At 59.6% G+C, this 57,477-nt stretch carries 51 protein-coding genes (2 of these 51 cut by a window edge); 18 read left to right on the top strand and 33 right to left on the bottom strand.

Annotated features, from left to right (window positions below):
• The 4 genes from ACA059_RS29975 to ACA059_RS29990 form a co-directional block, all read left to right on the top strand.
• Positions 1–1,194: the 3' portion of a class I SAM-dependent rRNA methyltransferase gene (locus ACA059_RS29975; protein WP_046045202.1), read on the top strand. The gene continues 3 nt to the left of window position 1, outside the view; only the last 1,194 of its 1,197 coding nucleotides appear in the window; its start codon lies off the left edge, out of view; the stop codon is at positions 1,192–1,194.
• 424 nt (positions 1,195–1,618) lie between these two features.
• Complete coding sequence (locus ACA059_RS29980; RefSeq protein ID WP_497631984.1) at positions 1,619–2,698, top strand: SagB family peptide dehydrogenase; 1,080 nt, start codon at positions 1,619–1,621, stop codon at positions 2,696–2,698.
• Positions 2,695–3,672 (top strand): diiron oxygenase, encoded by a 978-nt coding sequence (locus tag ACA059_RS29985; RefSeq protein ID WP_497631985.1) that lies wholly within the window; start codon positions 2,695–2,697, stop codon positions 3,670–3,672. Before ACA059_RS29980 ends, ACA059_RS29985 begins: the two co-directional genes overlap by 4 nt.
• Positions 3,665–4,870, top strand: a complete 1,206-nt coding sequence (locus tag ACA059_RS29990; protein WP_497631986.1) for a multidrug effflux MFS transporter — start codon at positions 3,665–3,667, stop codon at positions 4,868–4,870. The genes ACA059_RS29985 and ACA059_RS29990 overlap by 8 nt, the downstream gene beginning before the upstream one ends.
• Positions 4,871–4,886: 16 nt before the next feature.
• Here the strand turns inward: ACA059_RS29990 and ACA059_RS29995 are convergent, their stop codons facing one another.
• Positions 4,887–6,584 (bottom strand): DUF4153 domain-containing protein, encoded by a 1,698-nt coding sequence (locus ACA059_RS29995; RefSeq protein WP_497631987.1) that lies wholly within the window; start codon positions 6,582–6,584, stop codon positions 4,887–4,889.
• 342 nt (positions 6,585–6,926) lie between these two features.
• Here ACA059_RS29995 and ilvD point away from each other — a divergent pair, with 342 nt between their 5' ends.
• The gene (ilvD, locus tag ACA059_RS30000; RefSeq protein ID WP_497631988.1) at positions 6,927–8,768 is read left to right on the top strand and encodes a dihydroxy-acid dehydratase; all 1,842 of its coding nucleotides are present in this window, start codon (positions 6,927–6,929) and stop codon (positions 8,766–8,768) included.
• Positions 8,769–8,985: 217 nt separating this feature from the next.
• On the opposite strand, the gene ACA059_RS30005 is transcribed toward ilvD, so the two are convergent.
• Positions 8,986–10,041 carry an HAD family hydrolase gene (locus ACA059_RS30005; protein WP_497631989.1) on the bottom strand — a complete coding sequence of 352 codons (1,056 nt, stop codon included), beginning with the start codon at positions 10,039–10,041 and terminating at the stop codon, positions 8,986–8,988.
• A gap of 256 nt (positions 10,042–10,297) precedes the next feature.
• On the opposite strand from ACA059_RS30005, the gene ACA059_RS30010 reads away from it, so the two are divergent.
• Positions 10,298–11,689: an L-cystine transporter gene (locus tag ACA059_RS30010; RefSeq protein ID WP_497631990.1), complete on the top strand. Its 1,392-nt coding sequence runs from the start codon at positions 10,298–10,300 to the stop codon at positions 11,687–11,689.
• Between the two features lie 91 nt (positions 11,690–11,780).
• Here the strand turns inward: ACA059_RS30010 and ACA059_RS30015 are convergent, their stop codons facing one another.
• Positions 11,781–12,293, bottom strand: a complete 513-nt coding sequence (locus ACA059_RS30015; protein WP_497631991.1) for a dihydrofolate reductase — start codon at positions 12,291–12,293, stop codon at positions 11,781–11,783.
• An 85-nt stretch (positions 12,294–12,378) separates the two neighbouring features.
• Here ACA059_RS30015 and ACA059_RS30020 point away from each other — a divergent pair, with 85 nt between their 5' ends.
• Both ACA059_RS30020 and ACA059_RS30025 read left to right on the top strand, forming a co-directional pair.
• Positions 12,379–13,758 carry a DUF2868 domain-containing protein gene (locus tag ACA059_RS30020; protein WP_497631992.1) on the top strand — a complete coding sequence of 460 codons (1,380 nt, stop codon included), beginning with the start codon at positions 12,379–12,381 and terminating at the stop codon, positions 13,756–13,758.
• A complete protein-coding gene (locus ACA059_RS30025) occupies positions 13,751–15,127 on the top strand; it encodes a GTPase/DUF3482 domain-containing protein (RefSeq protein ID WP_497631993.1) in 1,377 nt (458 codons plus the stop codon). The genes ACA059_RS30020 and ACA059_RS30025 overlap by 8 nt, the downstream gene beginning before the upstream one ends.
• Positions 15,128–15,288: 161 nt before the next feature.
• On the opposite strand, the gene ACA059_RS30030 is transcribed toward ACA059_RS30025, so the two are convergent.
• The 8 genes from ACA059_RS30030 to ACA059_RS30065 all read right to left on the bottom strand — a co-directional run bounded on the left by ACA059_RS30030 (position 15,289) and on the right by ACA059_RS30065 (position 24,880).
• Positions 15,289–15,711, bottom strand: coding sequence for a hypothetical protein (locus ACA059_RS30030; RefSeq protein WP_497631994.1), 423 nt, complete (start codon positions 15,709–15,711; stop codon positions 15,289–15,291).
• 85 nt (positions 15,712–15,796) lie between these two features.
• Entirely contained in the window at positions 15,797–16,363 is a 567-nt protein-coding gene (locus ACA059_RS30035; protein ID WP_497631995.1) for a phosphonate degradation HD-domain oxygenase, read from the bottom strand.
• Positions 16,363–17,496 carry a TIGR03364 family FAD-dependent oxidoreductase gene (locus ACA059_RS30040; RefSeq protein WP_497631996.1) on the bottom strand — a complete coding sequence of 378 codons (1,134 nt, stop codon included), beginning with the start codon at positions 17,494–17,496 and terminating at the stop codon, positions 16,363–16,365. Before ACA059_RS30040 ends, ACA059_RS30035 begins: the two co-directional genes overlap by 1 nt.
• A 165-nt stretch (positions 17,497–17,661) precedes the next feature.
• Positions 17,662–18,687, bottom strand: coding sequence for a putative 2-aminoethylphosphonate ABC transporter substrate-binding protein (locus ACA059_RS30045; protein ID WP_497631997.1), 1,026 nt, complete (start codon positions 18,685–18,687; stop codon positions 17,662–17,664).
• 31 nt (positions 18,688–18,718) lie between these two features.
• Positions 18,719–20,443: a putative 2-aminoethylphosphonate ABC transporter permease subunit gene (locus ACA059_RS30050; RefSeq protein WP_497631999.1), complete on the bottom strand. Its 1,725-nt coding sequence runs from the start codon at positions 20,441–20,443 to the stop codon at positions 18,719–18,721.
• Positions 20,443–21,519 carry a putative 2-aminoethylphosphonate ABC transporter ATP-binding protein gene (locus ACA059_RS30055; protein WP_497632000.1) on the bottom strand — a complete coding sequence of 359 codons (1,077 nt, stop codon included), beginning with the start codon at positions 21,517–21,519 and terminating at the stop codon, positions 20,443–20,445. Before ACA059_RS30055 ends, ACA059_RS30050 begins: the two co-directional genes overlap by 1 nt.
• A gap of 210 nt (positions 21,520–21,729) precedes the next feature.
• A complete protein-coding gene (locus ACA059_RS30060; RefSeq protein ID WP_497632001.1) occupies positions 21,730–22,593 on the bottom strand; it encodes a LysR family transcriptional regulator in 864 nt (287 codons plus the stop codon).
• A gap of 16 nt (positions 22,594–22,609) precedes the next feature.
• On the bottom strand, positions 22,610–24,880 hold the full coding sequence (locus tag ACA059_RS30065; RefSeq protein WP_497632002.1) for a heavy metal translocating P-type ATPase: 2,271 nt from the start codon (positions 24,878–24,880) through the stop codon (positions 22,610–22,612).
• 86 nt (positions 24,881–24,966) lie between these two features.
• Between ACA059_RS30065 and cadR the strand changes: the two genes are divergently transcribed.
• Positions 24,967–25,416, top strand: coding sequence for a Cd(II)/Pb(II)-responsive transcriptional regulator (gene cadR / locus ACA059_RS30070; protein WP_010466748.1), 450 nt, complete (start codon positions 24,967–24,969; stop codon positions 25,414–25,416).
• Between the two features lie 130 nt (positions 25,417–25,546).
• On the opposite strand, the gene ACA059_RS30075 is transcribed toward cadR, so the two are convergent.
• From ACA059_RS30075 to ACA059_RS30085, 3 genes are all read right to left on the bottom strand, one after another.
• Positions 25,547–26,518: a thymidylate synthase gene (locus ACA059_RS30075; RefSeq protein WP_033060541.1), complete on the bottom strand. Its 972-nt coding sequence runs from the start codon at positions 26,516–26,518 to the stop codon at positions 25,547–25,549.
• A 48-nt stretch (positions 26,519–26,566) separates the two neighbouring features.
• Positions 26,567–27,373: a prolipoprotein diacylglyceryl transferase gene (gene lgt / locus ACA059_RS30080; protein WP_497632003.1), complete on the bottom strand. Its 807-nt coding sequence runs from the start codon at positions 27,371–27,373 to the stop codon at positions 26,567–26,569.
• An 83-nt stretch (positions 27,374–27,456) separates the two neighbouring features.
• Positions 27,457–28,239 carry a sulfite exporter TauE/SafE family protein gene (locus ACA059_RS30085; RefSeq protein WP_033060544.1) on the bottom strand — a complete coding sequence of 261 codons (783 nt, stop codon included), beginning with the start codon at positions 28,237–28,239 and terminating at the stop codon, positions 27,457–27,459.
• Positions 28,240–28,359: 120 nt separating this feature from the next.
• Here ACA059_RS30085 and ACA059_RS30090 point away from each other — a divergent pair, with 120 nt between their 5' ends.
• On the top strand, positions 28,360–29,106 hold the full coding sequence (locus ACA059_RS30090; RefSeq protein ID WP_497632004.1) for an NRDE family protein: 747 nt from the start codon (positions 28,360–28,362) through the stop codon (positions 29,104–29,106).
• A 104-nt stretch (positions 29,107–29,210) separates the two neighbouring features.
• On the opposite strand, the gene ptsP is transcribed toward ACA059_RS30090, so the two are convergent.
• Together ptsP and ACA059_RS30100 are read right to left on the bottom strand one after the other, a co-directional pair.
• A complete protein-coding gene (gene ptsP / locus ACA059_RS30095; protein WP_033060547.1) occupies positions 29,211–31,490 on the bottom strand; it encodes a phosphoenolpyruvate--protein phosphotransferase in 2,280 nt (759 codons plus the stop codon).
• Between the two features lie 22 nt (positions 31,491–31,512).
• The gene (locus tag ACA059_RS30100) at positions 31,513–31,992 is read right to left on the bottom strand and encodes an RNA pyrophosphohydrolase (protein ID WP_008150514.1); all 480 of its coding nucleotides are present in this window, start codon (positions 31,990–31,992) and stop codon (positions 31,513–31,515) included.
• Positions 31,993–32,135: 143 nt separating this feature from the next.
• Between ACA059_RS30100 and ACA059_RS30105 the strand changes: the two genes are divergently transcribed.
• On the top strand, positions 32,136–32,792 hold the full coding sequence (locus ACA059_RS30105; protein WP_497632005.1) for a histidinol-phosphatase: 657 nt from the start codon (positions 32,136–32,138) through the stop codon (positions 32,790–32,792).
• A 113-nt stretch (positions 32,793–32,905) separates the two neighbouring features.
• Here ACA059_RS30105 and ACA059_RS30110 read toward each other — a convergent pair whose 3' ends face one another.
• Positions 32,906–33,334, bottom strand: a complete 429-nt coding sequence (locus ACA059_RS30110) for a DUF2269 domain-containing protein (RefSeq protein ID WP_497632006.1) — start codon at positions 33,332–33,334, stop codon at positions 32,906–32,908.
• Positions 33,335–33,373: 39 nt separating this feature from the next.
• A complete protein-coding gene (ilvA, locus tag ACA059_RS30115) occupies positions 33,374–34,888 on the bottom strand; it encodes a threonine ammonia-lyase, biosynthetic (RefSeq protein ID WP_415772077.1) in 1,515 nt (504 codons plus the stop codon).
• 305 nt (positions 34,889–35,193) lie between these two features.
• Between ilvA and rpiA the strand changes: the two genes are divergently transcribed.
• Positions 35,194–35,868 carry a ribose-5-phosphate isomerase RpiA gene (gene rpiA / locus ACA059_RS30120; RefSeq protein WP_134420752.1) on the top strand — a complete coding sequence of 225 codons (675 nt, stop codon included), beginning with the start codon at positions 35,194–35,196 and terminating at the stop codon, positions 35,866–35,868.
• 123 nt (positions 35,869–35,991) lie between these two features.
• Here the strand turns inward: rpiA and ACA059_RS30125 are convergent, their stop codons facing one another.
• The 4 genes from ACA059_RS30125 to ACA059_RS30140 form a co-directional block, all read right to left on the bottom strand.
• Positions 35,992–36,909 (bottom strand): SdiA-regulated domain-containing protein, encoded by a 918-nt coding sequence (locus tag ACA059_RS30125; RefSeq protein WP_497632007.1) that lies wholly within the window; start codon positions 36,907–36,909, stop codon positions 35,992–35,994.
• 234 nt (positions 36,910–37,143) lie between these two features.
• Positions 37,144–38,073, bottom strand: coding sequence for an SdiA-regulated domain-containing protein (locus ACA059_RS30130; RefSeq protein WP_497632008.1), 930 nt, complete (start codon positions 38,071–38,073; stop codon positions 37,144–37,146).
• A 216-nt stretch (positions 38,074–38,289) separates the two neighbouring features.
• Positions 38,290–38,955 carry a fumarylacetoacetate hydrolase family protein gene (locus tag ACA059_RS30135; protein ID WP_046045170.1) on the bottom strand — a complete coding sequence of 222 codons (666 nt, stop codon included), beginning with the start codon at positions 38,953–38,955 and terminating at the stop codon, positions 38,290–38,292.
• A gap of 36 nt (positions 38,956–38,991) precedes the next feature.
• Positions 38,992–40,386 (bottom strand): D-2-hydroxyglutarate dehydrogenase, encoded by a 1,395-nt coding sequence (locus tag ACA059_RS30140; RefSeq protein ID WP_123368546.1) that lies wholly within the window; start codon positions 40,384–40,386, stop codon positions 38,992–38,994.
• 204 nt (positions 40,387–40,590) lie between these two features.
• Here ACA059_RS30140 and serA point away from each other — a divergent pair, with 204 nt between their 5' ends.
• Complete coding sequence (serA, locus tag ACA059_RS30145) at positions 40,591–41,820, top strand: phosphoglycerate dehydrogenase (RefSeq protein ID WP_129440240.1); 1,230 nt, start codon at positions 40,591–40,593, stop codon at positions 41,818–41,820.
• A gap of 63 nt (positions 41,821–41,883) precedes the next feature.
• Here the strand turns inward: serA and ACA059_RS30150 are convergent, their stop codons facing one another.
• Positions 41,884–42,309, bottom strand: coding sequence for a DUF4399 domain-containing protein (locus tag ACA059_RS30150; RefSeq protein ID WP_497632009.1), 426 nt, complete (start codon positions 42,307–42,309; stop codon positions 41,884–41,886).
• A gap of 135 nt (positions 42,310–42,444) precedes the next feature.
• On the opposite strand from ACA059_RS30150, the gene ACA059_RS30155 reads away from it, so the two are divergent.
• Positions 42,445–43,032 (top strand): transporter substrate-binding domain-containing protein, encoded by a 588-nt coding sequence (locus ACA059_RS30155; protein WP_497632010.1) that lies wholly within the window; start codon positions 42,445–42,447, stop codon positions 43,030–43,032.
• 129 nt (positions 43,033–43,161) lie between these two features.
• On the opposite strand, the gene ACA059_RS30160 is transcribed toward ACA059_RS30155, so the two are convergent.
• Positions 43,162–43,647, bottom strand: coding sequence for a 2-thiouracil desulfurase family protein (locus ACA059_RS30160; protein WP_497632011.1), 486 nt, complete (start codon positions 43,645–43,647; stop codon positions 43,162–43,164).
• 2 nt (positions 43,648–43,649) lie between these two features.
• A complete protein-coding gene (locus ACA059_RS30165; RefSeq protein WP_497632012.1) occupies positions 43,650–44,282 on the bottom strand; it encodes a 2OG-Fe(II) oxygenase in 633 nt (210 codons plus the stop codon).
• 108 nt (positions 44,283–44,390) lie between these two features.
• Here ACA059_RS30165 and ACA059_RS30170 point away from each other — a divergent pair, with 108 nt between their 5' ends.
• Complete coding sequence (locus ACA059_RS30170; protein WP_497632013.1) at positions 44,391–45,143, top strand: DUF2059 domain-containing protein; 753 nt, start codon at positions 44,391–44,393, stop codon at positions 45,141–45,143.
• Between the two features lie 119 nt (positions 45,144–45,262).
• Here the strand turns inward: ACA059_RS30170 and bipL are convergent, their stop codons facing one another.
• Positions 45,263–46,210 (bottom strand): phospholipase BipL, encoded by a 948-nt coding sequence (bipL, locus tag ACA059_RS30175; RefSeq protein WP_497632014.1) that lies wholly within the window; start codon positions 46,208–46,210, stop codon positions 45,263–45,265.
• Between the two features lie 97 nt (positions 46,211–46,307).
• On the opposite strand from bipL, the gene ACA059_RS30180 reads away from it, so the two are divergent.
• Positions 46,308–46,889 (top strand): DUF6436 domain-containing protein, encoded by a 582-nt coding sequence (locus ACA059_RS30180; RefSeq protein WP_497632015.1) that lies wholly within the window; start codon positions 46,308–46,310, stop codon positions 46,887–46,889.
• A 108-nt stretch (positions 46,890–46,997) separates the two neighbouring features.
• Positions 46,998–49,409: a penicillin acylase family protein gene (locus ACA059_RS30185; protein ID WP_497632016.1), complete on the top strand. Its 2,412-nt coding sequence runs from the start codon at positions 46,998–47,000 to the stop codon at positions 49,407–49,409.
• A gap of 102 nt (positions 49,410–49,511) precedes the next feature.
• On the opposite strand, the gene ACA059_RS30190 is transcribed toward ACA059_RS30185, so the two are convergent.
• Complete coding sequence (locus ACA059_RS30190; RefSeq protein WP_497632017.1) at positions 49,512–50,477, bottom strand: GlxA family transcriptional regulator; 966 nt, start codon at positions 50,475–50,477, stop codon at positions 49,512–49,514.
• Between the two features lie 339 nt (positions 50,478–50,816).
• Here ACA059_RS30190 and ACA059_RS30195 point away from each other — a divergent pair, with 339 nt between their 5' ends.
• On the top strand, positions 50,817–51,458 hold the full coding sequence (locus ACA059_RS30195) for an HD domain-containing protein (protein ID WP_497632018.1): 642 nt from the start codon (positions 50,817–50,819) through the stop codon (positions 51,456–51,458).
• 91 nt (positions 51,459–51,549) lie between these two features.
• On the opposite strand, the gene ACA059_RS30200 is transcribed toward ACA059_RS30195, so the two are convergent.
• The 6 genes from ACA059_RS30200 to ACA059_RS30225 form a co-directional block, all read right to left on the bottom strand.
• Positions 51,550–52,443, bottom strand: coding sequence for an ABC transporter permease subunit (locus ACA059_RS30200; RefSeq protein WP_347802446.1), 894 nt, complete (start codon positions 52,441–52,443; stop codon positions 51,550–51,552).
• The gene (locus tag ACA059_RS30205; RefSeq protein ID WP_046053747.1) at positions 52,440–53,360 is read right to left on the bottom strand and encodes an ABC transporter permease subunit; all 921 of its coding nucleotides are present in this window, start codon (positions 53,358–53,360) and stop codon (positions 52,440–52,442) included. The genes ACA059_RS30200 and ACA059_RS30205 overlap by 4 nt, the downstream gene beginning before the upstream one ends.
• Positions 53,357–54,499: an ABC transporter ATP-binding protein gene (locus tag ACA059_RS30210; RefSeq protein WP_111448387.1), complete on the bottom strand. Its 1,143-nt coding sequence runs from the start codon at positions 54,497–54,499 to the stop codon at positions 53,357–53,359. Before ACA059_RS30210 ends, ACA059_RS30205 begins: the two co-directional genes overlap by 4 nt.
• A 70-nt stretch (positions 54,500–54,569) precedes the next feature.
• Positions 54,570–55,667 (bottom strand): polyamine ABC transporter substrate-binding protein, encoded by a 1,098-nt coding sequence (locus tag ACA059_RS30215; RefSeq protein ID WP_497632020.1) that lies wholly within the window; start codon positions 55,665–55,667, stop codon positions 54,570–54,572.
• A gap of 235 nt (positions 55,668–55,902) precedes the next feature.
• On the bottom strand, positions 55,903–57,000 hold the full coding sequence (locus ACA059_RS30220) for a polyamine ABC transporter substrate-binding protein (RefSeq protein WP_497634749.1): 1,098 nt from the start codon (positions 56,998–57,000) through the stop codon (positions 55,903–55,905).
• Positions 57,001–57,198: 198 nt separating this feature from the next.
• Positions 57,199–57,477, bottom strand: the 3' end of a protein-coding gene (locus ACA059_RS30225) for an aspartate aminotransferase family protein (protein WP_497632021.1). Its footprint extends 1,086 nt past the window's final position; the window shows 279 of its 1,365 coding nt (coding positions 1,087–1,365); the start codon falls outside the window, past its right edge; it ends in the stop codon at positions 57,199–57,201.

A 57,477-nucleotide genomic window follows, 5' to 3' on the forward strand; every position in this document is an offset into this window, starting at 1 on the left:
TCCCTGCCTAGCCTGCGCCTCAAAGCCAACGCCGACCGTCGCCTGCGCAACGGCCACTTGTGGGTCTATAGCAACGAAATCGATGTAGCCGCTACTCCTTTGCACGGTTTCAAGGCCGGCGATCAGGCGATCCTCGAAGCGGCTGGCGGCAAGCCGCTGGGCATCGTTGCCATGAGCCCGAACAACCTGATCTGCGCCCGTCTGCTGTCGCGCGACATCAAGTTGCCGCTGGACAAGTCGCTGCTGGTGCATCGCCTGAACGTCGCGCTGTCCCTGCGCGATCGCCTGTTCGACAAGCCGTTCTATCGCCTGGTCTACGGTGACTCCGACCTGTTGCCAGGTCTGGTAGTCGACCGTTTCGGCGACATCCTGGTGGTACAGATCGCTTCGGCAACCATGGAAGCCCATAAAGAAGACGTGATCGCAGCACTGACCCAAGTGATCAAGCCTAGCGGCATTCTGTTCAAGAACGACTCCGCTGCCCGTGATGCCGAAGGCCTCAACCGCTACGTCGAAACCGTGTTCGGCCTGGTGCCGGAGTGGGTTGCCCTGGAAGAAAACGGCGTGAAATTCGAAGCACCCGTCATCCAGGGGCAGAAAACCGGCTGGTTCTATGACCACCGCATGAACCGCGCGCGTCTGGCACCTTACGCCAAAGGCAAACGCGTGCTGGACCTGTACAGCTACATCGGTGGCTGGGGCGTGCAAGCGGCTGCGTTCGGCGCCAGTGAAGTGTTCTGCGTCGATGCTTCGGCCTTCGCCCTCGACGGCGTCGAGCGCAACGCCGCGCTGAACGGCTTCGCCGACAAAATGACCTGCATTGAAGGCGACGTGTTCGAAGCCCTGAAAGAGCTGAAAGCCAGCGAAGAGCGTTTCGACGTGATCGTTGCCGACCCTCCGGCGTTCATCAAACGCAAAAAAGACATGAAGAACGGTGAGGGTGCCTACCGTCGCCTGAACGAGCAAGCCATGCGCCTGCTCAGCAAGGACGGCATCCTGGTCAGCGCTTCGTGCTCGATGCACCTGCCCGAGGACGATCTGCAGAACATCCTGCTGACCAGCGCCCGTCACCTGGACCGCAACATCCAGATGCTGGAGCGTGGCGGTCAGGGCCCGGATCACCCGGTTCACCCGGCCATCGCCGAAACCCGCTACATCAAGAGCATCACCTGCCGTCTGCTGCCAAACAGCTGATTTCGCCGGTTTGACGGGGAGCCAGCCGGCTCTCCGTTCTGCTATCTGTTATTGAGTTCTCCAACTTCCTACTCCAGCGGTCTTAATGACTTGCAGGACGTTTCGCTTTGTCTTTTATTTAAGCGGACACAACTTACAAAATTCATCCAACCCTCAGATCAATCCGACAAAATTACTGGAACATTCCTACCCAATCTCCCCTTGATAAGAATTGATTACAAACTATGATTAAGTCGTCACAAAGGAGTGACACTCACAATCAATTACAAGGAGTTCAAAACATGAAAGCAATTACTCTGGAATCCAACAAAATCGCTAACCTGTCTTTTCTGGTTGCGCCAAAAGCCCGCTAAGTAAATGAAACGCTGGGGAGTGCCGGCTACCCAGCGTTTTCTATGGCAAAGACCAGAGTGAGTCGCCAATCATGCAGATAAACCCTTATATATTCATACTTCCTCGCACGCCCGACCAAATAGTCTGGGATTACAAGAACCACAAACAGTTCGAATTAAATCTTGAATATTCAACCCGTCTCGCACACCTGATTGACAACCCTGAAAAGTTTGATGACAACAACATAATAGACACGCAACTCCTGAACGCGGGAATACTCACATCTTCATTACAAGCCCCCCTTGAATGGGGCTGGGATGAATTGTCGAAGATATTTCATATCGGCACCAAGAACATTCCTTGTGAATATGTCCCCCAAGATATTAATGAATGGTCGAGACACTATCTGGACCATTGCACCGAAGTACTGGCCACTCCTGCCCCGGAGGTCAGACTCACAGAACGCCCGACAAGCGAGCGGATTGCCCTGCCCCAACCTTCCTGTCTGCCGCAAAGCGCACTTGCAAAGACCTTGATCGACCGAAAGACCTGTCGCTCCTTCACGGGTGAAGGGGTTTCTCTCGACGATGTGGGCACTCTTTTGTATTTGTCCCTTGGCTATCTGCGTGAGCGCGAAAACGACATCGACGAAACCGTCGCTGAAGGTCTTGGCGCCCGGCGCAGCAGTCCATCCGGTGGCGGGCTGAATGCCTGCGAAGGTTTTCTTCATGTTCAGAACGTCAGCGGCCTGAATCCCGGGCTCTACGCCTACCACCCCGACGAACATGCGTTGAGCTTCGTCAATCCGGTGCCTGTCTCGCCCTTGGGCCAGTTGTTGTGTGGGCAGCATTTCATCAACAACCTGCCAGTCGGCCTGTTCATCACCGCTCGCTTCGACAAACTGTGGTGGAAATATGAACACTCGCGGGCCTACCGAATGGCTTACGTCGAGGCAGGTCATATTTCCCAGACCTTTCAACTGGTGGCCACCGCACTTGGGTTAAGCACCTGGCTGACCGGTGCGTTGGCCGACGATCAGGTCGAAACGTTGCTGGGGATCGAGGACAGCGCCGAACAACCGTTGTTTTTTGTGGGCTGCGGCCAGAGTGACGGACAAGTGATGTGCAAGGAATTGAAAGCGCTGCTGCGCAACCGAGGCTCACAACAATGACCGAGCCCCGCACAGGCGACCTGTCACTGCCCGACGCCTGGGCACAGCGCTTCACACTCGGAGACTGGAATGCCCGGGCCTCGGTACGAACCAGCGAGCACACCTATCAATTGCCATCAGATCTGGAACGGCAACTGGAAACACGACACTGGTTCCCGCCCGCCTTCCTGCCCTACCTGAATCACCCGGAAATCGATGCAGCCGGCAGTGCGATCACCCATCGTTTATCGGCCAACCATCTGGTGTATTTCCTCGACTACACCACCCGGCTCGAACATCGAATCGTCAACCGCTCCGTGGAAACCATCGTCCACGATGAGCTCGGCACGTCCATCCCCCGACGGATGAAAACAGCCGCCCTCCAGCTGTACACCGATGAGGGTTATCACGCCCTGTTCTCCAATAGTCTCGCCGAGCAGATAGCCGACCTCTACGGCATGACCCAACGCCCGGTGATGCCGCGCCGCATTACCCGACTGAACGCCCTGATTGACCACAGCCCAGAGAGGCATAAGGCGCTGGCCTGGTTTCTCGTCGGTTTCGTGTCCGAGACCATCATCGCCAGGGAACTGCTCGAGGTTTGTCGCAACGAACTGGTGTCCAGCGTCCAGGAAATGCTCAGGGACCACCTCACCGACGAGGCCCGACACAGTCGTTATTTTTGCGAAGTGTTCCATTATCTGTGGCTGACCCTGAACAGCAGCCAACGCACGTTCGCCGCGAAGCTGCTGGTGGACATCATCCTGATGTTCTTTGAGGTCGATGAGCGATGGCTGAAGGAAAGCCTGAACAGCGTGGGCCTCAGGGAGAATTGCGTCGCAGAAATCCTCAGTGCCCTGACCGGCCCGCAAGCCTGCCTTCAGCGCGCCCGATCAGGTGCAGGCGCGACGCTACAGGCAATGGAAAAGGCAGGTTTTTTCGACCTGCCTTTTAACCAGCAGCTCTTCGCACAGGCAGGACTTGTCGATGGATGAAGGAAAATCTGCGGTCAGTGTCAAACACCGTCGCTCTGCGATCACCCTGTTAATGACCATGGTGATGCTCGGGGTCTTCCCTCTGGATGTTCTGCTGCCATCGTTCCCGGCGCTGGCCGAACACTTCCGGACCACGCCAGGCGACATCGCGTTTTCCATCAGCCTGTTTGCCATCGGGATCGCACTTTCCCAACTACTGGTCGGGCCGATCTCGGATGTCATCGGGCGTAAAAGTCTGCTGCTGGCGGGAATGGCGGTCTCGATTGTCGGTGCGACAGGTTGCGTGCTGTCCACCGACTACGCCTGGTTCCTGATGTTCCGGGTGGTGCAGGCCATCGGCTGCGGTTGCTTCGTACTCTCGCAGGCGCTGGTCCAGGACCTGTTCGACGGCAAGGAACGGGATCAACTACGGATTCTGCTGGTCACCGCCAGCGGGATCTTCATTTCAGTCTCGCCACTGGCTGGCACCCTGTTGCAACAGGCACTGGACTGGCCCGCAAGCTTCATTGTCTTTATTGCCCTCGCCGCCGCCGTGTTGCTTAAGGCCTGCTTCTTTCTTGAAAATCGGCACACCGCCACAACCCCGCGCCGAAGCATTCTTCAGTCCTACCGGCGCGTCTGTCGCGATGCGGGTTTCCTCGGCTATTGGCTGATCGCCGCAATCGCCTTCACCTGCCACTTTTCCTTCATTGTCATCTCGCCCCTGATCTTCATGGAGCAGCTGCAGCTTTCGGCCTACGAGTTTTCCCTGACACTGCTGCTGTATGGCGTGGCCTACATCATCGGCGGCATTGTCGCTCGAGTCCTCGCTGGGCGGATCGCACCCAATACACAGATCATTGTTGGTTTGAGCCTGATCTTCTTTTCGGGGCTGGTAATGCTCATGCTCTCAAACGTGATGGGACTGTCGACCCTGACGGTGCTAATCCCGATGATTGTCTGCACCGCCGGCACCACCATCGCTCGCCCTATCGCCACCTCGAAGGCGATGGAGGTTTTTCCGGACATGGCCGGCACCTCGGCGTCGGCCGGGAACACACTGGTATTCATCTTCGGAGGCCTGATCAGCGCCCTGATCAACCTGAGTCCCTTCGAACTGCCACTGACCCTGGCCCTCAGCTTCATCGCCTTGAGCAGCGTCGGGCTGGTCATGATCTGTCGCATCCGCCTGCGCAACCCGGCCTCGAGCAAAGCCTGAGGCCGCGGGTCCGGTGTCATTGCTCCTCAGGTTCGGGGACCAGCGAAAGCGTACCTATTTGAACGTTCTTGAAGCGCGGCTCGATGAGCTTGACCTCTCCCGCACGCAGCTGGTCAAGGTTCTGCGGCATGACATTCGCGCCCTGGAGCACGGTGACATATTGCCACTCACCATCGGCGGCGCGTTTATAAAGGAACGCCCTGTGATCCCACGGCTGCTGATTGAATTGCACCACTTCGGCTTGGCCATCGCCATCCAGGTCGGCCGCCCACATCACGCACCCCGCATCCTGACACTGGCGTTTTTTGCTGTTGAGGCTGACAAATTGCTCGCTGCCGTCCACTTTCGGCCCTACCCACTCGATGTTCACGGGTGTCGGCTCCGCCGGCGGGAACGTATAGGTGGTTTCACCGGGTGTTTGTTTCATCTGGGCGCGCAGCACCTCGCGCGCGGGCGCATCGAGAATTTCATTGCGTTCAAGCCGCCCGGACAACGCCTCGAATTGCTGCCGTCCGGACACGCCGAGCCCGTTGCGCAAGTAGTTGGAATCGAACGTCAACACCGACGTGCGGCCATCGAGCAAGCGTTGCACCTGATCCCGTGCGCTGAACGATTGCGCATTGAGCCAAGGCGTGTTGATCAGCACCAACACCACACATACCGCCAGGGCCAAGGTCGGATTACTGCGCCGCAGACCGTCCAGCCAGTGGGTTTTGCGCTGCACCACGGCCCACACCGCCGCCAGGCTATATGCCGCGAACACCGCGACCAGCAACAGGCTCACAAAACGCCGGGGCGACAGTCCGTACTGCTCGACCCGCAACCAGCTTGAGTACCCGGACAACACCACCAGCACAGGCAAGCAGAGCAACCCCGCCTCGATGCAGCGTATCAGCCACGTCGGATACGGCTGGGCCTGACGCCCGCCCTGAAACACCCCATTGAGCAAAAACAGATAAACACCCACCAGAAACAACAAAATCGGGGTCGAGTACCCGGTGGCCCAGATCTGTTGCAGGCCGGTAAAGGGGAGCGTCACGACAAAAAGAACGGTAATGAGCGTGATCAGTGGCAAAAGAAAATGACACGCGGCCAGGAAGACGCCCCGCAACATGCCGATGACTTTTTCGTTGTTCAGCCCCAAGCGCATGGCCAGCGAAAACATCACGGGCATACTCAGGCATATAAAAATTTGAGAACTGAATTGCTCGGCAAAGAAGTCGATGCCCAGCATGAGAAACAACTTGCTCCAGAGCAGAAGCAACAGGCTGAATACACCGGTCAGCGTCAGTGCAAAAAACACCACAAACACATGACTCCAGGCGTACTGGAACAGGTCGTCGTAGCGCCAGCTACGGCCTTCGCCGGAAGGCCAACTGGCCAGAAACGCGCACACCACATAACACAGCGGCACACCGGTCAACAGCCAGGTGTTCACCAGCCAGTGATTGCCATACTCCACGCCTGACACCACAACCCAACTGCTGATCGACATCGTCAACAAGCAAAAAACCAGCGTCAGCGCCAGAACCCGCCGATTCTTGAGTTTAGGACCGAGCAATTGCAGGAAGAGGCCTCCCACCAGCACCAGCGTCAGGCTGGACGCCAGCCCCCCCACGCCCAATGTCTTGAGTGCTTCAGCCTGCCAGAACACTAATCCTTGGCACAGGCCGGTCAGCAGGTAAAACCACAACGAACGATTCAACAGCGACATTCCAATTCCTTTTGGTAGGGTTGCGCGAGGCCGGGCAGTTTAGCCAAGCGTCCCGTGATGTGATATCCCCACGAGGCGACTGCTCACCTACCGATGGTCCTCCCACACGCTCCGTCAGCGCTGGATCCCCCTTTTCCGGCATTCCCTCCTGACGCCAGCCGTGTAGAATCGCGACATTCATCGCCAGTCATCCCCCGGCGGGTTTATGAGCTCAAGCTGAAGCGCGCGGCGATCCCGCAAAGTTATCGGCAACTTCCGGACACACGGCCATTTCTGAGTGTTCCAGACGTCAATAGAAGCTCACTTCCCTTTTGATACCTGATTAGCCGCCCGGAGTGCTTCATGCCTGATTACCGCTCGAAAACATCCACCCATGGCCGCAACATGGCCGGCGCCCGCGCACTGTGGCGCGCAACGGGGATGAAAGATGACGACTTCAAAAAGCCGATCATCGCCATTGCCAACTCCTTCACCCAGTTCGTACCGGGCCACGTCCACCTCAAGGACCTGGGCCAACTGGTCGCCCGCGAAATCGAACGCGCCGGCGGTGTAGCCAAAGAATTCAACACCATTGCCGTGGATGACGGCATCGCCATGGGCCACGACGGCATGCTGTATTCGCTGCCGAGCCGCGAGATCATCGCCGACTCCGTCGAGTACATGGTCAACGCCCACTGCGCCGACGCCATCGTCTGCATCTCCAACTGCGACAAGATCACCCCTGGCATGCTGATGGCTGCCCTGCGCCTGAACATCCCGGTGATCTTCGTGTCCGGCGGCCCGATGGAAGCCGGCAAGACCAAACTGGCCAGCCACGGCCTCGACCTCGTCGACGCCATGGTGATCGCCGCCGACTCCAGCGCTTCTGACGAGAAAGTCGCTGAGTACGAGCGCAGCGCCTGCCCGACCTGCGGTTCGTGCTCCGGCATGTTCACCGCCAACTCGATGAACTGCCTGGTCGAAGCCCTCGGTCTGGCATTGCCGGGCAACGGTTCGACCCTGGCGACCCACAGCGACCGCGAACAGCTGTTCCTGCAGGCCGGCCGCACCATCGTCGAGCTGTGCAAGCGTTACTACGGCGAGAACGATGAGTCGGTATTGCCGCGCAACATCGCCAACTTCAAGGCGTTCGAAAACGCCATGACGCTGGACATCGCCATGGGCGGCTCCACTAACACCATCCTGCACTTGCTGGCTGCGGCCCAGGAAGCCGAGATCGATTTCGACCTGCGCGACATCGACCGTCTCTCCCGTCACGTGCCGCAACTGTGCAAAGTTGCGCCGAACATCCAGAAGTACCACATGGAAGACGTGCACCGCGCTGGCGGGATCTTCAGCATCCTTGGTTCGCTGTCCCGTGGCGGTCTGCTGCACACCGACCTGCCGACCGTGCACAGCAAGACCCTGGCCGAAGGCATTGCCAAGTGGGACATCACCCAGACCAACGACGAAGCGGTGCATCACTTCTTCAAGGCCGGCCCGGGGGGCATCCCGACGCAAACCGCGTTCAGCCAGTCGACCCGTTGGGAAACCCTGGACGACGACCGTGAAAACGGCTGCATCCGCAGTGTCGAACACGCCTATTCGAAAGAAGGCGGCCTGGCCGTTCTCTACGGCAACATCGCGCTGGACGGCTGCGTGGTGAAAACCGCCGGCGTCGACGAATCGATCCACGTCTTCGAAGGCAACGCGAAGATCTTCGAAAGCCAGGACAGCGCCGTACGCGGCATCCTCGCTGACGAAGTGAAGGCCGGCGACATCGTGATCATCCGTTACGAAGGCCCGAAAGGCGGCCCGGGCATGCAGGAAATGCTGTACCCGACGTCGTACCTGAAATCCAAAGGCCTGGGCAAAGATTGCGCCCTGCTCACCGACGGTCGTTTCTCCGGCGGCACCTCGGGCCTGTCCATCGGCCACGCTTCCCCGGAAGCGGCGGCGGGCGGCGCGATTGGTCTGGTGCAGGATGGAGATAAAGTGCTGATCGACATTCCGAACCGCTCGATCAACCTGTTGATCAGCGACGAAGAAATGGCCGGGCGTCGTGCCGAGCAGGACCAGAAAGGCTGGAAGCCTGTGGAAAAACGTCCACGCAAGGTGACCACTGCACTGAAGGCCTACGCCCTGTTGGCAACCAGCGCCGACAAGGGTGCTGTGCGTAACAAGGCGATGCTCGACGGTCTGTAAAACGTAACCGTCGAACAAAAAAATACCCCGCCAAGTGCGGGGTATTTTTTTTGACCACGATCCCCCAAACACTGGAGATCAACTGTGGGAGCGAGCCGGCTCCGGGCGGCGTTCCGACGATAGCGGAGTGTCAGGCAACATCAATGGTGACAGACACACTGCTATCGTCGGAACGCCGCCCGGAGCCGGCTCACTCCCACATTTAGATTTTTGGTGCTTACTGAATCTCCTCAGGCTTCACGATCACCCAGTTCTTGTCCGCCGTGACCTGCAACCCTTCCTTGGCCTGAGCCGCGGCGTGCTTGGCCATCATGCCGTTAATCTGGGTCATGTATTTGTCTTTGCGGTTGACCCACAAATGGATACCGCCCTTGGCCACATCAACACTGTGGAACAGCATGTAACCGTCGCTGCTCGGGGTGTCGCCACCGACCAGTACCGGTTTTTTCCACTCGTCGATGTAGGTCAGGATCGCCGCGTGCTTGCCGGCCATCCAGGTTGCCGGGGTCCACAGGTATGGGGTCAGTTCGAGGCCCAGGTTTGCTTTCTCGTCATACTTGCCCGCGGTGATCTGCTTGCGCGCCGTGGTTAGCTCGCCGGTCTTCGGGTCCTTGAGCAACAAGCTCACGCCGATCACGTTCTGCGGTTTGACGTTGTAGCCGTACTTCGGATCGGCGGCGACCATCCGCACCAGTTCTTCGGAGGCGGCGGTCATCACGTAGACCTCGATGCCGTTCTCCATCAGCTTGTTGTAGAGCTCTTTCTGGCCGGTGAAGATTTTCGGCGGGTTGACGTCGAGGTTCTTGACCACGTCGCCTTCGTAATAAGTCGCCGGCACCGGTTTACCGGAAGCCATCAACTCATCGACGTAGCCTTTGAGTTCCTGGAGGGTGAAGCCGGAGAACACTTGTGCGACCCATGGATAGCAGACCATGTCGTCGACTTCGCAGAGGCGATAGTAGTAGCTGAACAAGCTTTCCTTGTGGTCGGCGGTGTCTTTGAACGGCATCAGTTTCAGGGAGGGGTCGAGCTTCTCGCGGGTGATCAGGCCTTTGTTCTCCATGAACGGCAGCAACGACTCTTCGAGGTCATAGCGGTAACTGGTGTTGTCCATGTCGAACACCGCGTAGTTACCTTTGTTGGCGTTGGCGGCGATCATTGCGTCCAGCGCCTTGGCCTGATCGGCTGGCCAATGCTTCAAATCCGTAGCGAATACCTGGCCGGCAAGGCCCAGACAGAGTGCTGCGGCCAGAAATTTCGGTGCGAGCTTCATCGGCATGCTTCCCTTATTAAAAAGACCCTGATTCAAAGAGATCGACGCTATCAAATTAATATGACAGCCCTCGTCTGCCCGCGACCGCTTACGTCCCTATTGCGCCAGCTGCATCTCTGTCAGCGACACTCGCTTATTCCAAAAACGACAGTATTCAGATGTTTTTGATATTAATTCATTAGATATCAAGCTGTTAGGCTTGCCGGTTCGCGGCTGCCCCGGAAGGTAGCTGGCACAAGTCTTTATCGGAGTTCCAATGAATCTGCCGCTGATCCTCAATCTGCTGGTGTTCCTCGCCCTGCTCTTTGGCCTGGCGCAAACCCGTCACACGACGTGGAGCTTAGCTAAAAAAGTCCTGCTCGCACTGGTGCTGGGCGTGGTGTTCGGTGTTGCGCTGCACACTATTTATGGTGCCGGCAATCCGGTACTGAAAGCCTCGATCGGCTGGTTCGATCTGGTGGGTAACGGTTACGTGCAGTTGCTGCAAATGATCGTGATCCCACTGGTTTTCGCCTCGATCCTCAGCGCCGTGGCCCGTCTGCACAACGCCTCGTCGCTGGGCAAGATCAGCTTCCTGACCATCGGCACGCTGTTGTTCACCACGGCTATTGCGGCGCTGATCGGTATCGGCTTGACCAACCTCTTCGGCCTGACCGCCGAAGGCCTGGTGGCCGGTACTCAGGAAATGGCCCGTCTGCAAACCATCCAGACCGACTACGCGGGCAAGGTTGCCGACCTGAATGTGCCGCAGCTGTTGCTGTCGTTCATTCCGCAAAACCCGTTCGCCGACCTGGCGCGGGCCAAGCCGACCTCGATCATCAGCGTGGTGATTTTCGCCGCATTCCTCGGCGTCGCGGCGCTGCAACTGCTGAAAGATGACGTCGAGAAAGGTCAGAAAGTGATCAACGCTATCGACACCCTGCAAGCCTGGGTGATGCGTCTGGTGCGACTGGTGATGAAGCTGACCCCGTACGGCGTATTGGCGCTGATGACCAAAGTGGTCGCCGGTTCCAACCTGCAGGACATCATCAAGCTCGGCAGTTTTGTGGTGGTTTCCTACATCGGCCTGGGCCTGATGTTTTTAGTCCATGGCCTGCTGGTGTCGGCGGCCGGGATCAATCCGCTGCGCTTTTTCCGCAAGATCTGGCCGGTGCTGACGTTTGCTTTCACCAGCCGCTCCAGCGCCGCGACCATTCCGCTGAGCATCGAAGCCCAGACCGGCCGTTTGGGTATTCCACAATCCATCGCCAGTTTCGCCGCGTCGTTCGGCGCGACCATTGGCCAGAATGGCTGTGCCGGTCTGTACCCGGCGATGTTGGCAGTGATGGTTGCACCGACTGTGGGCATCAACCCGTTGGACCCGCTGTGGATCGCGACGCTGGTGGCAATTGTGACGCTGAGCTCGGCCGGTGTGGCGGGTGTGGGCGGTGGCGCGACGTTTGCCGCGTTGATCGTGTTACCGGCGATGGGCTTGCCGGTGTCACTGGTGGCGTTGCTGATTTCGGTTGAGCCGTTGATTGATATGGGCCGCACGGCGTTGAACGTGAGTGGTTCGATTACGGCGGGGGCGATTACCAGCCAGATCATGCAGCAGACCGATAAAGAGCTGTTGGATGCGGATGAGCATGGGGAGTTGGCTCACGCTTAACCCATTTGTAAAGATCAAAAGATCGCAGGCTTCGCCAGCTCCTACAGGGTTCTACGCCGACCTTGTAGGAGCTGCCGCAGGCTGCGATCTTTTAGGCCTTTTCCCACACTTCGAAGTTGTAAGCCGGCTTGTCGCCTTCCGCCGCATTCGGAACATTCGACACCAGCGTCCACTGCTTCAAATCAAACTCCGGAAACCACGCATCCCCTTCCGGGCTCAACGCCACGCGCGTCAAATACAGCCGATCAGCCTGCGCCATTCCCTGCGCATACAACTGCGCCCCACCAATCAGCATCAGCTCATCGACGCCCTGTTCCCGAGCCCACTCTTCAGCGCGAACAATGGCAGCCTCCAGCGACGGATAAACCTCCGCACCTTCCAGCAGCAGACCCACCTGACGGCTGACCACGATGTTCAACCGGCCCGGCAAAGGACGACCGAGAGAATCCCAGGTCTTGCGACCCATGATGATCGGCTTGCCAAGGGTCGTGGCTTTGAAGTATTTGAAGTCCCCCGGCAAGTGCCAGGGCATGCTGTTGTCGACGCCGATCACACGGTTTTCACCGAGGGCTGCGATCAGGCTGAGGGGGAGTGTTTTAGTCATGTCGGCGAGGATACCAGAGCCTCCCGTACCCCGATAAGCGCCACAGCGGTTATGCTCACCGTTCAATTGAGCGACGGGATGCCGCGTGACTGAACTGACTCCACTGCAAAACCTCTGGCTGACCGAAACGGTGCGCCTGCGTGAAGAACACGCCGGTCCCCTGGATGATCTGGAAGCCAACCGACTGGCCCGCAGCGCGGGCGGTGATCTGCCGACACGCATTCAACGCCGTGCCCTGTGGCTGGCCGAGCGCGATGGACTGACCGGCGCCCTCAAACATTGGCTGCAAGGTGCGCGGCTGGCACTGTTGGTGCTGGCTGTTCTCGCCGTCGTCAGCGGCGCCGGCCTGGCGTTTGCCGCGCTGGGTGACGGACAAACTCCGGTCAATGTGTTCTGGGCCTTGGGCAGTTTGCTCGGACTGAACCTGATTCTATTGCTGAGCTGGGCATTGGGCCTGGCCTTCGCCGGCGAACACGGCGCCACCCTCGGACGCTTGTGGTTATGGCTCAGCGAAAAACTCGCTCGCGATGCCAAAGCCGCGCAACTGGCCCCGGCCCTGCTGCTACTGCTGCAACGACAGAAACTCAATCGCTGGGCGGTCGGCGTGCTGGTCAATGGCTTGTGGTTGCTGGCGATGCTCAGTGCGCTGTTGATGCTGTTGATGCTGATGGCGACCCGGCGTTACGGCTTCGTCTGGGAAACCACCCTCCTCGGCGGCGACACCTTCGTCGCCATGACCCAGGCCCTCGGCGCCCTGCCGGCCATGCTGGGTTTCAACGTTCCGACCGTGGAAATGATCCGCGCCAGCGGCGATGCCGCGCTGAACATCGAAAGCGCGCGCCAGGCCTGGGCAACATGGCTGGTCGGCGTGCTGGTGGTCTACGGAGTTTTGCCGCGACTGTTGTTGGCGCTGTTTTGCCTGTGGCGCTGGAAAACCGGCCAAGCGACATTACATCTGGATTTGAACCTGCCCGGTTACGCCCAACTGCGCGAACGGCTGATGCCGACCAGTGAACGCCTGGGCATCAGCGATGCCGCCCCCGAACAGCTTCATCAAATTGAAAAGGGTGTCAGCGACCTGCCAAGCGATGGCGCGCTGTTGGTGGCCATCGAGCTGGACGATCAACGCCCCTGGCCGCCGCCACTGCCGAAAACCGTGAGTAACGCCGGCATCCTCGACAGCCGCGAATCGCGCAACAAACTCCTCGAACAGCTGAGTCGCTTCCCCCCGGCACGCCTGGCCATCGCTTGCGATCCGCGACGTTCGCCGGACCGCGGCAGTCTGGCACTGATCGCCGAACTGGCGCGCAGCGCCAGCGCCACCCGCGTCTGGTTGCTGCAAGCACCGCCGGGCGAAGCGCTGGATGCCGAAAGGCTGGGCGACTGGCACGTGGCGCTGCGGCAGCTGGACTTGCCGTTCGCCGATTGCGCGCCGTTGAACTGGCTGGAGAGCGGTCATGACTAATCCCTGGAAACCGCCCTTGAAGCTCGCGGTGGTCGGCCACACCAACGTCGGCAAAACCTCATTGCTGCGCACCCTGACCCGTGATGTCGGCTTCGGCGAAGTCTCCCATCGCCCGAGCACCACCCGCCACGTCGAGGGCGCACGATTGTCGGTGGACGGCGAGCCGTTGCTCGATCTCTTCGACACGCCGGGCCTGGAAGACGCCATCGCCCTGCTCGACTACCTCGAACGTCTGGAACGCCCCGGAGAGCGCCTCGACGGACCGGCACGACTGGCGCGCTTCCTTGAGGGCAGCGAAGCCCGGCAGCGTTTCGAACAGGAAGCCAAGGTGCTGCGGCAACTGCTGACCTGCGACGCCGGTCTCTATGTGATCGACGCTCGGGAACCGGTGCTGGCCAAATACCGCGACGAACTGGAAGTGTTGGCCAGCTGCGGCAAACCGCTGCTGCCGGTGCTGAATTTTGTCAGCAGCGCCAACCACCGCGAACCGGATTGGCGCGAAGCGTTGGCACGCCTCGGTTTGCATGCGCTGGTGCGTTTCGACAGCGTCGCACCGCCTGAGGATGGCGAACGTCGACTGTATGAAAGCCTCGCACTGCTGCTGGAAAACGCCCGCCCGCAACTGGAACGCCTGATCGCCGATCAGCAAGCCCAGCGCCAGGCACGGCAACAGAGTGCGGCGCGGCTGATTGCCGAATTACTGATCGACTGTGCCGCCTGCCGGCGCAGCGTGGTCAGCGAAGCCGAGCAAGAACAGCAGGCCATAAATGAACTGCGCAAAGCGGTTCGACAACGAGAACAACGCTGCGTCGAAGCGCTGCTCAAGCTCTACGCCTTCCGTCCACAGGACGCGGCGGCCAGTGATTTGCCGCTGCTCGATGGCCGTTGGGGCGATGACTTGTTCAACCCGGAGACCCTGAAACAGCTCGGCGTGCGAGTCGGTGGTGGCATCGCGGCCGGCGCGGCAGCCGGGGCCGGGGTCGACTTGTTGGTGGGCGGACTGACCCTTGGCGCAGCGGCACTCGCCGGGGCGATCGCTGGCGGTGCACTGCAAACCGCCCGCAGTTATGGCAGCCGCTTACTGGGCAAGATCAAAGGCCAGCGAGAGCTGACCGTCGATGACAGCGTGCTGCGGCTATTGGCATTGCGTCAGCGGCAACTGCTGCAAGCGCTCAATGCGCGCGGGCATGCGGCGATGGACAGCATCCAAGTGGCCACGCCACAGGACAAGACCTGGCGCGAAGGCAAACTGCCCGAAGCGCTGAACAAGGCCCGGGCGCATCCGCAGTGGTCGTCGCTCAATCCGCATCCGAAGTTGAGCCAGGCGGAGAGGCAGGAGCAGGTTGAGGTGTTGGCGCAGCAGCTTTGAACGCTTGGCCGGTTATCTGCAGTGTCAGAACTCGCCCCTTCGCGAGCAAGCTCGCTCCCACATTTAATCTGCGTCGTACTCAAAATCTTTGGTCACTGAAGATCAAATGTGGGAGCGAGCTTGCTCGCGAATGCAGCGACTCGGTCTCATGGGAGTGATCGCTACCAATCAATCTCCAAAAAGGCCTGCACCAGCGCCCTGACACGACTTCGATCTGTTCGATTTGAGCGTCCGTCATTGTCCACATCCGAGCTCAATATCACCTCCAGTCCACCATCGTTATCAAGATCGTGAGCCGCGGCTTTATAAGCAATCTGCTGCCCCTCATGAAAATGCAGCCGCACCGTTTCAGGTGTGCCGTCAGCGGATGGATTCTGCGAGAAGATCCGCAAGTGCCGCTCCTCACCTTCACCCTCGTTGAACCAGGCGCATTTCAAATAGGTTTTTCCAAAAGATTTGAGCGGCTGTCGATCAGCATCCGTCGCCTCACGCTGCAACTGTTCATCTTCATAGAACTGGAAATTAACGGTATCTGCCGAGCCCTTCCCGCTTCGATCCTGTGCAATCACTTTCAAATAACGCATCCGTGCGCTTCCTTGCGAAAAGCCCAGATTGAACCGTTACCGCAAGGCGATCCATCCACCGTTTCTCGATTGCCTGTGAGACAAATCAGCGCGCCTCGCCGGACAAGACACTCGCGGCTTTACGCTTTAAAACCTCGAGATTGATCACCGGCACCCGCATTTCCTTGGCCTGCTCATCCCACTGCCGCATCCGCAAACTGACGGCACACAACGGATCCTGCTCGAAGGCTTCTGCCTCTTCAGCGGTCATTACACCACCCTGATATTCCAGGGTCCGGCGGCTGGCTTCACTCAAGCGCTCGTAGTACCCGGGCTCTTTGAGCGTCAGATACCGCTTGGCCTGAACGTGGTATTCCACAAGCCGCGCCATGCGCTCGCTGAAACCTGCGCGGCGTAAATAATCCGCGCCCAACCGTTCGTGACTGACCACGCCGAAGCCGCCCATGTTCTCGGCGCTCTCGGCGCAGATATGGCCGATGTCGTGGAAGAACGCCGCCAGCACCACCTCATCATCGAAACCTTCGGCCATAGCCAGTTCGGCCGCCTGGGACATGTGTTCGATCTGCGACACCGGCTCGCCGATGTAATCGCTGTCGCCAAAGCGCTCGTACAACGCGAACACCTCGGCGATCACTTGTTCATTGCGGCCCATCAGAGTTCTCCCAATAAGGTGGCGACGTTACGTTCAGCCATCGCCGGCCCGACGCTCATGCCGACACCCGTGTGCATCAGTGCCACGCTCACTCCCGGCATCGGACGCAGGAACGAGAACGGCCCCGGTCCACGAGAACCATAGACACCCTGCCAGCGTTCGACCACTTGCACCTTGCAGCCCAACGTCTGCTCGGCCAGTTCAATCATCCAGTTGTCCACTTGCTCGGCATTGAACGGTGATGGATCGCTGCCGTAGTGGTGGGAATCGCCGATGATCAATTCGCCATACGGCGTCGGACTGATCAGCAGGTGAATACCGTTTTCATGCAGGTGCGGCGTGTCTCGCAGGATTTGCGCCTGCACCGCCGCCGCTTCCGGCAGATCGGCAAACGCACCGTAGTGCACGCAGCTCAAACCGGTGAGCAGCGCGTGTTGCAGGTTGAGGTTGATTTGCGGTCGAGCGCGAAGCATTTGCAGGCGGCAGATTTGCGGGTTGAGTTCGGCGATCGGCTCAGCCAGCAGCGTCTGATAATCGTGGCCGGAACAGACGATGATCTGCTCGGCACTGAAGGATCCGGCGGTGCTGTGCAAGCGGCCAGGCTCGACGTCGCGCACGAGTGTGGAGAAGTGAAACGCAACGCCGAGTTCGCGACGCAGATAGTCGATCAACGCTGGAATGGCCTCACGGGAATACAGTTGCTGATCGTCCATGCCGTGCATCGCGGCGCGGTGATGGCTGAATTGGCCGCCGTACAAGTCGCGCAATGCAGCGCCGCGCAACAGCTCGACGCGGTAACCGTGTTCCACGGCGCGGCCGGCGCAGAAGGCTTCCAGCAGGTGTTCTTCGGCGTCGGTGCGAGCGAACAGGTACGAGCCATTGCGCTTGAGTTGCAGGCCGGCGAGTTGTGCCCATTGGCCCCATATTTCGCGACTGGCCTTGGCCAGCTCGAGCATCGGGCCCGGTGGTTGGCCGGTGACCAGTGCCTGACCGAAGTTGCGTACTGATGCGCCTAAGGGCGTTTCGCAGCGCTCGAAAACAGTGACTTTCAAACCGCGCTTGGCGGCGGCGTAGGCGTGGGACAGGCCGAGGATGCCGGCGCCGACAATCAGCATGTCGTTGTGTTGTGTCATTAAGAGATGTCCTGAATTCTGTGGCGAGGGGATTTATCCCCGTCCGGCTGCGAAGCAGTCGTAAAACCATCGCCCCGGGTGTGCCTGATGCACTTCGGTCGCAGGTTTTAGGGCCGCTTCGCAGCCCAACGGGGATAAATCCCCTCACCACAGGTTGTGCATTGTTTACTTGGCAGCCACTTTCTCGGACTTGCCGTCATAGCGCTTGCGCCATTCGGTGAGGATTTCGTCGCGATTCTTCGAAGCCCAGGCAAAGTCGTTCTTGATCAAACGCTGCTCATAATCCGCTGGCAATTCGGTCTGCGGCTTGGCAATACCCGGTTGCGCGAGAACGGCGAAGTTCTCTTTATAAAGCTCCATCGCCGCCGGGCTGGCAGAGAAGTCAGCCAGCTTCTTCGCCGCGTCTTCATGCTGGGTGCCTTTGATCACAGCCGTCGCTTCGATCTCCCAGCCCAGGCCTTCTTTCGGCAGGATGATGTCCAGTGGCGCACCTTGGCGTTTCAGCTGAACGGCCGGGTATTCGAAGGAAATACCGATCGGAAATTCACCCGCCGCCGCCAGCTTGCACGGTTTGGAACCGGAGTGAACGTACTGGCCGATGTTCTGGTGCAGGTCGTCCATGTACTGCCAGCCCTGCTTCTCGCCGAAGGTTTGCAACCAGGCGCTGACGTCGAGGAAACCGGTGCCGGACGAGGCCGGGTTGGGCATGACGATCTTGCCTTTGTACTCAGGCTTGGTCAGGTCCTGCCAGCTCACGGGTTTGGTCAAACCCTGCTTTTCGGCTTCGACAGTGTTGAAGCAAATGGTCGCGGCCCAGACGTCCATGCCGACCCAGGCTGGCGGGTTGGCAGCGTCGCGGTAGTTGCCGCCGATCTTGCCCAGGTCCTTCGGCGCGTAGCTTTGCAGCATGCCTTGCTGATCAAGAATCGCCAGGCTCGAAGCAGCCAGGCCCCAGACCGCGTCAGCCTGCGGGCGAGCTTTTTCGGCCAGCAGTTTGGCGGTGATGATGCCGGTGGAGTCGCGCACCCACTTGATCTCGATGTCCGGGTTGGCCTTTTCGAAGGCTTCTTTATAGGTCTTCAGTTGTTCGGCTTCGAGGGCGGTGTACACCGTCAACTCGGTTTGCGCCGCGAAGGCGTTCAGGCTGAAAGCAGTGAGGACAGCAGCGGCCAGGGCCATAGGCTTGAACATGATCTTTTCCTGTTTGAGTTGAGGGTGTGAATCAGTTGCCGGGTGCCGTCTGCCGCCAGGCTTGGGAGCGGCGCAACAAACCGCGCGAGGCCCAGGCCAGCAGCAGGGACACGCCCGCCGAGGTGAATAGAATCAAAGTCGACATCGCCGCCGCGCCGCCGACGTTGCCAGCGTCGTCCATGTTCAGCACCGCCACCGCGGCGAGGATGGTGTCGGGGCTGTAGAGGAAAATCGCCGCTGACACGGTGGTCATGGCCGAGACGAACAGGTAGCGCACGATGTCCAGCAGCGCCGGCAGGCAGATCGGCACGGTGACGCGCAGGTAATGCCGATACAGCGGCGCCTTGAGCGACAGCGCGGCGGCTTCGAACTCGGCGTCGAGTTGGCGCAGCGCCGTGGTCGCGGTCATTTGCGCGGTGGTCAAATAGTGAGCAATGGTGCAGACCACCAGCAGCGTCATGGTCCCGTAGAGCACATGCAGCGGGTTGCCGCTGAGGTTGAAGAAGAAGACATAACCCAGTCCCAGCACCAGACCCGGCACCGCCATCGGTACGAAACTGAGCATGCGCAGAGTCAGATTCAGCCCGCGCTGGCCCTTGGTTTTTTCCATCAGGTACGCGCCGGTAAAGATCAGCACGCTGCCGATCAACGCCGTGCACACGGCCATCTTCACGCTGTTGCCGTAGGCCAGCCAGCCACCGCCCGCCGTGTCATTGAACTGATAGTGGTTGAGCGACAGCGACAGGTTGTACGGCCAGAATTTCACCAGCGACGAGTACACCGCCATGCCGAACACCAGCAGCAACACCGCGCAGATCAGCAACACGATCGCCAGGTAGCAACCGTCCCGCCGTTTCGACGGTGCCGGTTGAAACACCTGAGCCCGGCCGCTCATGGAGTCGCCGTGACGCCGACGCAGCCAGGCGTCGACCCCAAAACTGAACAGCGCCGGCAACAGCAGGACCATGCCGATCAACGCGCCGCGACCGAACTGTTGTTGGCCGACCACGGCTTTGTAGGCTTCCAGCGCCAGCACCTGATAATCGCCACCGACCACCACGGGCACGCCGAAGTCGGTGATGGTCAGGGTGAACACCAGACAGAACGCCGCGAACACAGCCTGACGGGTTGCCGGCCAGGTGATGCTGCGAAAGGCTTTTGCCGGACTGGCGCCCATGCTGGAGGCGGCATCGAAGAGTCGCGCATCCGCCAGGGACAGCGCCGACAGCAGAATCATCAGCGCATGTGGGAAGGTGTAGATGACCTCACCCAGAACAATGCCCCAGAAGCCGTAGATATTATCCGAGAGCAAACCGCGCAACATGCCCTGATTGCCGAACAGATAGACCAACGCAATCCCCGGCAACATCGACGGCGCCATCAGCGGCAACAGCGACATGCCGCGCCAGATGCCTTTGCCCGGAATCAAGGTGCGTTGCAGGGCGTAGGCAAACAGGTAGGCCAGCGGTACGACAATCGCCGCAACGCTGAGGGAAACTTTCAGGCTATTGCCGAGCAACCAGTGGAAATTGGCACTGGTCACCAATTCACGGGCGGCCACCAGACCGCCGCCCTGCCCGGCTTCAGAGCTGAAACCACGCCAGAAGATCGCCAGCAACGGCATCAGCACCGCGACGCCGAGTAACACCAGCAAAAGGACTTTGCCGCCGACCACGAACACCCGGTCGCCGATCTCGGCACGGGAGGTCTGCCGAACCTGCTTGTGCGGTATCGGCAGCGCGAGGTTCGCGCTCATCAGGCAAATACCTGCAGGCTGCGCGGTGGCAAGGCGACCATGATCTGCTGCGCGCCGAGGCGCGGCATGGCTTCCGGCGCCAGTTCCGCCAGCAGCGCATGACCCGGCAGTTGATCGAGTTCGAAACTCATGCGGCAGCGGTTGCCGAGGAAGGTGATTTCGCGAACCTTGGCCGGGAACAGGTTTTCTTCATGCACGGGCGGGTTGACGTTGATCGCTTCAGGGCGGCAGAACAAACGTCCGGACGCGGCTTTGGCGCTCCCGTCGGCCAGGCGCATGTTCATCCCGCCGACCTGGGCATGGCTGTCGCTGCTGCGCTGGAATGGCAGCCAGTTGCCCTGGCCGACGAACTCCGCCACAAACGGCGTGGCCGGGCGGTCGTAGATTTCCTGCGGCGTGGCGTATTGCTCGACCTTGCCGTTGTTCATCACGGCGATGCGGTCGGCCATCAGCATGGCTTCGTCCTGATTGTGGGTGACCATCAGGGTGGTGATGCCGAGGTTGCGCTGTAGCTGGCGCAGTTCGGTGCACAGATGCTCGCGGACCCTGGCGTCGAGGGCCGACATCGGTTCGTCCAGCAACAACAAGGACGGCGCCGGCGCCAAGGCCCGGGCCAGTGCGACGCGTTGCTGTTGGCCACCGGACAATTGGCCGGGGTACTTTTTCTCACTGCCAATCAGGCCGACCAGCTCCAGCATCTGACCAACACGCTTGCGCACTTCATCGCGACCACTGCCGGCGAGGCCGTAGGCAATGTTCGCTTCGACGGTGAGATTGGGAAACAGCGCGTAGGACTGAAACAGAATGCCGTAGTCCCGAGCCTGGGGCGCCAGGTGGGAAACGTCGCGATCACCGAGGTACAACTCGCCGCTGTCCTGTTTCTCAAGACCGGCGATGCAGCGCAGCAAGGTGGTTTTGCCACAACCCGACGGACCGAGCAGGCACACCAGTTCACCGGCCGCCACGTCGAGGGAAACGTTATCCAGCGCGGTGAAGGCGCCGAAGCGTTTCTGCACGCCGCGCACTTTCATCGGGGCGCCGGGGTTGGTCAGGGCAGTTGCGATCGAGTGGTTCATGGACAGGCCTCATCAAGCAGATGAAGGCCATCCTAGATTTGTAATGCGTCCGTCATGTGGCAGTGAGGCAAAAACGGCTGATAGTGGTATTCAAGGATTTGGGTTGCCTGGACTGACGCCATCGCGAGCAAGCTCGCTCCCACAGGGGAACGCGGTCAACTGTGGGAGCGAGCTTGCTCGCGATGAGGCCAGAACAGGCAATAGAGATTTTCAGGCCGGGGCCATTTCCTGCGCCAACCCCAGAAACGCCGCCGGCAGTCGCGCGCCTTTTCGCTCTTTGAGGCAGTACAAATACTCGGGAATCTGCGGCGCATTCTCGATGGTCAGCACGCGCAGTAGCGGATCATGCGGCACTTCCTGCCGAGCAATGATGCTGATGCCGATATTGCGCAACACCGCCTCACGGATCGACTCACGGCTGCCAATCTCCAGCAGCGGCCCGAAACTCACCCCGGCGCTGGCCAGCAATTCCTCGGTCAGACGTCGAGTGGTCGAGCCTGACTCGCGCATCAATAACGTATGCCCGGCCAATGCACTCAGAGGAACATGGTCGTGAACCGCCAGCGGATGATTGCGATGCACCGCAAGCACCAGCGGATCGCTGCCGAGCACCCGGCGAATCAGCCGTGCATCGTCGAGCAACTGCGAGGACGCGGCGACATCCACCCGGTAATCTTCCAGGGCTTCAAGTACCTGCTGGGAGTTGCCGATCTCCACTGACACTTCCACCTGCGGCAAGCGCTCGCGGAAGGTCTTCACCAGATCGAGGATGTAATACGGCGCGGTCGCGGCAATGCGCAACGTGCCCTGCACCTGACCGCTGTTACGCAGGAAGAACTCGATATCGGCTTCCTGCTGCAACAGCGCCTTGACCATCGGCAGCAACCGCGCACCTTCATCGCTGACGCTGAGGCGGCGGCCGCCACGATAGAACAGCTCAACCGAGTACTGACTTTCCAGATTGCGAATCTGCGTGGTCACCGTGGGTTGGCTCAGGCCGAGTTTTTTCGCCGCCAGGGTAATGCTGCCCAGGCGGGCAACCATGTAAAACGCCTTCAGCTCGGCACTCAGCACACCCTTCCCTCATCGCTTATTTGCGCAACAGGCGCAAACCGTTAAACACCACCAACAGGCTCACGCCCATGTCGGCGAACACCGCCATCCACATGGTGGCGATCCCGGCGAAGGTTACCCCAAGAAAGATCGCTTTGATGACCAATGCCAGGGCAATGTTCTGTTTGAGGATGCTTGAGGTTTGCCGTGACAGCCGGATGAAGGTCGGAATCTTGCGCAGATCGTCGTCCATCAGGGCGACATCGGCGGTCTCGATTGCGGTATCGGTGCCCGCCGCCGCCATGGCAAAACCGATTTCGGCTCGCGCCAGCGCCGGAGCGTCGTTGATGCCGTCGCCGACCATGCCGACGTTATGGCCCCGTGCATAAAGGGCTTCGATGGCTTGCAGCTTGTCGGTCGGCAGCAGATCGCCCTTGGCCTCGTCGATGCCGACTTGCGCGGCAATCGCCTGAGCGGTGTGGACGTTGTCGCCGGTGAGCATCAGGGTTTTGATGCCCAGGTCGTGCAGTTGCCGGATTGCTTCGCGGCTGGACTCTTTCACGGTGTCGGCCACGGCGAACAGCGCCAAGGGGCCGGATTTGTCGAGCAGCAGCACCACGGACTTGCCCTGTTTCTCCAGCGCAAACAGCTTTTCCTCCAGCGCAGGCGAGCACAGGTTCAGTTCTTCCACCAAGCGGTGGTTGCCTAAATGGTAGACCTGACCATTGACCTCACCGCGTACACCACGACCGGCCAGCGCTTCGAAGTTATCCACAACGAGCGGTGCGAATTGTTTATCCACAGCCGCGTTGGCAATGGCCAAGGACACTGGGTGATCGGAGCGACCGGCCAGCGCCGCCGCAATCGCCGGGGCCAATTCATCGGCAGTTGGATCAAGCGACAAATAATCAGTCTGCACCGGTTTGCCGTGCGTGATCGTGCCGGTCTTGTCCAAGGCCAGGTAATCGAGCTTGTAACCGCCCTCCAGATAAACGCCGCCCTTCACCAGAATCCCTTTGCGCGCCGCTGCCGCGAGGCCGCTGACGATGGTCACCGGGGTGGAAATCACCAAAGCGCATGGGCAGGCGACCACCAGCAACACCAACGCCCGGTAGATCCAGTCGAACCACAGCGCGCCCATAAACAGTGGCGGAATCACCGCCACCGCGAGCGCCAGGATAAACACCGCTGGCGTATAGATTTTCGAGAAGCTGTCGACGAAGCGCTGGGTCGGTGCCCGAGCGCCCTGGGCCTGTTCCACGGCGTGGATGATTCGCGCCAGGGTGGAGTTGTTGGCCGCCGCGGTCACGGCGTATTCCAGGGAACCGGCCTGATTGATGGTGCCGGCGAAGACTTTGTCGCCGATGGTCTTCTCCACCGGCAGGCTTTCACCGGTGATCGGCGCCTGATCGATGGTCGAACTGCCCGCCACCACTTCACCGTCCAGACCAATCCGCTCACCGGGACGTACCCGCACTCGCGCCCCCAACTCGATGGTTTTGACATCCCGCTCGATCCAACTGCCGTCGGCCTGCTGCACCGTGGCCTGTTCCGGGGTCATCTGCATCAGGCCGCCGATGGCGTTGCGCGCCCGGTCCAAAGACTTGGCCTCGATCAACTCGGCCACGGTGAACAGGAACATCACCATCGCCGCTTCCGGCCACTGACCGATCAGGATCGCGCCGGTCACCGCGATGCTCATCAGCGCGTTGATGTTCAGGTTGAGGTTTTTGAGGGCGATCCAGCCTTTTTTATACGTAGTCAGGCCGCCGCTGAGGATCGAAACCAGCGCGATGATCGCCACCACCCAGTTCGGCGCGGCGTTCGTGAAGTGGATCACTTCAGCCGCTAGCGCACCCACGCCAGACAGCGCCAGAGGCCACCAATGTTTTTTCTCAGGCGTCGGTGCTGGTGTTTCGGTGCCCTCGACCATCGGCTCGGCGACCATGCCCAGCGACTTGATCGCTTCGATGATCGGCGCCGTACTCGGCAGATCGTGGGTCACACCCAATACACGGTTGATCAGGTTGAATTCCAGTTGCTGCACGCCCGCCAGCTTGCCCAGTTTGTTCTGGATCAGCGTCTGCTCGGTCGGGCAGTCCATGGCGTCGATGCGGAAACTGCTCAGCCGTGCACCGTCGGTCGGCTTGTCGCTCAACTTGATCAACGACGGTGCCGCCGCTTTGGAAGAACAGCATGAATCCCCGTGGCTGCCATGATCATGGCTCTTCTGCACAGGCTGCAACTTGTGGCTGTGATCGTGATCATGCCCGTCTTCGGGTTTGTGAATATGAAGGGAATCGCTCATCGGGTCGCGTCCATGAAAGGTGCCTGTTGCCAAGTAAAGACCCTGTAGCCACTATAGGGTCAAGCACCCATTTGGAGATTGTCGTCATGAAGATCGGAGAACTGGCCAAACTCACCGACTGCGCCGTGGAAACCATTCGCTACTACGAGCGCGAAAACCTGCTGCCGGAGCCGGCCCGCAGCGACGGCAACTACCGCGTCTACACCCAGGCTCATGCCGAGCGCCTGACTTTCATCCGCAACTGCCGCACGCTCGACATGACGCTGGAAGAAATCCGCAGCCTGCTGGCCCTGCGCGACAGCCCGCAGGATCAATGTGAAAGCGTGAACGCGTTGATCGACGAACACATTCATCACGTCAAAGCACGGATCGATGGGTTGATGGCGTTGCAGACACAACTGCTCGACCTGCGCCAACGCTGTGGCGAGGGGCCGGATATTGATCAGTGCGGGATTTTGCAGCGGCTGGAGGTCAGTGGCGGGGTTGTGGCGACGGAGGTTGAGCATTCGCATGTTGGCCGCAGTCACGGCCACTAAAAACACCACAAAACCCTGTAGGAGCTGCCGAAGGCTGCGATCTTTTGATCTTTAGCGATGCTGGGCCGCCGAAGATCAAGATCAAAAGATCGCAGCCTTCGGCAGCTCCTACAGGGGATCGCCGTAAGGCTTAGACCGCCATCGGCGCGGTCATTGGGGCGTGGTGCTCGTAACCTTCCAGCGAGAAATCGCTCGGCTCGATCAACTCCAGCCACTCCGGCTGATAAACACCGGTCTTGGCAAACTCCGGCACACGGTCGCTAATCACCAGTTTTGGCATCGGGAACGGCTCGCGCTTGAGCTGTTCATTCAGCATGTCCAAATGGTTTTCGTAGACGTGGGCATCACCGATGAAATAGGTGAACCAACGCGGCGTGTAACCGGTCAGGCGACCGATCAGGCTCAGCAGCGCGGCGCCTTCGGTGAGGTTGAACGGCGTGCCCAGGCCCAAATCATTGGAGCGGATGTACAGAGTCAAAGAAATCTCTTTGGTCTCCACATTTGGGTGGAACTGGTACAGCAGATGGCACGGCGGCAGGGCCATTTCGTCCAGCTGGGCGACGTTCCAGCCGTGGAACAGAATGCGGCGGCTGCCCGGATCCTTGATGATGGTGTCGACGCACTGGCGGATCTGGTCGATCGCCTTGTACAGCACCACGTAAGCCTGGCCGTCCTCTTCGCCTTCGGCGATTTGGCGGTAGCCCTGACTCAGGGTCTGTTCGATGGCGGCCTGGTTGCTGACCGGAATCTGCTTGTACGCCGGCCATTTGCGCCATTGCACGCCGTAGATCTCGCCGAGGTCGTCTTCGCCCTGACGGAACGGGTTGGCCAGCCACTGGGCGTTTTCGTTGGCGTTCTGATCCCAGACCTTGCAGCCCAGCGCACGGAATTCGGCGGCGTTGTTCACCCCGCGCAGAAAACCACACATCTCGCCGATGGCCGATTTGAAGGCCATCTTGCGCGTGGTGATCGCCGGGAAACCTTCCTTCAGGTCATAACGCAGCATCGCGCCGGGGAAGCTGATGGTGTTCACGCCAGTGCGGTTGGCCTGTTTGGTGCCGTTCTTGATGACGTGGGCGACCAGTTCGAGATATTGCTTCATGAGTTACCTGTGTCCTTGAACCCGGGACCGTCGCCCCGGGGTTCGAATTTATACAGCCGCCGCTGGAGCCGCCGGTGCACGGTGATACGCCAGCCAGATCAGGTACAGACCGCCGAGGATCATCGGTACGCACAGTACCTGACCCATGGTCAGCCAGTTCCAGGCCAGATAGCCCAGTTGCGCGTCCGGTACGCGGACGAATTCGACGATGAAACGGAAGATGCCATAGAACAGCGCGAACATCCCGGACACCGCCATGGTCGGCCGCGGCTTGCGCGAGAACAACCAGAGAATGGCGAACAGCGCTACGCCTTCGAGCGCGAACTGATACAGCTGCGACGGGTGGCGCGCCAGTTGCGCCGGATCGGTCGGGAAGACCATCGCCCACGGCACATCGGTGGCCTTGCCCCACAACTCGGCGTTGATGAAGTTGCCAATACGTCCGGCGCCCAGACCGATCGGCACCATCGGTGCGACGAAGTCCATCAGCTGGAAGAACGACTTGCCGTTCTTTTTACCGAACCACAACGCGGCCAACATCACGCCGATGAACCCGCCGTGGAACGACATACCGCCCTTCCACACTTCAAAGATCAACAGCGGGTTGGCGAGGTAAGCACTCAGATCATAGAACAGCACATAGCCCAAGCGGCCGCCGACAATGACCCCCATCGACATCCAGAACACCATGTCGGAGAGTTTCTCTTTACTCCAGGTCGGGTCGAAGCGGTTCAACCGGCGCGATGCCAGCAGCCAGGCGCCGCCGATGCCGATCAGGTACATCAAGCCGTACCAGTGGATTTTCAGCGGACCGATGGCCAATGCCACCGGGTCGATCTGCGGGTAAGGCAGCATTGCGACTCCTCGTTAGAGTTGAAACCTTTAAAATTCCCGGGCGACGCTGTCACGCCAGGATTAAGTCAGGATTGCGGTACACGTCAGAGCAAGAAGTTCAGGCCCACGCAGAACAGCAAAGCGGCGAACAGTCTTTTCAGCAACTTCGGCGACAGACTGTGAGCCAGTCGTGCGCCGAGGCGAGCGAAGAACATGCTGGTCAGGGCGATCCCCAGCAGCGCCGGCAAATAAACAAAACCGAGACTATGAGCCGGCAGCAACGGATCGTGCCAGCCCAGAATCATGAAAAATAGTGCACTGGACAACGCAATCGGCAGACCGCAGGCGGATGAAGTGGCCACCGCTTGCTGCATCGGTACGCTGCGCCAGGTCAGGAACGGCACCGTCAGCGAGCCGCCGCCAATCCCGAAAATCGCCGATGCCCAGCCAATCACACTGCCGGCCACGGTCAGACCGACTTTACCCGGCACCGTTCGGCTGGCCTTGGGTTTGAAATCCAGCGCCAGTTGCGCGGCGATGACCAGGGCGAAGACGCCAATAATTTTCTGCAAGTTGGGCCCGGAAATCGCCTCTGCCGTCAGCGCACCGAAACCGGCACCGATGAGAATACCGAGGGTCATCCAGGCAAAAATCGGCCAACGCACGGCACCGCGACGGTGATGTTCGCGGATCGCATTGACCGAGGTAAATATGATTGTCGCCAGGGACGTACCGACCGCCAGGTGCGTGAGAATCGACGGATCGAACCCTTGCAGCTTGAAACTGTAAACCAGCACCGGAACGATAATGATCCCGCCGCCGACCCCGAACAGCCCGGCCAGCACGCCTGCACAGGCGCCCAGCGCCAGATAGAGCAGAAATTCCATGCGCATCCCCAAATGAGAGCGGCATGGTAACGGATGCATGGCCTCAAGCTCCACTGGATGGCGATGGATACCCACACGATGACTGAGTAGAGTGGGCAGAAAACACACAAGGACTACCTTATGTGCCTGATTGTTTTCGCTTGGCGACCGGGTCACGCCCAGCCGCTGATCGTGGCGGCCAACCGCGACGAATTCTATGCCCGGCCCAGCCTGCCCCTGGCGCAATGGCCCGAAGCACCGCACGTGCATGCCGGTCGCGACCTAGAGGCCGGAGGCACCTGGCTCGGTGTTGGCGCCAATGGACGCTTTGCCGCGCTGACCAATATCCGCGATCCGCATCAGCCGCCCGCACGCAAGTCGCGAGGGGAGCTGGTGGCGCGATTTCTGAGCGGGGATGTGCCGATAGATGACTATTTGAGCGACGTTGTTGCACGTTCGCTGGAATATTCCGGATTTAACCTGCTGATCGGTAATGCCAACGAGTTGTGGCACTTCAATGCCCGGGAGACTGAGGCGGTGATGCTGCCACCGGGGGTTTATGGGTTGTCGAACGCCGGGCTGGATACGCCGTGGCCGAAACTGCTCAAGGCGCGGGCAGCGCTGGAGGAAGTGCTGGACGATCCGCAACCCCAGGCTTTATTGGCGCTGCTGAATGATCCGCAGACGGCGCCGTTTGCCGAACTGCCGGATACCGGGGTTGGCTTAGCGACCGAGACATTGTTGTCGAGTGTGTTTATTGCCAGTCCGACTTATGGGACCCGGGCGAGTACGGCGTTGATTGTTCAGACGGATGGGACACGGTGGATGGTTGAACGGAGTTTCGGGCCGTATGGTGGGCATTTGGGGGAAGTGGAGATCAGGGTTTAGATTGGTGTTGTCTGACTTGGCCCCTTCGCGAGCAGGCTCGCTCCCACAGTTGAAATGCATTCCAATGTGGGAGCGAGCTTGCTCGCGAAGGGGCCACCGCAGGTTTAGAGAGTCTTGGCCGAAGCCGGATTAATCATCCGCGCCAACCCAAGGTTCTTCAGCGCCAATTGCAGCGAGCTGTGGATAACTTGCGGGTTGTCGATGGTCATCAGCTCGGCGAGCAATTCCTTGGCCTTGCTCAGGTTGATCTGACGCAACATCCACTTCACTTTCGGCAAGTTGGTGGCGTTCATCGACAGACTGTCGAAGCCCATCGCCATCAACAGCACCGCCGCCGCCGGGTCACCCGCCATCTCACCGCAGATACTCACTGGCTTGCCTTCGGCATGAGCGTCACGCACCACGCTCTGAAGGGCTTGCAGCACCGCTGGGTGCAGGTAGTCGTAGAGGTCGGCTACCCGCGGGTTGTTTCGGTCCACCGCCAACAGGTACTGGGTCAGGTCGTTGGAGCCGACCGACAGGAAGTCCACTTGCCGCGCCAGTTCCTTGGTCTGATAAACCGCCGCCGGAATTTCGATCATCACGCCGATCGGCGGCATAGGCACGTCGCAGCCTTCGTCGCGGACTTCGCCCCAGGCCCGGTGAATCAGGTGCAGGGCTTCTTCCAGCTCGTGGGTGCCGGAGATCATCGGCAGCAGAATCCGCAGGTTGTTCAAGCCTTCGCTGGCCTTGAGCATGGCGCGTGTCTGCACCAGGAAGATTTCCGGGTGGTCGAGCGTGACGCGAATGCCGCGCCAGCCGAGGAAGGGGTTGTCTTCCTTGATCGGGAAGTACGACAGCGATTTGTCGCCACCGATGTCCAGGCTGCGCATGGTCACCGGTTGCGGGTGGAACGCGGCGAGTTGTTCGCGATAGATCGCCAGCTGCTCTTTTTCACTCGGGAAGCGCTGGTTGATCATGAACGGCACTTCGGTGCGGTACAGACCGACGCCTTCAGCGCCACGCTTCTGCGCCCGCGCCACGTCCGCCAGCAGGCCGGTGTTGACCCAAAGCGGCATGCGGTGGCCATCGAGGGTCACGCACGGCAAGTCCCGCAGTGCATCCAGCCCGAGGGCCAGTTGCTTCTCTTCCTCGACCACTTCGGCGAACTGCTTACGCAGCACTTCGCTCGGGTTGGTGTAGACCTCGCCGTGGTAGCCGTCGACGATCATCTGGATGCCGTCGACCTTGGAATACGGCAGATCGACCAGGCCCATCACCGTCGGGATACCCATGGCGCGTGCCAGGATCGCCACGTGGGAGTTGCCGGAACCGAGTACCGACACCAGACCGACCAGCTTGCCTTCCGGCACCTCGCCGAGCATTGCCGGCGTCAGTTCTTCGCTGATCAGGATGGTGTTGTCGGGGTAGACCAGGGTCTGCTGACGCTCTTCCTGTAAATAGGCGAGCAGGCGGCGACCGAGGTCTTTGACGTCCGAAGCGCGTTCACGCAGGTAGGCGTCGTCCATCAATTCGAAACGGTTGACGTGCTCGGTGACCACCTGACGCAACGCGCCCTGGGCCCACTGGCCGGTCTTGATCACGGTGGTGATTTCGCTGCCCAGTGACGCATCGTCGAGCATCATCAGGTAAACATCGAACAGCGCGCGCTCTTCCGGGCGCAACTGGTTCGCCAGTTTGGCGGACAAGGCGCGCATGTCGGCGCGCACGCCTTCGATGGCCGTCTTGAACAGCCCAAGTTCGGCGGCGATGTCGGTGATGGTCTTGTCCGGCACCACATCCAGATCGGCCGGCGGCAGCATGACCACCGCGGTACCGACTGCCGCACCCGGCGAACCCGGTACGCCGATGAACTTGGCTTCCTGGATGCCCTTGCCCTGACGGCCCAGACCCCGGATCGAACCGGTGGCCTCGGCGTGGGCGATAACGCCGGCGAGCTGCGCGCTCATGGTCACGAGGAAGGCTTCTTCACCTTCATCGAACTGGCGACGTTCTTTTTGCTGAATGACCAACACGCCGACGACGCGGCGGTGGTGAATGATCGGCGCCCCGAGGAACGAGGCGTAGCGTTCTTCACCGGTCTCGGCGAAGTAGCGGTAGCGCGGGTGATCCGCGGCGTTTTCGAGGTTCAGGGGTTCTTCACGCGTGCCGACCAGGCCAACCAGACCTTCGTTGGGTGCCATGCTGACTTTGCCGATCGAGCGCTTGTTCAAGCCCTCGGTGGCCATCAGCACGAAGCGGTTGGTTTCAGGGTCAAGCAGGTAGACCGAGCAGACCTGGCTGCCCATGGCCTCTTTGACGCGCAACACAATAATCCCCAACGCCGCCTTGAGATCCTTGGCGGAGTTAACTTCCTGGACGATCTTGCGCAGCGTATTGAGCATGGCTCGGGGTCGAACTCCGTCGTCAGTCGCGCGATAAAAGGCGCGGGGCAAGCTCTTTGAGAGCGCGTCGATACACTTCGCGCTTGAATGTCACCACCTGGCCCAACGGATACCAATAGCTGACCCAGCGCCAGCCATCGAATTCCGGTTTACCGGTCAAATCCATCCGCACCCGCTGCTCGTTGGAGACCAGGCGCAGGAGAAACCATTTCTGTTTCTGGCCGATGCACAGCGGTTGGCTGTGCGTGCGGACCAGACGTTGCGGCAAACGATAGCGCAACCAGCCCCGGGTGCAGGCGAGAATTTCAACATCTTCGCGCTCAAGACCCACTTCTTCGTTCAACTCGCGGTACAAGGCGTCTTCCGGCGTCTCCTGGGGGTTGATCCCGCCCTGTGGAAACTGCCAGGCATCTTGATTGATACGGCGAGCCCATAGCACCTGTCCGGCATCATTCGTGAGAATGATCCCGACATTGGGGCGGAAACCATCGGGGTCGATCACGGCAACAACCTCGCAAACGCATGTCGCCGCATTGTTCCACAAAGGTTGTGATAGCAGCAACGAGCCGGTCTACCTTATGTGCACTCTTGTGAAAAGTCCGTATTCTGGACGCCTTTCTACAGACTTTTCAGCGAGTAACTGCAATGCGGCTGGCTTTATTCGACTTGGACAACACGCTCTTGGGCGGTGACAGTGACCACGCCTGGGGCGATTACCTGTGCGAGCGCGGCTTCCTCGACGCCGTGGCCTACAAGGCGCGCAACGACGAGTTCTATCAGGATTACCTGGCCGGCAAGCTGGATAACGATGCCTACCTGAACTTCTGTCTGGAAGTGCTCGGCCGCACCGAGATGGCCACGCTGGATCAATGGCACCTGGATTACATGCGCGATTGCATTGAGCCGATTGTGTTGCCCAAGGGTCTCGAACTGCTGGCCAAGCACCGCGACGCTGGCGACAAACTGGTGATCATCACCGCCACCAACCGTTTTGTTACCGGACCGATTGCCGAGCGCTTGGGCGTCGAAACCCTGATCGCCACGGAATGCGAGATGGTTGATGGCCGCTATACCGGGCGCAGCACCGATGTCCCGTGCTTCCGGGAAGGCAAGGTGACGCGGTTGAATCGTTGGCTGGAAGAGACCGGGTATTCGCTGGAAGACAGTTATTTCTACAGCGACTCGATGAATGATTTGCCGCTGCTTGAGCAGGTGACGCATCCGATCGCTGTCGATCCGGACCCGAATCTGCGCGCCGAAGCCGAGAAGCGTGGCTGGCCGGTGATTAGTCTGCGCAACTGAAGATCAAAAGATCGTCCGAACGCTGCCCGAACCTTCGGCAGCTCCTACAGGTGTACGCAAAATCCTGTAGGAGCTGCCGAAGGTTCGGGCCGCGTTCGGACGATCTTTTCGGGTTAAACCGGCTTGGCGCCCATCAACCCCGCAATGGCGATGAAACAGACAAAACTGAACAACGCCAAAGCAAACGTAAACTTCCCATTGCTCCCCGCCGGCGCCTTGCGCAACTTGTTAAGCCGCACCAACAACCAGAACCAGCCCAACGCCGCGACGGTGTAAAGCACACTGGAAGCCAACAACCAGATCTGCCCCAGCGGCCAGCCCACCAGATGCACCATCCACCAGCCGGTAAACGGCATACTCAGCAGCGCCAGCCCCATCACCAGCCAGATAAACACTCGCGGCCGCTGCAACGTGCGCACATGAGCCGTTGCGTCGCCGTTACGGCGTGTACGCCAGACCCAGATCGCCAGACCCAGCGCGCTGACCAGCAGCAACACCGTCGCCACCGTATGAGCGACTTTCAGGGCGGTTAACGTTTCCATTGTTCGATTTCCTTATGGCCTGGCCATCAGCGTAGCCCCTCAGCCGAGAAACAGCTGATAGGCCGGGTTGTCGCTTTCGTCCCAGTACGGGTAGCCGATTTCTTCCAGCGCTGCGGGCACCAGATGGCGTTCATCGTGAGGCACTTGCAGGCCCGCGACCACACGACCATCCGCCGCGCCATGGTTGCGGTAGTGGAACATCGAGATGTTCCAGCGCCCACCGAGCTTGTTGAGGAAGTTGAACAGCGCACCCGGACGCTCCGGGAATTCGAAGCGCAGAATCACTTCATCAACCACATGAGCCGCACGGCCGCCGACCATGTGGCGGATGTGCAACTTGGCCAGTTCGTTGTCGGTCAGGTCCAGCACCGGGAAACCCTGTTCGCTGAGGCTGGCAATCAGCGCACTGCGCGGATCGTTTTCCGGGTGCGTCTGCACGCCAACAAAGATGTGCGCTTCGCTGCCGGTGTTGTAGCGGTAGTTGAATTCGGTGATCTGACGCTTGCCGATGGCTTCACAGAACGCCTTGAAGCTCCCCGGTTTTTCGGGAATCGTCACGGCGATGATCGCTTCGCGGCCCTCACCCAGTTCGGCGCGCTCGGCGACGTGGCGCAGACGGTCGAAGTTGACGTTGGCACCCGAATCGATAGCCACAAAGGTGTGACCTGTGACGCCGCGTTGCTCGACATATTTCTTGATCCCGGCCACGCCCAGGGCGCCGGCAGGTTCGGTGATCGAGCGGGTATCGTCGTAGATATCCTTGATCGCCGCGCAGATTTCATCGGTGCTGACGGTGATCACTTCATCGACATAGTCTTTGCAGATGTCGAAAGTGTGCTGACCAATCTGAGCCACAGCGACGCCGTCGGCGAAGAGGCCCACGGTCGGCAGGATCACGCGTTCGCCAGCCGCCATCGCGGCTTGCAGGCAGTTGGAATCGTCTGGCTCGACGCCGATGATTTTGATTTCAGGCCGCAGATACTTCACGTACGCCGCGATCCCGGCGATCAATCCGCCACCACCCACCGGGACGAAGATCGCGTCCAGACGCCCAGGGTGCTGGCGCAAAATCTCCATCGCCACCGTGCCCTGCCCGGCAATGGTGTGGGGATCGTCGTAAGGGTGGATGTAGACGTAGCCTTTTTCGTCGACCAGTTTCAGCGAGTAGGCCAGGGCTTCCGGGAACGAATCCCCGTGCAGCACCACTTTGCCACCGCGTGAACGCACGCCTTCGACTTTGATTTCCGGGGTGGTCTTGGGCATCACGATGGTCGCTTTCACGCCCAACACCTTGGCCGCCAGGGCCAGGCCTTGCGCGTGATTACCCGCCGAAGCGGTGACCACGCCGCGAGCGCGCTCTTCATCGGAAAGCTGCGTGAGCTTGTTGTAGGCGCCACGAATCTTGAACGAGAACACCGGCTGCAAGTCTTCGCGCTTGAGCAAAATACTGTTGCCCAGCCGCTCGGAGAGCTGGCGGGCAGTCTGCAATGGGGTTTCTACGGCAACGTCATAAACGCGCGAGGTGAGGATCTTTTTGACGTACTGTTCGAGCATCGGAAAGCATCACTGAGCGGGTTGGGCAGGGCCAAGGAGTCTAACCCGGCTTTCGGGCGGGCGACCACACGAATCAAGAGGTTTTAGCCCGATCAGGAAGAGGATATACATTGTGGCGAGGGGATTTATCCCCGTCCGGCGGCGCAGCCGTCGCAAGACCAGAGAATACGGTAGAGACCAAAGGAATGCTGGGGAGTGCTTCGCCCTCCAACGGGGATAAATCCCCTCGCCACAGGAGGTTTTAGCCCGGCATGCGGCTATAATGCCGGCCTTTCCGTTCTCCCCTTGCCCGCTTCGGAGCCCGCATGACCCAGGATCAACTCAAACAGGCAGTGGCTCAGGCCGCCGTCGACTTCATCCTCCCGAAACTCGACGACAAGAGCATCGTCGGGGTCGGCACCGGCTCCACCGCCAACTGCTTCATCGATGCACTGGCCAAGCACAAAGGCGCGTTCGACGGCGCGGTCGCCAGTTCCGAAGCCACCGCTGCCCGCCTCAAGGGCCACGGCATTCCGGTGTATGAGTTGAATACCGTTAGCGACCTGGAGTTCTACGTCGACGGCGCCGATGAAAGCGACGAGCACCTGAACCTGATCAAGGGCGGCGGCGCGGCCCTGACCCGCGAGAAGATCGTCGCGGCCGTGGCCAAGACCTTCATCTGCATCGCCGACGCCAGCAAACTGGTGCCGGTGCTCGGTGCGTTCCCGCTGCCGGTGGAAGTGATCCCGATGGCCCGCAGCCACGTGGCCCGCGAGCTGGTGAAACTGGGCGGTGACCCGGTCTACCGCGAAGGCGTGCTGACCGACAACGGCAACATCATCCTCGACGTGTTCAACATGCAGATCACCAACCCGGTGGAGCTGGAGACGCAGATCAACGCCATCGTCGGCGTGGTCACCAACGGTTTGTTCGCGGCACGTCCGGCAGATTTGCTGCTGCTGGGCACCAGCGAAGGCGTCAAAACCCTGCGCGCAAAGTAAGCCGTACACAAAACCTGTGGGAGCGAGCTTGCTCGCGATGAGGCCGTGTCAGCCGACAGAGATGTCGAATGACAGACAGCTATCGCGAGCAAGCTCGCTCCCACAGTGTTTTTGGGGTGTTGGTTAGGGTTGTGGTGGTTTTTTGAAGACGTAGAACAGGTTCGGCTCGCTCACCAGGTACATCGTACCGTCGTCATCCATGGCGATCCCTTCCGCTTGTGGCACCGTCTTCTGCAATCCCTGACGCCCCTTGCTCAGTGACAGGGTGCTCAGCGGTCGCCCGTCCACATCGAGTTCCAGAATCAGGCGCGACTCATCCGACAACGCAAGCAGATGGCCACTGCGCTCGTCGTACTGCAGGCTCGACAGGTCCGTTACGAACATCCCAGCATCGCGCTTGGGGTTGTTGACCACATGCACCGCGTAGGATTTTTCCGGGTTGTAATGGGGAAAGCCCTGCACTTCGTAGATCAGCATCGGGTCGCGCTCCTTGGCGACAAACAACCGCTTGCCCACCGAGTCGTAAGCCAGGCCTTCGAAGCCCTTGTTGCCGCTCATGTGCACGCCAAGCGTCATCTGCTCGGCATCCGCTGCGTCGAGGAACGTTGTGTCCTTCTCCAGATGAATCTTGATCAGCCGCTGCTGACGCTCGTCAGTGATCACGTAAGTGTCGGCGCTGATGAATTCCACGGCTTCAGGATCGCCAAACCCGACCAGCGCAATGCGTCGAACAATCTGGCCGTCCAGCGACAGCTCGATCAGCTCGGAGTTTTTGTTGGTGACGGTGAAAAGGCTTTTGCGCACCGGATCGAAGGTCAACGCCGACACATCGTCGTCCAGCCCCACAATGACTCGCGCCTCGACCGCTACCTGGTACTGATCCAGAGCGATGGACTGACCGTTCACTGGCTGCCAGAGGGTGTGCAGGTTGAACCAGGCGCGTTCGAACAGGCGCAGGTACTGGCCGGCCGCAACCAGCGCGATCAACGCTATGACCGACAGGATCAGAATCAGGGGTTTGGGGCGGGCAAGTCGGCGCATTCGGGGCAAGCTCGGAATCAGGACGGGCGGATGAAATACCACGGCAGTCTGAATTAAAGCTTAATGACCAGTGGCCGAGCCTTACAACTTCTGGTTTCACACCCTGTAGGAGCTGCCGAAGGCTGCGATCTTTTGATCTTCGGCGCATCTGAAAACTGCGAAGATCAAAAGATCGCAGCCTTCGGCAGCTCCTACACAGGTTCATTGTTGTTTTTTCGAAGCGGTAGAACAGGGTTAGTGTTGCTTTTCGAAGCGGTAGAACAAGTTCGGCTCGCTCACCAGGTACAGCGTGCCCGCCTCGTCCATGGTCACGCCTTCGGCGCGAGGAATGGTTTTCTTCAAACCATTGAAGCCGCCCAGCAAAGTCATGAAACTGACCTGCTCGCCCTTCTCGTCCAGCTCCAGCAACAAGTGGGAGTCGGCAGACAGCACCAGGGTGTGGCCAGTGCGCGGGTCGATGGCCAAGGCAGACAGGTTGCGGATGTCCAGTTCGTCATTGGCGAGTTTCTGCTTGTCGCCGGTGAGTGTCTGGCCATCGTTGCTTTTCCAGGTGAGCAACGCCGGTGGACGCTCTTCACCCAGCAACATTTGCTGATTGCGCGAATCCCAGACGATGGCTTCGAACGCCTTGTTCTGGTCCTTCGAAGGGCCGAGGTCGTATTTCGGGAAGTCGGCGATGTTCAGCTCGCGGGTATCGGCATCGACCTTGACGATGGAGAGCATGTGTTCGCGCTCATCGACGATGGCCAGCAGACCGTTGCCCATCACGGTCACCCCTTCCGGGTTGCTCCAGCCTACCAGCGGCATCTTGCGTAGCACGTCACCCTGTAACGTCAGCTCGACCAGGAACGGTTTATTGCCCATGACCGAAAACAGGGTTTTTGATTGGGGGTCGTAGGCCAGATCCGACGCTTCGTCCTTCTCCATGCCCGGTAGCACTTTGGCATCGATCACTGCCCGGTAATCCGGCAGCCAGATGCTCTCTTGGCGTTCGGCGGGGCTTTCGAAACGCTCCAGCACCCAGAGCACGCCTCGGTCATCCCAATGCATCGCAAACGCGAGGCCATATGCGGCGGCGGCCACCAGCAAAAGCCAGGAATACCAACGCATGACAAAGCGCGAGCGGCGGGCAGTTTTAAGCTTGGGCAGTGGTTGGGTGACCATCGAGGGATGCGTTCCAGAAATTCAGGCTAAGGGTAATAGCACAATTGGGACCGGCTAAGACGCCGCAAGTCCCGGAATTATCCGGACGAGATGTGAAAAAAACGGGAAATGGCGGGAAAGCCCTGTGCGGGCAACCAAGATCAAAAGATCGCAGCCTGCGGCAGCTCCTACAGCGATTGGTGTAGGAGCTGCCGCAGGCTGCGATCTTTTGCTTTTTTAGCGGACGCTGCTGGTGAAGCTGCTGGCGCCTGGCAATTCCAGCACCAGTTCGTCACCGACATTCAGCGGGCCAACGCCAACCGGCGTACCCGTCAGGATCACGTCACCGGCCTGCAGCGAGAAGCAGCCGGCCATGTGCTGGATCATCGGCACGATCGGGTTGAGCATCGCGCTGCTGTTGCCGTCCTGGCGCACTTCGCCATTGATGGTCAGGCGGATGCCAATGTCGGTCAGGTCAGCGAACGTGCTGCCGGACACGAAGGGCGCAATCACCGCCGCACCGTCGAAGGACTTGGCAATCTCCCAAGGCAGGCCCTTGGCTTTCAGCTCCGCCTGCTTGTCGCGCAGGGTCAGGTCCAGGGCTGGGGCGAAGCCGGAGATAGCATCGAGCACTTCTTCACGGCTCGGTTTGGTCGACAAAGGTTTGCCGATCAACACTGCGATTTCCGCTTCGTAATGCACCGAACCGCGCTCGGTCGGAATGCTGAAACCACCTTCCAGCGGCACTACGCAACTGCCCGGCTTAATGAACAGCAGCGGTTCTGTAGGCACCGGGTTGTCCAGTTCCTTGGCGTGTTCGGCGTAGTTACGGCCAATGCACACTACTTTCCCCAGCGGGAAGTGAATACGCGTACCGTCGACATACTGGTGCTGATAGCTCATAACCGACTCCTGTTTCGTAGCTCTTAAATTCAAAAGTCAAACAGCGAAAATTTTGCCCGGGTTCATGATGCCGTTCGGGTCGAACACCGCTTTGACGGCTTTCATGTACTCGATCTCAACCGGCGATCGGCTGTAGGTCAAGTAGTCACGCTTGGTCATGCCCACGCCGTGTTCGGCGGAAATCGAGCCGTTGTACTTCTCGACGGTTTCGAACACCCACTTGTTGACGGTTGCGCACTTGGCGAAGAACTCATCCTTGCTCAGGTTTTCTGGCTTGAGGATGTTCAAGTGCAAGTTGCCGTCGCCGATGTGGCCGAACCAGACGATTTCGAAATCCGGGTAGTGTTCGCCGACGATCGCGTCGATTTCCTTCAGAAACGCCGGGACTTTCGACACGGTGACCGAAATGTCGTTCTTGTACGGCGTCCAATGGGAAATGGTTTCGGAGATGTATTCGCGCAGCTTCCACAGGTTCTGCAACTGGGTTTCGCTCTGGCTCATCACGCCGTCCAGCACCCAGCCCTGCTCAACGCAGTGCTCGAAGGTTTCCAGGGCGTGGTTGGCCACTTCTTCGGTGGTCGCTTCGAATTCCAGCAGCGCGTAGAACGGGCAATCTGTTTCGAATGGCGCGGGTACGTCGCCCCGTCCCATGACCTTGGCCAAGGCTTTATCGGAGAAGAATTCGAAGGCGGTCAGGTCGAGCTTGCTCTGGAACGCGTGCAACACCGGCATGATCGAGTCGAAATCGGCCGTGCCGAGGACCATGGCGGTGAGGTTTTTCGGGGCACGATCCAGACGCATGGTGGCTTCGACCACAAAACCGAGGGTGCCTTCAGCGCCGATGAACAGCTGACGCAGGTCGTAACCCGTGGCGTTCTTGATCAGGTCTTTGTTCAGTTCCAGCAGATCGCCTTTCCCGGTGACGACTTTCATGCCGGCCACCCAGTTACGGGTCATGCCGTAGCGAATCACCTTGATCCCGCCGGCATTGGTGCCGATGTTGCCGCCAATCTGGCTGGAACCTGCCGAAGCGAAGTCCACCGGGTAGTACAGGCCTTTTTCTTCGGCGACGTTCTGCAGGTGTTCGGTGACCACGCCCGGCTGGCAGACCGCGGTGCGATCGGTCATGTTCACGTCGAGGATCTGGTTCATGTAGTCGAAGGACACAACGACTTCGCCATTGGCAGCCACGGCGGCGGCGGACAGACCGGTGCGACCGCCGGACGGCACCAGCGCAATTTTGTGCTCATTGGCCCAACGAACAATGGCCTGAACCTGCTCGGTGGTCTTGGGGAACACGATGGCGGTCGGGGCCGGGGCAAAATGCTTGGTCCAATCCTTACCGTAAGCATTCAGGGAGTCGGCATCGGTCAGCACCTTGCCAGGCTCAACCAGGGTCTTCAGCTCTTCAATCAGGGCAGGATTGGTCATCGACAGAACTCTCGAACAATTCATGGTCATCCTGAGAACGCTTCACGTCGCAGGAATGAGTGTTTAGCGGGGTGCATATGCTAGCATACCGACCCCGCAGGATAGTGCCCAACGGCTATTCTGCGGCGACGGCTTTCCTGCCGTCCGGGTCAGCGTCTGCTGGCTATTTCCTGCCATTTTTCTCCGGGATACAGGTTTACGCAGATGAGCAAGACTTCTCTCGATAAGAGCAAGATCAAGTTCCTTCTTCTCGAAGGCGTCCACCAATCGGCTGTCGACGTCCTCAAGTCGGCGGGCTACACCAGCATCGAGTACCTCACAGGTTCTCTGCCGGAAGCCCAGCTGAAGGAAAAGATCGCTGATGCGCACTTCATCGGCATTCGCTCCCGCACTCAACTGACCGAAGAAATCTTCGATCACGCGAAGAAACTGGTCGCTGTCGGCTGTTTCTGCATCGGCACCAACCAGGTTGACCTTAATGCTGCCCGCGAACGCGGCATCGCAGTGTTCAACGCGCCGTACTCCAACACCCGTTCCGTAGCGGAACTGGTGCTGGCCGAAGCGATCCTGTTGTTGCGCGGCATCCCTGAGAAGAACGCTTCCTGCCACCGTGGCGGCTGGATCAAGAGCGCAGCCAACTCCTTCGAAATCCGTGGCAAGAAGCTCGGCATCGTCGGCTACGGCTCGATCGGTACGCAATTGTCGGTCCTGGCTGAAGGCCTGGGCATGCAGGTGTACTTCTACGACACCGTGACCAAGCTGCCATTGGGCAACGCGACTCAGGTCGGTAACCTGACCGAACTGCTGGGCATGTCCGACATCGTCACCCTGCACGTTCCGGAAACCGCTGCGACCCAGTGGATGATCGGCGAGAAAGAAATCCGTGCGATCAAGAAGGGCGGCATTCTGATCAACGCGGCTCGCGGCACTGTAGTTGAACTGCAAGCCCTGGCGGACGCGATCAAAGACAAGCACCTGATCGGCGCGGCCATCGACGTATTCCCGGTGGAGCCTCGCTCCAACGATGAAGAGTTCGAAAGCCCGCTGCGTGGCCTGGACAACGTGATCCTGACCCCGCACATCGGCGGTTCTACCGCTGAAGCGCAAGCCAACATCGGTCTGGAAGTGGCAGAGAAGCTGGTCAAGTACAGCGACAACGGTACGTCGGTGTCCTCGGTCAACTTCCCGGAAGTGGCCCTGCCGGCTCACCCTGGCAAGCACCGTCTGCTGCACATCCACGAGAACATTCCGGGTGTGATGAGCGAGATCAACAAGGTCTTCGCCGAAAACGGTATCAACATTTCCGGTCAGTTCCTGCAGACCAACGAGAAAGTCGGCTACGTCGTGATCGACGTCGACGCCGAGTACTCGGAAATGGCGCAAGAGAAGCTGCAGCACATCAACGGCACCATTCGTTGCCGCGTGTTGTTCTGATAGCGCCTTGAGTGACAAAAAAGGGAGCTCCTTGGAGCTCCCTTTTTCATGCCCGCGAAAACGTCATTTGACGTTGACGGTGATTTTCTTCGAAACAATTGGCGGATCGAACGGCATGTGGCCGCTATCGCCCAGTTCCAGCTGCAAGGTGTGTTTGCCCGGCGTCAGCTTTACTTCAGCCTGGGTCTGCGCCTTGCCGAAATGCAGATGGTTGGCATCGTTGGGGATCGGCGCACCGGCGGCAGGCAGTTCATCGACATCGATCAGCAAGTGGTGATGGCCGGTGTTCTTGGTGACATCGCCCGCGGGCGCCAGCGCAATGTTCTCGACAGCGAACTTGACGACGACGGTTTGCGGAACCGTGGCACCGTCCGCAGGAGAAACGATGGACACTTCTGCACCGTTGGGAGCCGGTGTAGCAGCCGTTGCCAGCATCGAAGCACCCATCAACAGGCCAGCCAATGCTGCTCGTGACATAAAGGTTTTCATTCTCTTCTCCAGTTTTTTCGTAAAATCCGTGCGGCCATGACAACTTCACGGCCATTCGTTGTCGAAGGCTCTCGACAACCATAGCAAAGCGAGCCTGAACCAGAGCGTCGCGATAATGAATTCAAAGGAGTGACCATGCGTTTTTTGCCTGGCCTGATCTGCCTGCTACCCCTTCTGAGCCCTTTGGCTCATGCCGAACTGATTGATGATGTAAACGACCGAGGCGAATTGCGTATTGCCCTTGAGGCTAATACACCGCCCTTCAATTTCAAGGAAGACGGCAAACTCACCGGGTTCGAAGTCGAATTGGGGCAACTGCTGGCCAACGAACTGGATGTGCGGGCCGACTTCGTCGTTACTGATTCCAGCGATCTGTTGCAAGGCGTTGAAACCGGCAAGTACGACGTCGCCATCAACCACATAGCAGTGACCCCGGACCTCAAGGATCGTTTCGACTTCAGCGAACCTTACATTCACACCAACGCGCAATTGATCGCGCAGAAGGAAGAGCAACCGCGCTCGATGCTGCTGGTGCAGTCGCTGACTGAAGAAAAGCCAAAAGACAGCTCGCCGGTTAGCCTGGCGATTCCGTTTCAGAAAGGTAACCCAGCGTTTCATGCCAGCCTGGAAAACGCGCTGCAGCGGATCAAGGCGGACGGGCGACTGGAGGCGTTGTCGCAGAAGTGGTTGGGGGCGGATACGAGTGTGGCGCCGAAACCCTGATTTCAGGCTGATGAGTAACCCTGTGGGAGCGAGCTTGCTCGCGATGGGGCCATATCAGCCAACATTGATGTTGAATGTTAGGTCGCCATCGCGAGCAAGCTCGCTCCCACAGTGGTGCTGTGTGGGTCGCTAATCGAGTGTTGCCAGGGCTTGTACCGCCTCGGCCAGTTCCAGCTCACTGAAGACCTGAACGCCATGGCGCTTGAGCAATGCGGCAGTCACGCCTTCACCACTCACCTTCACTCCACTGAACGTCCCGTCGTAGGTCAACAGATTCCCGCAAGACGGGCTGTTGGCCTTGAGCACGGCGATGCGGATGCCGTGCTTTTGCACCAGTTCCAACGCCTGATAAGCCCCCGAGAGAAACTCGGCGCTGACGTCCTCGCCCTCGGTGGTGATCACTGAGGCGTGGCCATCAAGCACTTCAGCACCCTGCCCGCCCGGAATCTCGGCCGCTGCCCTTGGCGTCGGCAACCCGCCGGCCACCTCCGGACACAACGGCACCACCCGACCTTCATCAAGCCACTGTTGAAGCTGATCGAACGGCCCACTCGCCCCGCCGTCATAACGTACGCGGTGCCCCAGCAGACAGCGGCTAACCAGAATTTTTTGCATGATCAGAACGGCTCGCTGCCACGCCGCCGGAACCATCCGGTCAACGACAGGCGATCGCGAGTCGCGGGCAGGACTTCGTGGGGCACTTCACCCGACAGGAACACCACCAGGCATCCACCTGTAGGCACCACATCATGTTCGACGCCTTCACCCAGGTACATGCGCAACTGGCCGCCGTGCTCGGGCAGCCAGGCGTCATTGAGATAGACCACCGCCGACACCATGCGCCGGTCATCGTCGCGAAAACGGTCGACATGCTTGAGGTAGAACGCGCCGGGCGGGTACAGCGCGAAATGGCTTTCGAAATCTTCCAGGCCCAGAAACAAATCGCGATTCATCGCCTCGCGCAGGCTGTCCATCAAATCCAGATAGCTGTCGCACGCCAACGCCTGGCCGGGCTCGACCCACTGGATATGGTCGCCGCGAATCCCCTCGCGAATCTCGGATGTCGACCCTCGACCCACGGCGGCCGGGGCCAATTCGCCCTCGGCAGCACGTTTACGGCACTCAGCCGCCAGTTCCCGGGTCAGACCCAGAGGAAGGAAAATATTCTGCTGCGACCAGCCGTGCTCAGCCAGGTCGTCGACGATACGTAACAGCAGCGGGTGATCAGAGGGTATTCGCATGCCGCGCATAGTATTCCTGTGCCTGAAAATCCGACAGAGCCACGCAGCGGGTTGATACGAATTCTCGACAAGGACGAATGCCACACGGAGAATAGTCGCCTGCTGACAGGAGTCCCTATGCGCCGTTTGCTTTTTTCACTGTTGATGTTCTGTGTATTGCCCGCTTGGGCAGACGGCCACGACCAGTTGTACAAGGTCGCCGGTTGGCCAGAACAACGCGCGCATTTCAACGATGCTCTCTCGGCCGCTCAGCAGCGGTACCAGAACAGTCTGCCGCCGGCAGTGTTCCAGGCGCTGGTGAATAACAGTAATCAGCGCTTTGCCCCCCAGGCCGTCGACCAGCGCGCCGAAGCGCAATTACGCAAGACCCTCGCTGATCCGAAACCTGCGCTGACGTTCTTTCAGTCACCCTTGGGCAAGAAAATCGTGGCCGCCGAATTGCTCGCGACCCGTCGCGATCAGCTGGCAAAAAACGCCAAGGGTTTGCCCAAGATCCAGGCCAGCGACAGCCGCATGCTGATCATCGGCCATCTGGCCCAGGCCCTGCCCGCTCGCGAAGCCGGCGCTGAAGTCAGCCTGGCGATTGCCGGCGTCGCGGCCGACAGCCTCAGTTCGATGATCCCCGGCCTGCTCGGCGGTGGTCAGGCTCAAGGCATGTTGAATGGTCAGCGTCAGCGCTTGATGGACCAGATCGGGGCTGACCTGAACAACACGCTGCTGTATGTCTATCGCGACTTGTCGGATGAAGAGCTGGAAGAGTTCGCGACCTTCGCCGAGTCCACCGAGGGCAAGGCTTATTACCAGGCAGCATTGGCGGCGATTCGCGCCGGGCTGGCGGTGGGGCAGGATACGCCGAGCCTCACCCAGTAATCTTCGGTGCTTGATAGATCGCTATCGCGAGCAAGCTCGCTCCCACAGTGACCGAGTTGTTCAGAGGTACTCGGTCTAATGTGGGAGCGAGCTTGCTCGCGATGAGGCCCTAACGGTCGCTAAAGATTCCGTCCCTTGATCCGCTTCGTCAAAAACCCGAAATACTCCCGCCGCAACGCCAGCGTCTCATTCGCCAGGTGATGCCGAGCCTCAGGCAACATCAGCACCTGCGGCCGATCAAACTTGGCCTGTATTACTTCAAGGTTATGCTCCCAATCCACGGTCATGTCTGCCTGCCCCTGCACAATCAGCGGTCGCCGCATGCTGTACGGTGCGGCTTCGATGCGTTTGATCCAGCGTGCCAGCGCACCGACCCAGGCGGTCGGCAAACGGAGCGGCTGCAACGGATCGGCTTGCAGGAAGGGCAAAAAATCCGGGTCGTTGGAGTTCTCGCTGAAGCGCCGGGCAATCGCTTTGACGAAAGGCTTGAGCAGGTAATAGCTGAGTTGCGACCAACCCCAGGCCCGCGGCCTTACCAACGGCGACAAAAGAATCACCAGGCCCTGCGCCGGACTGTCCGCGCCGTGATTGAGCACATGATCAATCACGATCGCGCCGCCGGTGCTCTGCCCGCACAGGTGCCACGGTTGCGGCAGATCCAGCGACCGCGCCTCGACGAACAACCCTTGCAGCGTGTCCTGATACTCGGTGAAATCCTTGATACTGGCCCGTTCGCCACTGGATAGCCCGTGCCCCGGCAGGTCGCAGGCAATCACCGCAAAATTCTGATCCAGCGCCCATTCGATCACATGCCGGTAAAGCCCGGTGTGATCGTAAAAACCGTGGAACAAAAACAGCGTCGCCCTCGCCTGCTCGGGCCACCAGACCTGGCTGACCACTTCATAACCATCGACCGCGAAACGTCCAAGGCCACTGCGCACGTTGCGCCCCGCAAAATCCAGCCCGTAGAAATGCTGGTAAGCCAGCGCTTCCTCCGACAGCAGCTGCCAGTCGGCCAGCGGCCGCAGGCTGGCACGCAGATGATCGGAGTCGAAAGTGGCAGACATGAGCAATTCCAGAACGCGAAACGGACTTTATGGGCCTGCGATATTCATCTGTTGGGGCAAGCATGGCAAGCTAGCGCACCTTCGAGGACTGAAATCCATGCGCTCGCCCTACCGCGCCACACTGCTTGCCAGCCTGCTCGCCCTCGTGTGTGCCGGCGTGCTGTGGGCTGCCTACGACTGGTTTGAGGGCCGCTACCTGCGAGCGTTCAGCGAGCACACCGCGGTGTTCTCCGGTGACCCGCTGCGCCTGCCCGACAACCTCGCGGGCCCCGGCGCCATCCGCCTCGTGCACTTCTGGGACCCAGCCTGCCCGTGCAACGTCGGTAACCAACAACACCTGAGCGAACTGGTTGAGCATTATGTACCGCAAGGCGTCGAGTTTTACGCGGTACAAAAACCCGGCAGCCACGGTCAGTTACCGAGCACCTTAAGCAGCCTGAAAAGCATCGCCGTCCTGCCAGGCTCCGAACAGATCCCTGCCAGTCCGGCCGTCGCGATCTGGGATCGCAGCGGCAAACTGGCGTATTTCGGCCCGTACAGCGAAGGCCTGACCTGCAATTCGAGTAACAGCTTTATCGAACCGATTCTGCAAGCGTTGAACGAAGGTCGCGCGGTGAATGCCACGCACACACTGGCGGTGGGTTGTTACTGCCCGTGGCCCGTCGACGCAGCGAAGTAAGGCTGACAGGAGACGCGAATCCCTCCTAAGTGCGATGGCCATGGCGGTAAGCCGTGTGAAACAGTGGCACCAGGGAACTACTGCCACTCATAACAACAAGGAATCTCCATGAAACGTAGCTTGACCGTTCTCGTCCTGCTGATTCTCGCGCTCGCCGCCAGCGCCGGCTGGTACGTCTACAGCAAGCAGCCGACACGCCAGGGCATGGTGGAACTGCAACACCTGCAAGGTTCGGTCACCGTGCGCTATGACGAGCGCGGCATCCCGCACATCCGTGCTGAAAACGAAACCGACCTGTACCGCGCGCTCGGGTACGTGCACGCCCAGGACCGGCTGTTTCAGATGGAAGTCCTGCGCCGCCTCGCACGCGGCGAGCTGGCCGAGGTACTGGGCCCGAAACTGCTCGACACCGACAAGCTGATGCGTAGCTTGCGCATTCGCGAACGCGCCGACACCTACCTGGCGGATATGGACAAACAGTCGCCGGCCTTTATCGGCATGCAAGCCTATCTGGATGGCATCAACCAGTATCAGGACAGCCATCCAAAACCTTTGGAGTTTGATGTACTGGGCATCCCCAAACGCCCATTCACCGCCCAGGACACCATCAGCATCGCCGGTTACATGGCCTACAGTTTTGCCGCAGCGTTTCGCACCGAACCGTTGCTGACCTACGTGCGCGATCAGTTGGGCGCCAACTACCTGAACGTCTTCGATCTCGACTGGCAGCCCAAGGGCGTGCTGGCGAAAAACCGCAGCGTTGCCATGCCGCCCCTCGCCAGTACCGACTGGAAAGACCTCAACGCCCTCGCCCGCCTCAGCGAACAGGCACTCGCCGACAACGGCTTGCCGCAGTTCGAGGGCAGTAACGCCTGGGCTGTCTCCGGCAGTCGAACCAAAAGTGGTAAACCGCTGTTGGCCGGCGACCCGCATATCCGTTTTTCCGCGCCGTCGGTGTGGTATGAAGCGCAGCTCTCGGCGCCGGGCTTCGAGCTCTACGGCCACTATCAGGCATTGATGCCGTTCGCCTCTCTCGGGATGAACCGCGACTTCGGCTGGAGCATCACCATGTTCCAGAACGACGACCTGGATCTGATCGCCGAGAAGGTCAACCCGGACAACCCCAATCAGGTCTGGTATCGCGGCAAGTGGGTGGACATGGTGACCAGCGAACAGCAGATCGCGGTCAAGGGCCAGGCACCGGTGACACTGGTGCTGCGCCAGTCGCCGCACGGTCCGATCGTCAACGATGCGCTGGGCAGCGGTGTCGGCAAAACGCCGATCGCCATGTGGTGGGGTTTTCTCGAAAGCCAGAATCCGATCCTTGAAGGCTTCTACCAGCTCAACCGCGCCGACACCCTGGCCAAGGCGCGCAGTGCCTCCGCAAAGATCCAGGCGCCGGGCCTGAACATCGTCTGGGCCAACGCCAAGGGCGACATCGGCTGGTGGGCAGCGGCGCAACTGCCAAAACGTCCGGCGGGTGTGCGTCCAGGGTTCATCCTCGACGGCAGCACCGCCGACGCGGACAAGGAAGGGTTTTACCCGTTCAGCGCCAACCCACAGGAAGAGAACCCGGCACGCGGTTACATCGTCTCGGCCAACTTCCAGCCGGTGTCGCCGACCGGCATGGAGATTCCCGGGTACTACAACCTGGCCGATCGAGGTCAGCAGCTCAATCGCCAGCTCAGCGACAAAACCATCAAGTGGGATCTGGACGCCAGCCAGAAGCTGCAACTGGGCACCACCACCGCTTACGCTCCGCGCCTGATGGCGCCGTTGTTGCCGGTATTGCGTGAAGTAGTGAGCGATCCCGCCGAACTCAAACTGGTTGAGCAATTGGCCCAGTGGAAAGGCGACTACCCGCTCGATTCCACCAGCGCCACGCTGTTCAACCAGTTCCTGTTCAACCTGGCTGACGCGACGATGCACGATGAACTGGGCAATGACTTCTTCGAGACTCTGCTGTCGACCCGAGTGATCGATGCCGCACTGCCTCGCCTGGCCGCGACTGCCGATTCACCGTGGTGGGACAACCGCAACACCCTCGGCAAGGAAACCCGCGCCGATACGGTCAAGGTTGCGTGGCAGGCGAGCATCGCTCACCTCAAGACCACCCTCGGCGGCGATTTCGCGCAATGGCAGTGGGGCAAGGCGCACACGCTGACCCACGGCCATCCGCTGGGGCAGCAAAAGCCGCTGGACCGGATCTTCAATGTCGGCCCGTTCGCAGCCCCCGGCACTCACGAAGTACCGAACAACCTCTCGGCCAAAATCGGCCCGGCGCCATGGCCAGTAACTTATGGTCCTTCGACCCGCCGCTTGATCGACTTCGCCGACCCGACTCACAGCCTGACCGTCAACCCGGTTGGCCAGAGTGGCGTACCGTTCGACAGCCACTATGACGATCAGGCCGAGGCGTATATCGAAGGGATTTACTACCAGGCGCATCTCAACGACGAAGAAGTCACGGCCAACACCCGCAGTACGTTGAAGCTGTTACCGGCGCGGTCAGGGCCTTAAACATTAAAAGATCGCAGCCTTCGGCAGCTCCTACATGAAATCGCGTGCAATGTAGGAGCTGCCGAAGGCTGCGATCTTTTGATCTTCACAATCGATCAACACTCAAACCATCGCCGCAAAGTTCAGCCTGAACTGCTGCGGCGTCACGCCCAGCCTGCGGTTGAACACACTGCGCATGTGCTGGGCATCTCGAAATCCGCACTGATAAGCCACGGTCTTCAGCGGCGAGTGGGTGCTTTCAAGCAGCACCCGCGCCGCATCCACCCTGGCCCGTTCGACGAATTCCGCCGGGGTGACTTTCGCCTCTTTGGCAAACACCCGGGAAAAGTTGCGGGCGCTCATGTTGGCGGCGTTGGCCAGGTCGGCAATCGTCAGGTCGCCCGTCAGATTCGCCAACACGTAGAGCTGCACCAACGCCACGGCAGAAGTGGGTTCGGCGTGTGGCGTGAGGAATGGGCTGAACTGTGACTGCCCGCCCGAGCGCTGAGTGAACACCACCAGTCGCTTTGCCACACTCAGCGCTACTTCCGGCCCGTGATCCCTGGCCAGCAGGTACAGCGACAGATCAATCCCCGCCGTGACACCCGCCGAGGTGTAGAGCTCGCCGTCCTCCACGTAAAGGCGATCCGCCTCAACCTGAGTCGACGGGCACAACTGCGCCAGCGCCGCGGCGTCGCCCCAGTGGGTGGTCACCGTTCGCCCGTCCAGCAATCCGGCCCGGGCGAGCATGAACGCGCCGTTGCAGATCGAGCCAAAACGTTGCGCCAGCGCGCAGGCATCGCGCAGCCAGGCATCAAATGCCGCACCGAAATCCATGAACGGCAACTGCGGCCCACCGGCCACCAACAGCAAGTCGTAGGCCTCCAGTGCTTCGCTGAAATGCCGATGGGCATTGAGTGACAAACCGTTGGAACACGCCATCACCCCGCGCTCGACGCCGATCACCTCCAGTCGATAGTGATCTGCTGGATCAAGGAAACGATTGGCTTCGCAAAACACATCCATGGGACCGGTGACGTCCAGAGACTGGACGCCTGAGAACACCACGATGGCAACGGTTTTACTCATGGCAGGAATCGCTCTCAATGGATCAGGGCCAACACTAATCTGTGGCAAGTGCGTCTTTGTGGTGAGGGGATTCATCCCCGTTGGAGTGCGCAGCGCTCCCAGAATTTTTGGGGCCGCTGCGCAGCCCAACGGGGCGGTGCGACGTTTCGCTAAATCCCCTCGCCACAAAGCTTATTCGCCGAGATCAAACTTAGCCAATCCGCGCGCAACAAGCGAGGTTGGCGCGATATGCATGCTCATTGGCCGGGATCGCAGCCATGGATCGATTGTCCGGTTTCGGGTGCGCGGACAGACTGAACCCATCAGCGCCGCCACGGCGTTCCCCACGAGGAAAGCACCATGAGCAGCACCATCGCCGGTATCAAAATCCCCGACAGCGCGTTGGCCAAGGCCACCACGGAATACATTCGCGACGTCGAATCAGACCTGCTGTATCACCACTCGCGCCGGGTGTTTCTGTTCGGTGCCTTGAGCGGTGTACGCAAGCAACTGGCCTACAACCCCGAACTGTTGTACGTCGGCGCGATGTTCCATGACTTGGGTCTGGTGGAAGGTCATCGCACTGACGACGAGCGCTTCGAAGTCGATAGCGCCAACGCAGCCAAAGCATTCCTCAAGCCTTACGGTTTGTCCGACGACGATATCGAGCAGGTCTGGTTGTCGATTGCCCTGCACACCACACCGGGCGTGCCGCAACACCTGCGGCCTAATGTGGCGCTGGTCACCGCTGGCGTTGAAATGGATGTGTTGGGCATCGATTACGCAGCGTTCCCCAGCGCGCAACGCGAAGCAGTGGTGCATGCCCACCCGCGTGGCGAAGGGTTCAAGGAGTGCATCCTGTGTGCGTTTGCCAATGGCTTCAAACATAAGCCGGACACCACTTTTGGCACCGTAAACGCGGATGTGCTGGTCGACAGCGAGCCAGGTTTCAAGCCGATGAACTTCGTGGAGATCATCCGCAAGTCGCCTTGGATCGCCTAACCCATAAAGTCAAAAGATCGCAGCCTGCGGCAGCTCCTACAGGAAAACTCATTCCCCTGTAGGAGCTGCCGCAGGCTCCGATCTTTTGCTGTTAAGCCGCTTCCGGCGCCTGCTGGGCGCGACGCACATCCGGCTGTTTCCAGGAGTCGGCAGCACCTTCTTCGATCGCCTGCTGAATCGCACGTTTGCGACTTTCTTCAGCACGACGGCTGAAGAACCAGACCAGGAACGTCATCAGCGATACCGCCAGCAAAATCAGACTGGCCACGGCGTTGATCTCGGGTTTCACGCCCAGACGCACCGCCGAGAACACTTCCATAGGCAGGGTTGTGGAACCCGGACCGGACACGAAGCTCGCCAACACCAGGTCATCCAGGGACAAGGCGAACGACATCATGCCGCCAGCCCCCAACGATGGCGCGATCATCGGGATGGTGATCAGGAAGAACACCTTCCACGGCCGCGCACCCAGGTCCATGGCCGCTTCTTCGATGGACAGGTCCAGCTCACGCAAACGCGCCGAGACCACCACTGCCACATACGCCGCACAGAACGTGGTGTGGGCGATCCAGATGGTGATGATGCCGCGCTCCTGCGGCCAACCGATCATCTGCGCCATCGCCACGAACAGCAGCAACAGCGACAGACCGGTGATTACTTCAGGCATCACCAGCGGCGCGGTGACCAGGCCACCGAACAGCGTGCGACCCTTGAAGTGGGTGATACGCGTCAGCACGAATGCCGCCAACGTCCCCAGCGCCACCGCCGCCACCGCCGTGTAGCAGGCGATTTCCAGCGAGCGCACCACCGAGCCCATCAGTTGGGTGTTGTCCATCAAGCCGACGTACCACTTGATCGACCAGCCACCCCACACCGTTACCAGTTTCGAGGCGTTGAACGAGTAGATCACCAGGATCAGCATCGGCGCGTAGATGAACAGCAAACCCGCAACCAGCATGAAACTTGAGAAACGGAAGCGCTTCATTCTTTACCCTCCATTTCTTTGGCCTGACTACGGTTGAACAGGATGATCGGCACAATCAGGATCGCCAGCATCACCACCGCCAGGGCAGACGCCACCGGCCAGTCACGGTTGTTGAAGAACTCTTGCCAGAGCACTTTACCGATCATCAGGGTTTCCGGGCCGCCGAGCAGTTCCGGGATCACGAACTCGCCTACCACCGGGATGAACACCAGCATGCAGCCCGCGACGATGCCGTTCTTGGACAGCGGAATGGTGATCTTCCAGAAGCTGTTGAACGTGCTAGAACCCAGGTCGGACGCGGCTTCCAGCAGGCTGTTGTCGTGCTTCACCAGGTTGGCGTAGAGCGGCAGGATCATGAACGGCAGGTATGAATAAACCACGCCGATGTACACCGCGAGGTTGGTGTTGAGGATCTGCAGCGGTTCGTCGATCCAGCCCATGGTCATCAGGAAACCATTGAGCAGACCGTTGTTGCTGAGGATGCCCATCCACGCGTAAACGCGGATCAGGATCGCGGTCCAGGTCGGCATCATGATCAGCAGCACCAGCACCGTTTGCATCTCTTTGCGGGCACTGGCGATGGCGTAGGCCATCGGGTAGCCGATCAGCAAACAGAGGACGGTACTGATCAACGCCATCTTCAACGAGCCAAGGTAGGCGGCGATGTACAACTCGTCGCCGGCCAGCATCGCGTAGTTGCTCAGGTTAAGCAGCAACTGCACTTTTTGGTCGAGGTAGCTGTAGATTTCGGTGTACGGCGGAATGGCCACGTCGGCTTCGGCGAAGCTGATCTTCAGGACGATGAAGAACGGCAGCATGAAGAACAGGAACAGCCAGATGAACGGAACCCCGATGACCAGCTGGCGGCCACCGGGAATTATTCGATTGAGGCGGCGTTTGAATTTGCGCATGTTCATGAGCGAAGTACCACGCCGCTGTCGTCTTCCCAATACACGTACACCTGGTCACCCCAGGTTGGGCGCTGACCGCGCCGCTCGGCATTGGCGACGAAAGACTGGACGATCTTGCCGCTTGGCAGTTCGACGTAGAACACCGAGTGGCCACCGAGGTAGGCGATGTCGTGCACCTTGCCGCTGGACCAGTTGTATTCGCAGGTCGGCATGGTCGGCGTCACCAGCAGTTTTTCCGGACGGATCGCGTAGGTCACGGATTTGTCCTGCACCGACGTGCTGATGCCGTGGCCCACGTAAATCTGACGATCCAGGTCCTTGCAGGTGATGATTGCGTGGCCTTCGGCATCGTCGATCACTTCACCGTCGAAGATGTTGACGTTGCCGATGAACTCGCAGACCAGGCGGCTGGTCGGGGTTTCGTAGATGTCGATCGGGCTGCCGATCTGGGCGATCCAGCCCAGGTGCATGATCGCGATGCGCTCGGCCATGGTCATGGCCTCTTCCTGGTCGTGGGTCACCATGACGCAGGTTACGCCGACCCGCTCGATGATCTCGACAAGCTCAAGCTGCATTTGCGAACGCAGCTTCTTGTCCAGAGCACCCATCGGTTCGTCGAGCAGCAACAGCTTCGGCCGCTTGGCCAGGGAACGCGCCAGGGCCACACGCTGACGCTGGCCACCGGACAACTGATGCGGCTTGCGCTTCGCGTACTGCGTCATCTGAACCAGCTTGAGCATGTCCGCGACACGGGCATCGACTTCAGCTGCGGGGATTTTGTCCTGCTTGAGGCCGAAGGCGATGTTCTGCGCCACGGTCATGTGCGGGAACAAGGCGTAGGACTGGAACATCATGTTGATCGGCCGCTCGTACGGCGGCATGTCGGTGATGTCTACGCCATCGAGGAAAATGCGCCCCTCCGTGGGCCGTTCGAAGCCTGCGAGCATGCGCAGCAACGTGGATTTGCCCGATCCCGAACCGCCGAGCAGGGCGAAAATCTCGCCTTTCTTGATTTCCAGGGACACATCGTCCACGGCAATCGTCTCGTCGAACTTCTTCGTGACCCGGTCGATTTTGACCAACACCTGTTTAGGTGATTGGTCGCCCTCGAGGGCTTTCTTATAGGCGCCGGAGGCAACTGCCATTTACGAAACTCCCAACAAAATTTGCAGTTCGCCCGAGGTGGGCGAACCTTGGATAGTTTGAGCCTTGTAGCTATTTACCCGACTTGACCTTGGTCCAGCTGCGGGTCATCAAACGTTGAATGTTTGGTGGTAACTCGATAGACACGTAAGTCTTGTCGAGGACGGCTTGCGGTGGATAAACCGATTCGTCGGTGCGAATGGACTGTTCCATCAGTGTGTCCGACCCTGGGTTCGGGTTGGCGTAACCCACGTAATCACTGACCTGGGCGATCACCTCGGGTTTCAGCAAATAGTTGATGAAGGCATGGGCTTCCTTGACGTTGGCCGCATCCTTGGGGATCGCCAGCATGTCGAACCAGAGCGCGCCGCCCTCTTTCGGAATCGAGTAGGCGATGTTCATGCCTTTGCCGGCTTCAGCCGCGCGGGCCTTGGCCTGGAACATGTCGCCGGAAAAACCGATCGCGACGCAGATGTCGCCGTTGGCCAGGTCCGCGATGTATTTGGACGAGTGGAAATAGGTCACGTATGGCCGCACCGCCAGCAACTTCGCTTCGGCCTTTTTGTAGTCTTCGGGGTTGGTGCTGTTGGCGTTCAGGCCCATGTAGTTGAGGACCGTGGGCATCATTTCATCGGCAGAGTCGAGGAACGCCACGCCACAGCTGTGCAGTTTCTTGATGTTTTCCGGCTCGAACACCACATCCCAGGAATCGATCTTGTCGAGGCCCAGTACAGCCTTCACTTTGTCGACGTTGTAACCGATGCCGTTGGTGCCCCACAGATACGGCACGGCGTACTGGTTACCCGGATCGTTTTGCTCCAGGCGCTTGAGCAGCACCGGGTCGAGGTTGGCATAGTTGGTGAGCTTGGACTTGTCGAGCTTCTGGAAAGCACCGGCCTTGATCTGCTTGCCGAGGAAGTGGTTGGACGGCACGACCACGTCATAACCGGTACGCCCGGCCAGCAACTTGCCTTCCAGGGTTTCGTTAGAATCGAAAACGTCATAAACCGGTTTGATGCCGGTCTCTTTCTGGAAGTCGGCCAGCGTCGTCGAACCGATGTAGTCCGACCAGTTATAAATATGCACAGTGCCAGCCGCCTGGACACTAACGGCAAGCGTCAGCCCGGCGCCGACCAGCAGTGCATTGCGCAACAAAGAAAAAATAGGCACGTGGAGGTCCTCTAAAATTAGTTGGGCCCAAGTTGCCCCGCGTTACATGACAGCCATGGCTGCCTGGCAACAAAACCGGCGCGCAACTTACCCTCGAAAAACCGTTCCAGCAAACTTTATGAAGATCTGTAGCAGCTGCCGCAGGCTGCGTTCAACTGCGGAGCCGTTGTGCTGTCGAAAAGCGGAGGTCCTTCGGACCTCAACGCAGCCTTCGGCAGCTGCTACAGGGTTTTACTTATTTACCCGATTTGATCTTGGTCCAGCTACGAGTCAGGATCCGCTGGGTCGCGGCCGGCAAGTCGGCAATCGCGTACAGCTTGGCCAGCACGTCTGCCGGCGGGTAGATGCCTGGGTCGGCGGTGATGTCTTTATCGACCAATGCGGTGGCTGCCGCGTTACCGTTCGGGAAGCGTACGGCGTTGGTGATTTCAGCCATGATTTCCGGCTTCTGCAGGAAGGTCATGAACTTGTAGGCGCCTTCGACGTTTTCGGCATCTTTAGGGATGGCGACCATGTCGTAGAAGCTGCCTGCACCTTCTTTCGGAATGTTGTAGCTGACTTTCACCTTGTCACCGGCTTCAGCCGCGCGGGACTTGGCCTGGTAGATGTCACCCGAGTAACCGACGGCCACGCAGATGTTGCCGTTGGCCAGGTCGGAGATGTACTTGGACGAGTGGAAGTAGCCCACCGAAGGACGAATCTTCAGGAACAGTGCTTCGGCTTCGGCCAGTTGTTTTTTGTCCTGGCTGTCGGTTGGATAGCCCAGGTAGTGCAACGCCACCGGAATCATCTCGGTTGGCGAATCGAGGAAACTGATACCGCACGACTTCAGCTTGGCGGCGTTTTCAGGTTTGAAGATCAGGTCCCAGGAATTGGTTGGTGCATCGGCACCCAGTGCTGCCTTGACCTTCTCGGCGTTGAAACCGATGCCTATCGAACCCCACATGTACGGGAAAGCATGTTCGTTGCCCGGGTCGCTCACCGATACCGCTTTGAGCAGGTCAGGGTTCAGGTTCTTCCAGTTAGGCAGCTTGGATTTGTCCAGCTTCTGGTAAACGCCGGCCTTGATTTGCTTGGCCAGGAAGTTGTTCGACGGTACGACGATGTCGTAGCCGGACTTGCCTGCCAGCAACTTGGCTTCCAGGGTTTCGTTACTGTCGAATACGTCGTAAACAACCTTGATCCCCGACTCGGCTTCGAACTTCTTGACGGTATCCGGTGCGATGTAATCGGACCAGTTGTACACGTGAAGAACCTTGTCATCCGCCTGAACTGCGCCCGCCATCACGCCCATCAGGGACATGGCGAGGAGGGTCTTGCCAGCTATCTTCATACCTAATGCCTTCATGGGTAATGCTCCAATTTTTCTTTTTAACCACGTTCTTGTTAACCAAGAGCCAGCGGCCTATTCCTGGGCAGCTAAAAACAACCGGTAGTCTGGCAAGATCCAAGGCAGGCTTTCAAGGAAAGACCCATCCTTTGTTTGCTCTGAGCGAAATGCGAACTTCACACCCCGCTCAGAGCCTAGCACTTAGCCCTGCAATGCACTCAGGGTCAGGTCCAGACACTTGCGTGCCTTGGTCACCAACTCATCGATTTCAGCCGGTGTAATCACCAGTGGCGGAGCGATGATCATGGTGTCGCCGACGGCGCGCATGATCAGGCCGTTTTCGAAGCAGAACGTGCGGCAAATCATGCCAGCGCCCTTGCCTTCGTAACGCTTGCGAGTGGCCTTGTCCTGCACCAGCTCGATCGCCCCCAGCAGCCCCACCCCACGCACTTCCCCCACCAACGGGTGATCGTTCAGTTC

This window comes from Pseudomonas sp. LBUM1647, from assembly GCF_059716175.1.

Bases quoted from the DNA above. Each gene is read 5' to 3' on its own strand.
- ACA059_RS29980 (WP_497631984.1), top strand. From the start codon at position 1,619: ATGCAGATAAACCCTTATATATTCATACTTCCTCGCACGCCCGACCAA.
- ACA059_RS29985 (WP_497631985.1), top strand. From the start codon at position 2,695: ATGACCGAGCCCCGCACAGGCGACCTGTCACTGCCCGACGCCTGGGCA.
- ACA059_RS29990 (WP_497631986.1), top strand. From the start codon at position 3,665: ATGGATGAAGGAAAATCTGCGGTCAGTGTCAAACACCGTCGCTCTGCG.
- ACA059_RS29995 (WP_497631987.1), bottom strand. From the start codon at position 6,584: ATGTCGCTGTTGAATCGTTCGTTGTGGTTTTACCTGCTGACCGGCCTG.
- ilvD (WP_497631988.1), top strand. From the start codon at position 6,927: ATGCCTGATTACCGCTCGAAAACATCCACCCATGGCCGCAACATGGCC.
- ACA059_RS30005 (WP_497631989.1), bottom strand. From the start codon at position 10,041: ATGAAGCTCGCACCGAAATTTCTGGCCGCAGCACTCTGTCTGGGCCTT.
- ACA059_RS30010 (WP_497631990.1), top strand. From the start codon at position 10,298: ATGAATCTGCCGCTGATCCTCAATCTGCTGGTGTTCCTCGCCCTGCTC.
- ACA059_RS30015 (WP_497631991.1), bottom strand. From the start codon at position 12,293: ATGACTAAAACACTCCCCCTCAGCCTGATCGCAGCCCTCGGTGAAAAC.
- ACA059_RS30025 (WP_497631993.1), top strand. From the start codon at position 13,751: ATGACTAATCCCTGGAAACCGCCCTTGAAGCTCGCGGTGGTCGGCCAC.
- ACA059_RS30030 (WP_497631994.1), bottom strand. From the start codon at position 15,711: ATGCGTTATTTGAAAGTGATTGCACAGGATCGAAGCGGGAAGGGCTCG.
- ACA059_RS30035 (WP_497631995.1), bottom strand. From the start codon at position 16,363: ATGGGCCGCAATGAACAAGTGATCGCCGAGGTGTTCGCGTTGTACGAG.
- ACA059_RS30040 (WP_497631996.1), bottom strand. From the start codon at position 17,496: ATGACACAACACAACGACATGCTGATTGTCGGCGCCGGCATCCTCGGC.
- ACA059_RS30045 (WP_497631997.1), bottom strand. From the start codon at position 18,687: ATGTTCAAGCCTATGGCCCTGGCCGCTGCTGTCCTCACTGCTTTCAGC.
- ACA059_RS30050 (WP_497631999.1), bottom strand. From the start codon at position 20,443: ATGAGCGCGAACCTCGCGCTGCCGATACCGCACAAGCAGGTTCGGCAG.
- ACA059_RS30055 (WP_497632000.1), bottom strand. From the start codon at position 21,519: ATGAACCACTCGATCGCAACTGCCCTGACCAACCCCGGCGCCCCGATG.
- ACA059_RS30065 (WP_497632002.1), bottom strand. From the start codon at position 24,880: ATGAGCGATTCCCTTCATATTCACAAACCCGAAGACGGGCATGATCAC.
- cadR (WP_010466748.1), top strand. From the start codon at position 24,967: ATGAAGATCGGAGAACTGGCCAAACTCACCGACTGCGCCGTGGAAACC.
- ACA059_RS30075 (WP_033060541.1), bottom strand. From the start codon at position 26,518: ATGAAGCAATATCTCGAACTGGTCGCCCACGTCATCAAGAACGGCACC.
- lgt (WP_497632003.1), bottom strand. From the start codon at position 27,373: ATGCTGCCTTACCCGCAGATCGACCCGGTGGCATTGGCCATCGGTCCG.
- ACA059_RS30085 (WP_033060544.1), bottom strand. From the start codon at position 28,239: ATGGAATTTCTGCTCTATCTGGCGCTGGGCGCCTGTGCAGGCGTGCTG.
- ACA059_RS30090 (WP_497632004.1), top strand. From the start codon at position 28,360: ATGTGCCTGATTGTTTTCGCTTGGCGACCGGGTCACGCCCAGCCGCTG.
- ptsP (WP_033060547.1), bottom strand. From the start codon at position 31,490: ATGCTCAATACGCTGCGCAAGATCGTCCAGGAAGTTAACTCCGCCAAG.
- ACA059_RS30105 (WP_497632005.1), top strand. From the start codon at position 32,136: ATGCGGCTGGCTTTATTCGACTTGGACAACACGCTCTTGGGCGGTGAC.
- ACA059_RS30110 (WP_497632006.1), bottom strand. From the start codon at position 33,334: ATGGAAACGTTAACCGCCCTGAAAGTCGCTCATACGGTGGCGACGGTG.
- ilvA (WP_415772077.1), bottom strand. From the start codon at position 34,888: ATGCTCGAACAGTACGTCAAAAAGATCCTCACCTCGCGCGTTTATGAC.
- rpiA (WP_134420752.1), top strand. From the start codon at position 35,194: ATGACCCAGGATCAACTCAAACAGGCAGTGGCTCAGGCCGCCGTCGAC.
- ACA059_RS30125 (WP_497632007.1), bottom strand. From the start codon at position 36,909: ATGCGCCGACTTGCCCGCCCCAAACCCCTGATTCTGATCCTGTCGGTC.
- ACA059_RS30130 (WP_497632008.1), bottom strand. From the start codon at position 38,073: ATGGTCACCCAACCACTGCCCAAGCTTAAAACTGCCCGCCGCTCGCGC.
- ACA059_RS30135 (WP_046045170.1), bottom strand. From the start codon at position 38,955: ATGAGCTATCAGCACCAGTATGTCGACGGTACGCGTATTCACTTCCCG.
- ACA059_RS30140 (WP_123368546.1), bottom strand. From the start codon at position 40,386: ATGACCAATCCTGCCCTGATTGAAGAGCTGAAGACCCTGGTTGAGCCT.
- serA (WP_129440240.1), top strand. From the start codon at position 40,591: ATGAGCAAGACTTCTCTCGATAAGAGCAAGATCAAGTTCCTTCTTCTC.
- ACA059_RS30150 (WP_497632009.1), bottom strand. From the start codon at position 42,309: ATGAAAACCTTTATGTCACGAGCAGCATTGGCTGGCCTGTTGATGGGT.
- ACA059_RS30155 (WP_497632010.1), top strand. From the start codon at position 42,445: ATGCGTTTTTTGCCTGGCCTGATCTGCCTGCTACCCCTTCTGAGCCCT.
- ACA059_RS30160 (WP_497632011.1), bottom strand. From the start codon at position 43,647: ATGCAAAAAATTCTGGTTAGCCGCTGTCTGCTGGGGCACCGCGTACGT.
- ACA059_RS30165 (WP_497632012.1), bottom strand. From the start codon at position 44,282: ATGCGCGGCATGCGAATACCCTCTGATCACCCGCTGCTGTTACGTATC.
- ACA059_RS30170 (WP_497632013.1), top strand. From the start codon at position 44,391: ATGCGCCGTTTGCTTTTTTCACTGTTGATGTTCTGTGTATTGCCCGCT.
- bipL (WP_497632014.1), bottom strand. From the start codon at position 46,210: ATGTCTGCCACTTTCGACTCCGATCATCTGCGTGCCAGCCTGCGGCCG.
- ACA059_RS30180 (WP_497632015.1), top strand. From the start codon at position 46,308: ATGCGCTCGCCCTACCGCGCCACACTGCTTGCCAGCCTGCTCGCCCTC.
- ACA059_RS30185 (WP_497632016.1), top strand. From the start codon at position 46,998: ATGAAACGTAGCTTGACCGTTCTCGTCCTGCTGATTCTCGCGCTCGCC.
- ACA059_RS30190 (WP_497632017.1), bottom strand. From the start codon at position 50,477: ATGAGTAAAACCGTTGCCATCGTGGTGTTCTCAGGCGTCCAGTCTCTG.
- ACA059_RS30195 (WP_497632018.1), top strand. From the start codon at position 50,817: ATGAGCAGCACCATCGCCGGTATCAAAATCCCCGACAGCGCGTTGGCC.
- ACA059_RS30200 (WP_347802446.1), bottom strand. From the start codon at position 52,443: ATGAAGCGCTTCCGTTTCTCAAGTTTCATGCTGGTTGCGGGTTTGCTG.
- ACA059_RS30205 (WP_046053747.1), bottom strand. From the start codon at position 53,360: ATGAACATGCGCAAATTCAAACGCCGCCTCAATCGAATAATTCCCGGT.
- ACA059_RS30210 (WP_111448387.1), bottom strand. From the start codon at position 54,499: ATGGCAGTTGCCTCCGGCGCCTATAAGAAAGCCCTCGAGGGCGACCAA.
- ACA059_RS30220 (WP_497634749.1), bottom strand. From the start codon at position 57,000: ATGAAGATAGCTGGCAAGACCCTCCTCGCCATGTCCCTGATGGGCGTG.